The organism is Gorillibacterium massiliense (genome assembly GCF_000455485.1).
Taxonomy (GTDB): domain Bacteria; phylum Bacillota; class Bacilli; order Paenibacillales; family NBRC-103111; genus Gorillibacterium; species Gorillibacterium massiliense.
Map to the genome: position 1 here is coordinate 173,014 of NZ_CBQR020000102.1, position 57,671 is coordinate 230,684.

Below are 57,671 nucleotides of genomic sequence, written 5' to 3' on the forward strand. Positions count from 1 at the left end.
CCAAAGCGATAACGTATGTGCTAATATCGAAGACTACCCCAAGTATAGGGGGTTAGTGCCCGAATGAACTACCGCCGATCATGACGGGCAAGGTGGAATATATTGACCAAAACTTTTCAGTTGCCGCAGCAAAATGAATACGCTATCATTCGCTTATATTCGATTCCGAAGGAGAACGGCCATGTTCCATAGCATCCGAACGAAGCTCATTCTGCTCCTGCTCGTGGCGACTGTCGTCCCGATATCCACTTCCATGATCATCTCTTACTACTACACGACAAACTCAGTCACGAAGGATACGATCCGCAGTACGGAGTCGATGCTTTCTTTGGGAAAGCAAAACTTGCTGAACTACATGAACACCGTCAATCAGTCGAGCTTGACGATCTATTCCGGCATCAACCAGGCGGGCTCGCTTTATACGTATATCGAGGATTTGGAGCATACCTCCGGAGCGAGCGGCGTGCCGGAATCCATAATATCGCCGCCGGAAACCCTGCGCAGCCAGCTGTTGAATATGCTCCGTTCAGTCAAGGAATTTTACAAAATCCATCTTTACACGGCAAAAGACCACATGTCCACTCTGCAGGTAAACGACTTCAACCGGCATCTGTACAATCCAAAATTTGTCCTACCCAAATCTTCCGCCGCCTACGTCGAGCCTCCCCATGTCAGCCACAACTACGGAATGGGCGATATCATCCCGCTGCGCGAGCGCCAGACGGTACTGACGTTTCATCGGCCGATCATCAAGACTCCAGCCGATGAGATCCTTGGCATCGTCTCCATCGACATCAAGATGGACTTGATCCGCAGCATCGGCGAGCAGTCAGGGGCGGGTGATACGTTGTACATTTTCGATCAGAGCGGCCATATCATTTACGCACCGGACGAAGCCCTGTGGGGAACCGTGCTAAACGAAGGCTGGACTGGGCCGATCCGCGAATCGGAGTCTGCAAGCGGCCATTACGATTGGACAAAGAACGGCTTCTCCGGCCTTGTTTTCTATGAAAAGCTGTCCACTCGCTACATGAATTGGACGATTGTTAAGCTTACGCCTTACAGTGAGCTTAGCGCGAGTGCAAGAGGCGTGACGAAAATCAATAGTTACATCTTCGCCCTGTTCCTCAGCGTGGCGGTGGTTTTGATGATGTATATTACGATCCGCTTGACCCGATCCATCAAAAAGATGCTTGTTTACGTCCGAAAAGTCGAAAGCGGGAACCTGCTGCAGGAAATCGATATCGACTCCAACGACGAATTGGGCATTCTCGCCCGCCGCTTTCAATCGATGATGCATACGATCAACGATCTCATTTTGCGTGAATACAAGCTGGAAATTGCCAACAAAACCAATCAGCTCAAGGCTTTGCAGGCACAGACAAACCCGCACTTCCTGTACAATGCGCTGCAGTCCATCGCGACATCCTCACTGCAGAACCAGGACCAGAAGACGTACTCGCTCATCACTTCTCTCGGCCGGATGATGCGCTACAGCATGCGAACGGATGAGGCTTTCGTGGCATTGCAGCAGGAACTGGATTACGTGCTTGCTTACTTAAAGCTGCAGAAGCAGCGCTTTGACGATACCTTCGACTACACGATAAACGCCGACGAAAAAATCTTGCATATCCCGATTCCGAAAATGATCATTCAGCCGATCGTGGAAAATTACTTTAAGCATGGCTTTGTTCCGCGGGAAGAATTGGCCCGGATCGCCATAAGCATCGGGTGGGATGAGGAGATGGAACGAATCGAAATCACCGTGGAAGATAACGGAACCGGCATAGACGCAGATCAGCTTGAGACGATGCAAATGAGGCTATCTCGCGTGGCCAGGGGCGAAGATCCGAAAGACGCGACACAGGAGCATATCGGGCTGGAAAATGTGCTCTCCAGACTTGTCCTTTTGAACTACGACACACCGGAAATGCACTTGTCAGCAGTTGAACCCTACGGCTTGAAAGTCCTTTTACGGTTCCCACCGCAGCCCACAGAACCGAAAACCAGCGAATCGAAGGAGGAAAACGCATGAATGCCATCATCGTAGATGACGAAAAACACGTACGCGACGCCGTGCGCCTGCTCGTCGATTGGAACCGCCACGGTATCACCCAGGTGTTCGAAGCATCGGACGGCGAGCAAGCCATCGAGCTCATCTCTCAAGAGAAGCCTGATCTTATTTTCATCGACATGATGATGCCGGTGAAAACCGGATCCGAATTGCTGGAATGGATCGTCATCCATTCCCCCCTCAGCAAAACTATTGTCATCAGCGGCCACGACGATTACAAGCTCGTCCGCCATACGCTGAAGCACGGCTGCGTTGACTACCTGCTCAAGCCGATCGATGCTGACCAACTGGCCGAAACGGTGCAGAGAGCACTAGATAGCTGGTACGAGGAAGAGCAGAAACGGCACCGGACGGCACAGCAAAATATCGAGGTCAACCAACTGAAACCGGTCTATTGGGACAAGTTTTTCTCAAGTCTAGTCTCCGATCCGTCCTCCATCGGAACCGCGATGGAATCCCTTCGTGTGGAGTTTGGCCTATCGGCCAGCGGCCATCTGTGCCGTGCCGTCGTGATTGGACTGGACTGCATCGAACCCGCTCTTGCCGGCAAATTCGGTGCGAATCGCGAGCTGCTCGTCTTCTCGCTCACCAACATCTGCAATGAGTTCATTCGTCGAAATAATACGGGATACGCCTTTCGGTACTGGAACAGCGACAAGGAAATATTAATCTTGCTCTGGAACGGTACGGACGAGATCGATGCGCTTTTGAATGAGATGAACTCCGGTATGGCACGGACGCTAGGCACGCGCCTGCACTTCGGTATCGGCTCGGCGCAGCCGTTCCCGTACGGTTTATCCGAATCGTACAAGGAAGCCAAAAACGCCATCCGGCAGCGGAATTTGCTTGACGACTGGGCTTATAACCATTACATCAACCGACAGCAATCAGGCAGTCCGATTGTACGCTTTAACGAGCATGCGGAAGATTTGCGGATGGCCGTCCAAAGCGGAAACACCGATGCCATCGCTAAAGCCGTAGGTCAAGCCATCTCTCCCTTGCGCAAGCTCCAACCTCTGACCGTGGAACAGTTAGAGCTCTGGTGGAACGAATATACGGTGTATTGCTCCCACTTGCTGCAAGAGCTCGTAAGGGACACCGAGGTGGATATCGAGCTGCCAGACATGATCCGACCCTTCGGCATTCCGCTAGATGGGGCTGGTAAACCATCTTTGGAGATCTGGGAGGATGAACTGAACCGCGCCATGCGTCTCGTCTCCAAGCTGCTTGCGGAGAAACGGCGCAAAGAAAACAACCTCGTCCATGAGATTGCCAAGTTCATTCAAGCCAACTATCAGAACGAGTTAACTTTGCAGGATATCGCCAATCATCTCTATGTAGGACGGGAGTATATCTCCCGCCGGTTCAAGCAAGAAACCGGGGAAAACGTCTCCGACTACATCGGCCGGATCCGCAACGAGAAAGCGAAGCTTCTTCTCTTAAACCCCAACCTCAAAATCGCCCAAATCGCCGAAATGGTCGGCTACCAGGACGAAAAGTATTTCAGCAAGGTATTCAAGAAGCTAACCGGCATGACCCCGAACGAGTATCGAAAAGCAGGGGTTGTATGAGGATCAACGTGAAATCTAAAAGGCCCAACTCCCTCGGGAGTGGGCCTGATTTTTATATGAGCTGCTGCAAATTTTTACATAACGAGGTGCAATTCGCGTTCAGGGCTGTTGCTGTCGCTTTCGCCGCTAAGTCCAAGGATCTGCGCTGTCGAGCTTTGAATCTCAGCGATCAGCTCCGGGTTTTTCAATAAGGACACACCGTAAGAGGGAATCATTTCCTTCAGCTTCGGTTCCCAATCCTTGATTTGCTGCGGGAAGCATCTTTTCAGAACCTCCAGCATGACGGAAACAGCAGTGGAGGCACCTGGTGAAGCCCCAAGCAAGGCGGCGATGGAGCCGTCGGCGGCGCTGATCACTTCCGTGCCGAATTGAAGCGTCCCTTTTCCGGCGTCCGTGTCTTTGATGATTTGTACGCGCTGCCCGGCCACCAGCAGATCCCAATCCTCGCTTTTGGCACCCGGAATGAATTCCCGTAATGCGTCCATACGTTTTTCTTTGGATAACATCACTTCTTTGATCAGATAGGTAGTCAAAGAAGCATTTTTCACGCCTGCCGCCAGCATCGTAACGAGATTATGAGGCTTCACAGAAGCAACCAGATCAAGCATCGAACCGGATTTCAAAAACTTCGGTGAGAACCCGGCAAACGGTCCAAACAGCAACGTTTCCTGGTCGTCGATAAAACGCGTATCCAGATGGGGAACCGACATGGGAGGGGCGCCGACCGCCGCTTTTCCGTACACTTTTGCATGATGGTGTACTACGATATCGGGCTTCTTGCACACCATAAACAGGCCGCTGATCGGAAAGCCGCCAATCCCTTTTCCTTCCGGAATTCCGGACTTTTGCAGCAATGGCAGACTCCCGCCCCCACTGCCGATAAAGACAAATTTCGCTGTATGGCTTTCCACCGCGCCGCTATCGACGTTCCGCACCTTAACTTCCCACAATCCGTCGTCCGTGCGTTTGATATCTTCAACTTGATGCTTGAATTTAATCTCGACATTTTTACTTCTCAAATGATCGAACAAGATGCGTGTCAAGGCGCCAAAGTTGACGTCCGTCCCCGTTTCCATCCTCGTTGCCGCGATGGGTTTATCCAAGACACGGTCGTTCATCATAAGCGGAATCCATTCCTTCAGCTTTTCCGGGTTATCGGAATATTCCATCCCTTGAAACAGAGGATTGGCTGACAGCGCTTTAAATCGTTTTTGCAAAAAAGCTACGTCATCTTCTCCCTGCACAAAACTCATGTGGGGGACAGGCACGATAAAGTCGCGGGGATTGCGGATTAAATTGCGGCTTACCAGATAAGACCAAAACTGCCGGGAAACCTGATAGTCTTCATTCACCTTGATCGCTTTGCTGATATCGATGGATCCATCCGGTTGTTCGACGGTATAGTTAAGCTCGCATAAAGCAGAATGTCCCGTTCCCGCGTTATTCCACTCGTTGGAGCTTTCCTCACCCACGCTTTCAAGCTTCTCAAACACGGTCATTTTCCAGTCCGGCACGAACTCCTTCAATAACGACCCTATAGTCGCACTCATGATTCCGGCACCAATTAAGATAACGTCGGTTTTGGTTTGTCCGCTGTTCATTTTTACCGCCCTTATACGCTTTTATTTGGTGAAAAAGATAGGCGCTCCTGCCTAGACTCCACAGTAAGCCGGGCTGCATTCCGCTCGCAACCCAATCTGGACCACTGATCATCGCACATCGCAATCACAAATAGAATAAGATACTTATTATTATATGATATTTATTTGCTACATTAAAGCGAGATTACGATCAAATAGATAGAGAAAAAGACTATCCTGCTGGATAGCCTCTTTCTTTTTTTCTATTTCAATAAATACCAAAACGATCTACTGTCTTTTCACGACGGGTACCCATAGTTCATTTTTATTTTCCTCGATAGGCAAGTAACATTCGATTGCCGGTAAATAGGCAAGATCGTAGGCGGAAACGGGAACCCACTCGGTATAAAGACGCTTCCATAGGTCTTGGAGATGATCCGGTGATCCTGGCGCTTCGAAAACCGCCCACGTAGCCTCCGGGAAGTCCATTTTCACCATGCTTTCCGGTGGAGATTGGTCCGAAACGATCGCCAAAATGTAGTCAAATTCTTCATTCTTGCCGAATTCCCCGTTCGCGCAAACACCTAAAATTCCTCTAACCTTGTGACTGGCATCGCGAATGTCCCACAGTTGCTCAAAAATCCCCTTCTCCCTTGCTTCCCCCCATATGGCCGGCACAACTTCGAAGGCTTTTTCCGTATTCACGCGGTTCTTGACTCCTACAATCGTGAACGGACCGGCTTCCTCCATTCGGTAATTCATCTCCGCAACCCCTTTTATCGAGAGTTGAAAGGACATTCGTGGGAAGGCTTTAAGTTTGGTGCCTGGGTTTCGCGCGGCAGTGGGCGTTGTTCCATGCATATTTTGAAAAGCACGGGCAAATGCCTCAGGCGAATCGTAACCATACCGGAGCGCAAGATCAATGACTTTAACTTGGCTATTCTGGAGTTCAAAAGCCGCCAACGTGAGACGCCGCCGCCGAATATACTCCGACAACGAAACCTCCGTAATAAAAGAAAACATGCGTTGAAAATGATAGGCAGAGCAGCATGCGACTTTGGCTACTTCAGAGTAGGCGATTTCTTCGGTAATATGATCCTCGATATAGGTGATTGCCTCATTCATTCTTGAAACCCAATCCATCCCCACTACATCCTCTCGCCAATCAATATAAAGCATTGCAAAAAAGATAGCCGTGCAATCCGTGCACAAAATTGCTAGGGTACCTAGTCATCCATCCCATTTAGGAGCCGATTATACCTTTCTCTAACCATTCCAAAATGGCATCCACCGCTTCCCTGTACCTTTGCCCTACGAGCAAGCCGGTATGCGTGGTGCCCCAAAGCCCTTTATATTCGGCATGGAGGTGCGCCGCTGTCGCCCTGCCCCGTCGGTCGTCGTCATCGCTGTTAACCGCATTGATCACCAAACACGGGCAAGAAATCAGCCTGCCGTCAATGGATATCCCAGTTGCTCCAAAATGAGCCGAAAAAGCGTTAATGGCCAAGAATGACTCCGTTGCCAAATACTTTCGTTGAAAGGCAATGTCATCTGCCGATTCATCCTGACTGGATTGCTCTTCACGAGTTGGGGCAGGCACGATGAGCTCGGGTACTACTGGAGCTATATCTTTGTAGGGTACCTCTTCAAGGACCTCTTTACTGACGCTTGAATCGACCAGCACCAATCCGGCAAGCTCAAGAATCTCCGCTACCTTTTGGCTCAAAATCCCTCCCATGCTGAATCCGATAAGAATCGGAGGAACGCCACACTCTGCGATCACTTCTTTAATATCGTCCAAATAATCCTCGAACGTAATCCTCGTCATATCCATGACCCTGCTTCTGTAATGGCTTCTCATGTTCATGACATAGCATTTCCAACCATCCTGGATAAAGTGGGGAATGTATTTGCTCCACATCCAACTGCCAGTGTAGGCACCGTGTACAAAAAGCAAAGGAGGTCTATTGGAGTTATCTTTCTTGGGGTTCTCCCCCTCGAATATCTCCAGGAACAAATCGTTCTCCCCGATGTACTTAACCTCATGCTCAGGCAAATCTTTCGTGTAATCCTTCATGGTCATGTCCTCCTCATTTAGTTTTATATCAAACTATTTATCGAAAAAAAAATTAAAAATTGTTGTAAATTTTCTTTAAAATGCGAAGCAGCTCCTGTTTTTCTTGTTCCGAAACGTTTAAATAGAACACGTCCAGCATTTCTGCGGATACGGATTCAAAGATCGATTCCAGCTCGCTTCCCTTGTCCGTTAATGCGACATAAACGACTCGAGCATCCTCCTTGTCCCGTTCCTTGGTGACATATCCGAGCCGAACCAGCTTGTCGACGAGTGCCGTGACGGTGGACTTATCCTTATTAATTCTTTTGGAAATATCCGCCATCGTGAGTTTAGGCGTCTTCATAAGAGCATAGATGATATCGCCATGGGACGTGCCGATATCATCTATCCCGTTTTTGGTCAACTCCGAAAGGATAAACCGGTTCACTTTCTCTCTAATTTTGGAGATCAATGAAATGACATCTCTCGTTTCCATACCCGCATTATAGTTTGATATCAAACAAATGTCAATTTACTTTTCGCTTACCGCGAAGCCATACTTCACGAATCGATAACGTATCCGTGATATTCACTGTCGGGTCACCATCAACCAAAACCAAATCCGCTCTTGCCCCCTCCACGATGCGTCCCCGATCGTTCAGCCCAAAACGGCGTGCCGTTTTTGACGTTGCAGACTGCAGCGCTTCAATCGGCGTAAAACCCGCTTCTACCAATAGCTGCATCTCATGGTGAACACTGGCGCCATGGGCAAGCCCGCCAAGGGTTGGAACCGGCACGGAGACATCCGTTCCTACCAGGATATCAACACCTGCTCGATGAAGATCCATCACGTTCCGGTAATTATCTTCCATGCTGCCTTGAGGGTAAGTTGAGAAGCTGGAGTTCAAAGTTTCGATCCACTCTGGACTCAACTTGCTGCTCACGCGCGGATCATTGGCCACTATTGTCGCGGGGTTGCCAATAATAGAGGAGTTCAATACAAGACACGGGGTTACGAATGCACCGGCGTCTGCAATCATTTTCACCAAATGAGGCGTGGTATCCGGGCGATCGATGAATAAGTGCGCGAGTCCGTCGACTCCAATTTCGATCGCTTGACGAGAGGCTTCAGCCGTCAACACATGGGCAATCGCCAACTTACGATGCCGATGAGCTTCCTCCACGGCAGCACGAAGGATATCTTGGCTCAAGACAGGCAAGCCGGGCGCCGCCAACACCGAACCTTCCTCAATCATGATCTTAATGTAATCGGCTCCCTGTCTGACTTGCTCGTTAACGAATGCCAAGGCTTCCTCCCGGCTCGTCACCGCGGGCGCCTCTCCGTGATCATGCGCATGAGCGGCCAACATAGCGTTGCGGTCTTCCTCACTCATCTTCTCCAGTTCCTTCAATACGAAGTCCGGGATTTCACCATCGCCAGGCATGAGTTCATCGGGATGTCCGCCCGGGGGCGTGATTCCCATCCCGGCAGATCGCACGTCGGCAATATCCTCGATTCCTTTCAATTGTCCCTCGCGGCCCGTTTTTGTGAACCCACCCATCATCTCCAATTCAGTCGTTACACCGAAATTCAGAGCATCCCGAAGACCCTCCACGGAAGTGTGAACGTGAGCATCAATCAGACCGGGTAGCAAAGTCCCACCTTCCGCATCGATAATGACCGCATGTTCCGGTACTTCTCCACCAATCGAAACGATCGTTTCTCCTTCGATCAGAACCGTTTTTACTCCGATTTCGTTCTCTCCATCAAAAATACGCGCATTGATAATGGCCGTAATCATGGTTTCTCTCTCCCTTGTCTTTTGATTGTCGCCTTAATGATTGAAATATAACAGTTAGAATTCTAACTGTCAATAGTTAAACTGAATGAAGTCAAACAATAAATTGACAGTCAAGCCTCCGAAAATTAAACTTATCTTATTATTAGAAATCTAACTGTTAGCAAGGGAGTCGGCACTGGAATGTCAAAGGAAACATTGCATACCCCATATTCGGATCTGATTCGAGACATCGGAATGAACATAAAGAACATGGCAAATGACAGATTATCAGAGTTGGGGTTAAACGCTCAGCAGGGGCAAATGCTCGGTTTCATTTTTGAAAATCAAGAAAAGGGCGTCATTCAGAAGGATTTGGCGGATCGGTTTAACCGCAAAGGAGCCACCATCACCAGCATGCTCCAAGGGTTGGAGAAAAAGGGGTACATCAAACGCATCATACCAGAGGATAACGAGCGGCAGAAAAAGATCTATTTATTGAAAAAGGGAGCCGACCTCGTCGAAGAATTTAATAAAATTTTCACCGAAGTTGAAAAAAACATTACCCATGGCCTGTCCGAAGCAGAAAGCAAGATCTTCATGGAGCTATTAATCAAAGTGAAAGCGACCATGTAGGTCATGAGGGAACAGGTGATCATGTTGCCATTATGTAAAAATAAAAATAAATGAACACATCACAAACACAGGTATCCCTGTGTCACAAGTTGAGAACCCTTACTAAGTAAGGGTTTTAATTGTTCACCCTATCTGGGATAGTCCAACAAAGAAGGTATAATCTGTAAGCTTGCCGAAACAATTAAATAAAATGCTACCCAAAAATTAATGTTTAGTTTATCAATTTTTCATAAATGAACTCTATAATGGAAAAGTCGACCAAAGTTAGATAGGCAGGGTGATTATGCGCCAATTATCAACGAAACTATCCAAAGAGAGACTCGCTATTCTAGCCTCCCTTTTTATAATCCTGCTTTATGTCTCCCCACTTTTTCTATTGGGAGCAAACGCTCATATCCGGGTTCACGATAATTTGGACTCCAACATCGCCTGGTACAAGGTGCTAGTTCGAAGTCACGAGCTATTCGGACCGCTGAATGCGACAATTCCCCAGGTGATTAATGGATTGCCACGAGGTGCCATTGAATCAGAATATAGCGGGATTGTTTGGCTGCATGCGCTTTTCCCCACCATGATCGCTTATTCCTTCAGCCAAATCATCACGAGGGTCGTGGCTTTTCTCGGCATGTACCTCCTCCTGAAAAAACATTTCGTGAAAGAGCCGGATACCGGCCTTATTCGTGTCGGAGTTTCTCTCGCTTTCGCTTTGACGCCATTTTGGCCGTCAGGTATGTTAAGCACATTGGGGCAACCTTTGGCGCTATGGGCATTTTTGAATATCCGCAAAAGAGAATTCTCCTGGAAAAATTGGGCGGTTCTCATTCTCCTGCCCCTGTATTCCAGCTTTGTTCTCGGCTTCTTCTTTTTCTTGACGGCAATGGGGTTGCTTTGGCTGCGAGACCTGATCAAAAAGCGCGCTTGGAATCCCGCATTTATCGGGAGTATCGCGCTCATGACCGTGGTTTATTTGGCCATCGAATATCGGCTTGTGTTTGGGCTCGTTTTTTCGAATACTCCCTCCAGCCGATCGGAATTCGTCAATTCAACTCTCGATCTTTGGCATTCCATTTCTCTTACTTTTGTGAATTTTATTTTTGGTCATGGCCATGTTTTGACCATGCATACCTTGGTCATCCTGCCGATTCTTTTTATAGCGCTAGGTATTATAATCAAACAAAAAAGCCTGCGAGAGAATAAATGGTTCACTTATTTGCTTGGGCTGAATTTTGTCCTGTCCGTATGGTACGCCTTTTGGTATAGCAAAATGTGGCAGCCGCTGAAGGAACATTTTTCGATCCTGCAAACGTTCAATTTTGCGCGTTTTCATTTTCTGCATCCACTCGTGATCTATCTTGGCTTTGCCCTCGGACTCCTTATCCTTTGGAAAATGGGCAATAACTGGCAAAAGAAAGTGAAGCTTTGCCTTGTTCTACAGATTGTTTTCCTTTTCCTATGCAACGATGAAATCATTTATCGCGTACACGGCGACCCCAGTGTGAAACAGTTTTATGCGGTGGATCAATTTAAACAGATTAAGGATTATATCGGGCAACCCCAGGAATCCTATCGAGTAGCCAGCATTGGGCTTCACCCTGCTATCGCGCAGTACAATGGCTTCTATACACTGGACACCTACAACAATTACTATCCCCTTACGTACAAGCATGATTTTCGAAAAATCATCGCGAAAGAATTGGATAAAAATCAAGAACTGAAATCCTATTTCGATCAGTGGGGAGGCCGTTGCTACCTCTTTGTAAGTGAACTTGGAGAGAAGTATGATTTCAAAAAGGACTCCACGAAAGAGATCCACCATCTGGAACTGAATATGGATGTTTTCCGGGAAATGGGGGGCCGTTATATTTTTTCATCCGTGCCCATTATGAATGCCGATGAGGATGGACTCCGATTTTTGAAGTCCTTTGACAACCCCGCTTCCGCTTGGAAGATCTATCTGTATCAAGTGAAAATGACGAAATAGAGGGACTCAAAGCGCCCCCTACCTGTAGGCGTTTCGTGGCCAAGCCGGATGCTGTTCGGAATGCCGATATGCCTTCGGCGTCATACTTTGCCATTTCTTAAACACCTTGTTGAAATAGCTCTGGTCGTTAAAGTTCAACCATGCTGCGATATCGGTGATCGGATAGTCGGTCAACGTGAGCAGCTTTTTTGCTTCCTCGATCCGTTCCCGCTGGATGTACTCAGAAATCGTCAGGCCAATCTCCTTACTGAAAAGGCTCGACAAGTAATTCGGGCTGAGATTCGTGCGCTCGGCAAGCCGGTTGAGCGTAATGTCGCCGTACAAATGGCTCGCGATCTCGTTCAGACATTCCTGCACGGCTGGCGAGTAATGGCCCCGATGGAGCTCTGCTACCCGGTCGACGAAATCAAACAATGCCTCCATCATGACAGCGGTAACCGCCTGCAGCGTACCTTTCTCCTCTAACTGCTGAATATAGAAATCACTCAGCGTAAACGCATCCTCCTCGAGCATGCCCCCTTCAATCGCCGCTCGGCAGATCAGAGCGATACCCGTAATCATCAGGTTCTTCTCGCTCCGCAGCCGGCTTCGCATAGCCAGCACGCCGAACTCTTCCTCGCTGATGATGGATTCATTGACGAATGACCGAATACGTTCTTTCTCTCCCCTGCGTACATAGTGCAGTAAAACACGCTCATATGACAGATTAGCATGCAGAATGCCATTGCGACGGCTTCGGGACAGCGCGGCATCTCCCTCTTCCTTTTCCACAACCGGTTCCAACAGCGGCGCGCCGTTTGCCAGTAGGTTTGCTGAAGGATCGACAAGCTGCCGGCGAATCGCATAGTGAATCATGAGGCTCAGCGCGCGGGAACGCTCTTTGGATACCATAGGAACCTTCTCGTACAAATCGAAAAGCTGCCTCTGGTTATCCGCATGGAGTGTGCTCATCGTCTCATTCAACTGGCCATCCAGCGGCTTCTCATGCAAGTACGGGCCAACGACAAGCGTACCGGCAAGCCGGTCTTCATTTAGCGCGTTCACAAAGAAATACTGAAGCCGGGAACGTGTAAAATGAACCGGCTGCTCCGCGGTATGCAACGCATAAGCGTAACCGGCGAGTTGCTCGCGAATCGATGCGAAATACGGGCTCACTCGAAGTTGAGGATCGGCCCATCCCGATTCAATCCTCCGCCCCGGATGTATGATAAAAACAGGCAGTTGAAGGGCATCATAGAGAAGCTGGCCAAAAACAGCCAACTCCGGCAGCATATTCATGTGAACCTCCACAGAACGAAAAAGTGTAACAATATTTTAATATTATTATATTAAAAATGTACAATAAATCATTGACAAACACAATAAACCGCTTTCAAAGAGATCTACACTGAGGTTGCAGAGAACATCCATTACACTGCAGAAAGGGAAGAGCCAAATGTTGGACAATAAAATCGCTATCGTTACTGGAGCAGGAAGCGGCATCGGCCGAGCAAGCAGCTTAAAAATGGCGGGCTATGGCGCGAGTATCGTTGCCGTCGATTTCAACGAGGCATCCGGCCAGGAGACTGTTAAGCTTATTCAGGAACAAGGCGGGGAAGCGATCTTCGTGCAAGCTGACGTATCAAAAAGCGAGGATGTTCAGCGTTATGTAAAGGCAGCAAAGGATGCCTATGGCCGTATCGATATTTTCTTTAACAATGCCGGTATCGTACAGAAGTTCGCGAAGCTCGCGGACGTTGACGAGAACGAATTCGACAGGGTCATGAACGTAAATGTCCGGGGGGTCTTCCTCGGCATGAAATATGTTTTGAAGGTAATGGAGGAGCAAGGAAGCGGAACGATCATTAATACGGCTTCAACCGCGGGAGTAAAGAGCGAGCACAGCGCTTCCGCTTATTCAGCAAGCAAGCATGCGGTTGTCGGTCTGACGAAAGGCGCGGCGATCGAGTATGTGAAGAAAGGCATCCGCGTCAACGGCATTTGCCCGGGTGGAGTTGAAACAGCACTGACTAAGAGCGTAGGACAAGCTTTCACGTCGGGCGGATACGTGCCGGAGGAAGTCGGCAATATGCGTATGGGCCGCTTTGCGCAGCCAAACGAGCTGGCGGAAGTCGTCTCTTTCCTCGCTTCCGATCGCGCCAGCTACATGACAGGCTCCATCGTAGTGGTTGACGGTGGCCTGACGCTTTAAGTCTATCCGATACAGGGAGGTAACCAAATATGAAACTTCAGGACAGAGTAGCGATTATTACAGGTGGAGCCTCTGGCATCGGGCGCGGTATTGCCCACGCGATGGCCAAGGAAGGCGCGAAGGTTGTCATTGTAGACATCAACGAAGAACACGGAATGGCTACAGAGAAAGAACTGAATGAAATCAGTCAAGGTAAATTCATCAATGCAAATCTTAGAGACCGTTCTGACCTCAAGCGTATTGTAGACGAAACGGTAAACGCCTTTGGACAAATCAACATCCTCGTCAATAACGCACACGTCTCCAAACAGGTGATGTTTGCCGAAACAACTCCGGAGGATTTGGCGCTCTCGTTCGAAACCAGCTTCTACCCGACCTTTTTCTTGATGCAGCTATGTTACCCGCACCTAAAAGAAACGAAAGGCTCGGTCATCAACTTTGCCTCCGGCGCCGGCCTTTCCGGCATGCCCACTCAAGCGGCTTACGGCTCGGCTAAGGAAGCTATTCGCGGGCTGTCGCGCGTAGCGGCCAACGAATGGGGCATCGACGGCATCAACGTAAACTGCATCAGTCCGATCGCCAATTCGCCAGGCGTACAAAAGTGGAGCGAGCTTTTCCCTGCCGAATATCAAGCGATGATCGATGCCATCCCATTGAGACGAATTGGCGACACCGAACACGATATCGGGCGCGTTGCCGTATTTCTGGCCAGCGACGATTCCAGCTACATGACAGGACAGACGCTAATGGTCGACGGCGGTTCTATCATGCTGCGGTAAAAACAGTTGCCAAAAACAAAGTAGACCCTTCAAGTTAAATACGATTCAATACGTTAAAAAATCCCTCACCCCCGAATGGCGGTTGAGGGATTTTCGCTATTTTGGCGACTTCCCGCCATCTATGAACCTTTACAATTTCTCTACAAAAAATATACCTTCTTTTTACAATTCAGCGAAACTCCGTTAACAAACGGAAGGGAAAATGTACCTAGTTATATTTTACCAGACTCAGAGAATCAGGGTGGCAGTAGAATTCGTTGCAAGTAACCAAATCCATTCAAGCAGGTGAAAAGATGAAAAGCAAAGTCAGCCGTTTTGTTCTCGCAAGCGCCCTCCTCGCAGCCGCCGTCGTGCCCGCAACCGCCGGTGCCGCACCCGTTCCCGCCGCAGTAAAGACATCCATCAGTTCCGTCTCCATCTCTTTCAATGGAGAAGCCCGTAACATTCGGGTTATCCAATCAGGGGACACCACGCTCTACAGCATCAAAGATCTTGCGGAAGGTTACGGATTAAAAGCGGAATACTCCAACAACACCGTTCTCGTTAAAGGAAATAATACGGTACGGGTAAATGTAGGGAAAGCCGACTATACGGTCAATGGCCAAACCGCCCAATTCTCGACGAATACCCAGCTTGTGCAAGACTCGCTTTTCATCGAACTCACTCCTTTCGTTAAAGCTCTTGGCGGAACGGTTCTGGAACTAAACGGCGCCACGAGCATTTACACATTCCCGCTTCTGAGCGGATCCTTCAGCCACCCTCAATGGATTAACAACGATGAACTGATCGCTGCTGCTGAAGGAGACGATTCCTCCGCTCTCTACCAGATCAATCCGGTCACTTTAGCGAGCGAGAAACTCTCGAGAAATGAAAATAGCCTGCAGCCGGTCATTTCCCCGGATGGAATGTACGGCGCGTTCGTGGACAGCAGAGCCCAATTGCAGCTGCTCCAACTGAACAATGGCGTCAACACTCCGCTCGGCATCGACACCACGACCAAAACCGATCTGGTATGGTCCTCAGACAGCAAAAAGATTTTCTTTATCCAAGGCGACAACCAGGAGAAAATCTCCAGCATTGACCTGGTTACGCGTTCGATCACCACAATCCTTGACGACAAGGTTAATTTCAAGTCGGATCTGCGAGTAACGCCGGACAACAAAACGTTCCTGTACACCGTCAATGTGACGGGCACCGCCGTGAACGATGCTAACTCCACCTTAGAATCGCTGACCATCGATTTCTCCAAAGCCGGCCAGCAGCTTTATCTTCTGGATTCCGCTACCAAAGACGCCAAGCCGGTTCAGCTGACCACCGCAAACGACAATAAACTCTCGCCCCTGCTGCTTCCTGACGGTCATGCCGTGTACGTAAGCTTTAATCCAGATGGCGATTCGGTAACCGGCAGCCTGAAATTGTCCGCAGAAGCGGGCAAATTCACGGATCTCCTCTCCGGACTGGACGTAGAATCCACCCTGTTGACCGCTTCTGGGCAACTGATCGCCATCGTCTCCGAAGGGGACCTCACCACCGTTTATGCGGTGAAAGAAAACGGCGTGAAAACGAAGCTCTTTTCCACAAGCTTGGATATAACTGAACTTGCCCCGTCCCCAGATGGAAGCCGCTTTGCCGCTATCGTTGACGGAAAAGTCATCGTATTTAAAAACAACACAGTAACGCAAGTTACGGAATAATTCGCATCCTAACCTAACTCTTTCCCGAAAGGTGATATCCTCCATGAAAAAGATGAGTAAAGTATTTCTGACCGCCGTTGCCGCCATTATGGTTATGACCACTGGCCTAACAGCAGAAGCTAAATCGACCCTGAAAGGCAAAATCACCATCAACGGATCCACAGCGCTGCTGCCCCTTACCCAGCAAGCCGCCAAGGAATTCCGCACCAAGAACCCCGGCGTTACCATCGCCGCTTCCGGCAAAGGCTCCGTAACCGGTCCCCAATCCGTTGAGAAAGGCATCGCCGACATCGGCGCTTGCGACTGGGATGCCAGCACAGACGTACCGGGCTTCAAAAAGTTTACGGGCCAAGTAGCCAACAAAGTCGCGGCGATCCCCTTCGCTGCCGTCGTGAACAATAACGTGAGCGTCAGCAACTTGACCACCCAGCAATTGAAAGATATTTTCTCCGGTAAAATCAAAAACTGGAAGGAAGTCGGCGGCCAAGACGGGGAAATCGTCATCATCAACCGGGCGTTCGGTTCCGGCACCCGCGTCAACTTTCAAATGAAGGCGCTGGAGAACGGCGATATCAACAAACGCGATAAGAACTACAAGGAAGTCGGTTCCAGCGGCGAGATGAAGACCAACGTCGCCAACACGAAGAACGCCATCGGTTTTCTCGACCTTGTCTATGTGAACAGCGATCTTAAGGCGCTGAAAATCAACGATGTCGAGGCTTCCCCGGCAAACGTCATCAACGGCACCTACAAAGTGTGGAGCTACGGCTACTACATGACCAAGGGCCAACCTACCGGCGTCACGAAGGCTTTCATCGACTATGTGCAAAGCAGTGACTTCCAACAAGGCTCCGTGAAAAAAATGAAATTCATCCCGCTCAACTCCATCAAGAAATAATTGGGCGGCCTACTGTTTGCCCGTTGAATCGTTCTTCAGATCAGTCGGCCCTCACACCGTAATCGGGGCCGGCTGATTATTGATTTAGGGAGGCACCTGGAAACCTATGAATAAACCCTCAGTCGAACTCTACCCGGAAATCGTGAAGCAGCCAAGGGCACGGCTATCACTCTTCGGAAACCGACATTCCCGGACGTTGGCGGCGAACCGCCTCGCGGGCTTCTTTTACCTGCTGTGCATCCTGGCGCTCTGCTTCGTACTGGGTATGATCCTCATAATGATTGGAAGAACCGGCCTGCTCACCTTCGGGGACATTTCTCTCCGTGCCTTCCTGTCCCTGAATTGGACTCCCGAGGATGACCAATTCGGCGCAGGCTCCCTCATCCTCGGCACGCTCATGCTGACCGGCCTGACGATGCTCTTCGCCGTTCCCCTATCCATCGGGATCGCGATCTTTCTCTCAGTCATCGCACCACCCTGGGTTAAACGCCTGCTTCGCCCCCTCATGGATATGCTCGTCGGGATTCCTTCCGTCGTTTACGGCTATATCGGTTTAACGGTGATCGTTCCTATCATCCAGCGGGCGTCCGGGGAAAATCTAGGTGATGGCCTATTAGCCGCCGCTCTCGTTCTGACCCTTATGATCCTCCCCACGGTGAGCCGCATCAGTGATGATGCCATCACGGCTGTTCCCGAACGGTATCGGGAAGCCTCTTACGCTCTAGGATCCACTCGGCTGCAGCTTATCACCCGCATCCTGCTGCCCTCCGCCAGCCGCGGGATCATTACCGCCGTCATCCTCGGCATGGCCCGGGCGATCGGCGAAACGATGGCCGTCGTCATGGTCATCGGCAATACCGCCCAACTAGCGAAGTCTCTGGTAATGCCAACCGCCGTCTTAACCAGCAACATTGTCATGCAGATTTCCAATGTCGAGTTTAACTCCACTTGGAACCACGCCCTTTATTTGATGGCCTTCCTGCTGCTGCTCATTTCCCTGCTGCTCATCATCATCATCCGGTTTATCCGGCCCAAAAAGGAGGAGAGCGCATGATCCATCCAGCCCCTGTGAAAAAAAGGGTCCCCCTCTCCCGCTATTTGGATAAGCTCTCTACCGGACTATTCTGGCTGTTGGGCCTCATTGTCACCGCCCTGATCCTCTGGCTTCTGTTTACCATCGTCCGAAAAGGCCTACCGATGCTCTCCCTCGACTTTCTCCGCAAGCCGCCGGAAGAATTGGACTTAGGAGGCGGAATCGGGCCGGAGCTGTTCAACTCCTTTTATGTCCTGTTCATCTCTCTGCTGATCTCACTGCCCATCGGCATCGGAGCGGGCATTTACATGGCCGAATATGCGCCTAACAACAAGTTCACGGAGTTTCTGCGTATCTGCGTAGAAGGGCTGGCTTCCGTTCCGTCCATCGTATTCGGACTCCTTGGAATCGCAATATTCGTCCAATATTTCCACCTTGGGCTGACTATTCTCGGCGCAGGGGTCAGCTTGGCATTCCTGAATCTGCCGGTCCTCACCAGCGTCACTGAAGAGGCTGTGCGAGCCGTTCCCCGAGAGCTTCGGGAAGCCGCATACGCCCTTGGCTCCACAAAATCCCAGGTCATCCGCACCGTCGTCCTCCCCGCTGCCCTCGCGGGTATCGTTACCGGCGCCTGCCTTGTGGCAGGTCGGGCGTTCGGCGAATCCGCTGTCATTATTTTGACGGCCGGTCTTAGCACCTCAGGAAAAATGTGGGATTTCAGCCTGTTCTCTCCCGGAGAAACACTGGCTGTCCATCTCTGGTACGTCCAGTCGGAAGCCATCGTCGAGGATGCGCGGCAGATTGCCGACAAATCCGCGGCGGTGCTCGTGATCGTCGTCCTGCTGATCAATCTGGTATTCCGAGTCCCCTTGTGGCTGAGAGACCGGAGAATGAAGTGAACCCTTCTATCACGTATCCGCTATATAGCTAAAAAGCACAAAGCCTCTTCCATCTTCGGAAAAGGTTTTGTGCCTTTTTTGCGTTGCGTTGCCAACCAAAGGATGGATTAAAAGGGGTTTGTTGCAATGAAGCTCGCCGCTTTCACATACATCCGCGGATTGATTTTCAATTGGTCGACAATGAACTCCGCAATATCTTCAGGCTGAACGAATTTGGAGTCATTGTTTTCCTTAATCAGACTCAGGTCAAGGGCCAGGTCGGTGGCAACCGTGCTTGGGGTCAAGGTGGATACCCGAATATTGTTGCGGCGCACTTCTTGGGCAAGGGACTCGGAAAAACCGATCACCGCGAATTTCGATGCGCTGTATGCGCTTGAGGTAGCGGCTCCGTTTAATCCGTTCGTGGAGGAGATATTGATGATATCTCCGCGGTTTTTTTCGATCAATTGCGGCAGTACGGCACGCGTTACATAGTAAGTGCCCAATACATTGGTATCGATCATCCGTTTCCACTCTTCCGGATCCATCTCCAGAACCGTGCCGAAGGTGGCAATGCCCGCGTTATTGATCAGAATATCCGCAGGTCCCAGTTCAGCTTTTAACGCTTCAACCGCGGCATCGACTTGCTCCTTCGAGGAAATATCAACTGCCGCATATGCTGCTTTCACGCCTAAACCTTCCAGATCGGCGGCTACTTCCTTTAAGAGTGTTTCCGTTCTTGCCAGCAAGCCAACGTTTACGCCTTCTTTCGCCAGTGCGATAGCCGCCGCTTTTCCGATCCCTCTTGCTCCGCCGGTTACAATTGCAACTTTTCCTTTTAGTGATTGTGCCATTACAGTATGCTCCTCTCGATTTTCTGTCTACCCGTATTACCCGTCATTATATAGGGAAGGAACGAAAGAATACAAGGATTCCGTCCCTGCAAAACCTGATTATTCTTCCAATCGCTGTTGCGCTCAGATTCCATGATTAGACAACTTCATAAAGGTAGGAATCTGATCGCAAAGGCGACCGCTAACGCTTTTCCAGAACAATCGGTTTCTCCGCTCCTTCATCCCGTTCTTTCGTTTCTTCCCTATAGTATACATCGGAATGATTTTCTATTTTCACCCTGCATCCTTTTGAGCAAACTGGTTGTGATACAAGGTGTAGTAAAATCCTTTCTTCTGCAAAAGCTCCTCGTGAGACCCCATCTCCATAATCTCGCCGTCATTGATGACCACAATGCGGTCCGCCTCCCGGATGGTGCTGAGCCGGTGGGCGATGACGAAGCTGGTTCTTCCCTTCATCAGCGTCTTCATCGCTTCCTGGATATGCAGCTCCGTTCGGGTATCCACGCTGCTCGTCGCCTCATCCAGAATCAAGATGGAGGGGTTGGCCAGTACCGCCCGGGCAATGGTAAGCAGCTGCCGCTGACCCTGGCTCAAATTGCCGCCTTCAGCGCTCAGATCAGTGTCATAACCGCCCGGCAGCTTGCGGATGAACGTGTCCGCATTCGCCAGCTTGGCCGCCGCCTCCACTTCCGGATCGGTGGCTTCCAGCCGGCCGTAGCGGATATTTTCCCGGATCGTCCCGGAAAAGACGTGGGCATCCTGCAGCACGAGACCGATCTGCCTTCTCAGTGCACGCATTTCCATCTCCCCGATGTCTTCACCATCTATAAGGATCCGACCGGATTGGATGTCATAGAAACGCGTCAGCAGGTTGATGATCGTCGTTTTCCCCGCACCCGTTGGGCCGACTAACGCAATCATTTCACCTGGGGAGACGTGGAGAGAGAGGTTTTTCAGGATCGGCACCTCCGGCCTATAGCCGAAATGGACCCGGTCCAGGGTGACTTCACCTTTAATCGGGCGATCGGGCTGGGCAGTGTTTTCTCCCCCATCCTCCGGCTGCAAATCCATTACCTCAAACACCCGTTCCGCCCCGGCAACCGCCGATTGAAACAGATTGTACTGGTTGGCCAGTTGGTTGATCGGCTGGCTGAACTGGTTGGAATAATTCAGGAAGCTGACGATAATGCCCACGGTAATGAGATCATGATAGGCAAAAATCCCGCCGAACACGGCGATGACGACAAAGCTTAAGTTGCGCATCATGTTCATCATCGGGCCCATGGAGCCGGAGAGGCTTTGAGCTTTCACGCCGACGGACCGAAGCCGCTCGTTGATTTCACGAAACTGCTCGGCGGTTTTCGCTTCCCGTCCGAATACCTTGATCACCTTCAGACCGGAGATGCTCTCCTGCACGAACCCGTTCACTTCGCCCAGCTGCTTTTGCTGCTCGGAAAAATACTGGCGGGTATATTTAGTGATTCGTTTCGTGAACACGGCAATGAGCGGAACGGTCAAAATCGTGATGAGTGTCATCCACAGGCTCAAGCTTAACATCATGACGACGCTGCCCACCAGAATCAGGACGCTGGAAATGAGCTGCACCACCGTCTGGTTCAGCGTATTGGAGACGTTGGCGATATCGTTGGTCGTGCGGCTCATCAGCTCACCATGGGTTTTTTGATCGAAAAAAGAAATCGGCAGCCGCTGGTACTGCTCGAACAAATCCTGGCGCATGTCGCGAACGGTATTTTGCGATAAACTGGAGGCCATGATCTGCTGAATCCACGTGAAAATCGCCCCGCAAACATAGGCCGCCAGCAGCACCAAGCCCATGCGCACAAATCCGGCGGACCGATGGGGATCGATGTAGTCGTCGATGATTTTGCCGATCAGATAAGGCCCAGCTAGCGTAAATACGGTCGTCAGTACCGTGCAAATGACTACCACCCACAAAGCCCAGCGCTGGAGTTTCAAGTAACCCCAAATGCGCAGTAGCGTGCTTTTGGCATTCTTGGACCGGACCTTGGGAACGTCTCCGGGGCGTGGTCCGTGGCCTTGGCGAAAGCCCATTTGAGCGAGGTTATCCGCTGCTCTCGTTCCGCTAGCGGGAGGGGAGGGTTGATTCTTGGCCATAGGGCACCTCCTCGTTGCCAAATTGGGACCGGTAAATGTCCTGATAAACCTCGCATGTTCTCATTAGCTCGCCGTGGGTGCCGCTGCCCACTATGGCTCCTTCGTCAATGACTACGATTTTCTCAGCTGCGATGACGGAGGAGATCCGCTGGGCGATGAGGAACGTGATGCTATCCTTCGCCAACGCCTGCAAGGCCATGCGGAGCCGCCGTTCGGTTCCCAAGTCCAAAGCGCTGGTACTGTCGTCCATAATCAAAATAGGCGGTTTGATGAGCAGCGCCCGGGCGATGGAAAGCCGCTGTTTTTGCCCGCCGGACAGGTTGACGCCTTTTTGCCCCAGTTCAGTGTCATACCCATCAGGGAACTTAGCGATAAAGTCATGAGCCTGAGCGACTTTTGCCACCGCCTCGATCTCCTCTTGGGTTGCATCGGATTTGCCGAAGGCGATATTGTCGCGGATCGATCCCGTGAATAAAAAGGATTCCTGGAGGATCATCCCGATGCTCTGCCGAAGATCGGACAGCGGCAGGCCGCGGACATCTTTGCCGTCGATCCGGACCGAACCGGAGGTAACATCGTAGAGTCGGGGAATCAATTGCACGAGAGTGGACTTGCCGCTGCCCGTAGCCCCGATGATCGCAACGGTTTCGCCACGGGAAGCTTCCAGAAGGATATCCCGCAGAATCAATTCTTTAGGATCGGTCGATCCGGAATAAGAAAAAGAGACATCCTCGAACGCCACATGTTCCGCCTTCAAGGACGATGCCGTCCGGTTCTCCGCGTTTTCAATAGTCGGGCGGGTAGTCAACACCTCTTGAATGCGCTTTGCGGAAACGTTGGCTTGCGAGAGGTTCATCATGAGACCGCTCACCATTAAAAGAGAGGAAAGCACTTGCGCCACGTAATTGACGAACGCCACCAAATCTCCTACGCGAACCGATCCCGCCCATACCTGATGGCCTCCGTAGAGCAGAATGATCACCATGCACGCATTCATGATGATTGTCATGATCGGGGAGTTGAGCGCGATGAAACGCGCCGCTTTTATAGAAATTTGGGTATAGTCCCGGTTGACCTCGCGAAACCGCTTCGTTTCGTAATCGGAGCGAACGAATGCCTTCACCACCCGAATGCCCGCTAAATTTTCCTGAATCCGAATATTCACCGCATCCAGCTTCGCCTGAACGCTTGCGAATAAAGTCGTGGAAAACTGGATAAGTACGACGAGGACGGCGACGAGAACAATCAAGGTAGCCAGCAAAATCAAACCCAGCCGCACGTTCATCAACAGCGCCATCACCACGCTGCCGATGAGCAGGCTCGGCGCCCGGACAAAACCCTGCAAGGCCATTTGCAGCATATTCTGCACTTGCACCACATCGTTGGTCATCCGCGTGATGAGCGAACCAGTTTTGAACGTATCCAGATTTTCAGCGGAAAAGGTTTGCACCTTGTTGAACAAGCCTTCCCGGACGTCTGCCCCAAAATTTTGGGAGGCGCGGCTGGCGAACAAATTACACCCTACGCCGGCGATAAGCCCAAGCACCGCCACCAGCGCCATCGTCCATCCGGTGCGCTCAATCACGCTGAAGTCCCGTTCCACCACCCCAAAATTGACGATATGGGCGGCCAACCGAGGCTGAAGCAAATCAAAAAAGACTTCAAACATCATAAACAGCGGCCCGAGAATAAAAAACTTCCGGTACGGCTTGATATACTTTTTCAATCCCCACATATCTAGTTGGACCCTTCTTCTTTCCCGTCTTGGTTATTTGTCTGGCTGTCTTCCCGCTCGCGGATCTCAAAATGCCGGGTATATTCGTCGATAATCGACTCCACCGCCTTCAGCTCGCCCAACAGAACCGGTTTGATATCCGTAAACTCCGGCGCTTCCAGCTGCTGCTTCAAAGTGGCGCGCTTTCCGTTCAGCCGCTCCAAAAACTCCAGCGCACGCCCCCGGCGAAACGTTTGGGCTCCTTGATGATGTCTGCCTCGATGCCCTTCTCCCTTGCACTTTTCTTCATTCCTCCAGCCGTCATGATCCCTCATGATTATGCTCACCTCTTTTCGTATACGTTTGTATACGTTAATTGTATACATTTGTATGCGTCATCGTCAACTGAATGTCTGCTGAAAATGCAAATCAACCTCCCACGCTAAAAGAAAAAAGGCACCCTCGAATCAGTGGGTGCCCAAATAAAATGCCCGCGCCTAATGCAGAGAGAATGCGTTGTACGCTCAAGATTTCGTCCTTTTTTCAATCCGTTAGCTTTTCCTTATTATTCAACATGTTATCCTCAAGCACAGCGAATTTATCATCATACTCTTTAAGAATATGCATTTCTCCCCACGCGCATAATGAATCCAAAATCGATTTCAAGCTCCATCCATACTCGCTAAGCTCATACTCCACTTTAGGAGGCACTTGATTATAAACGATCCGATTGACAATGCCGTCCTCCTCCAACTCTCTCAGCTGTTGGGTTAACATTTTTTGCGTAATCCCCGTCATTAGCCGCCTTAAATCACTCGTCCGTTTCTTCCCGTGAGTTAGATAGCACAAAATGACGCACTTCCACTTTCCCCCGATTACCTCCAGCGTCGCCTCGACGGAGATATTATATTTCTTCTTCCCTGTGACCTTCATAACAACCTCCTGTTATCTCACGATAGGCACTTTTAAGTGCCTATCGTACAAAAAAGTGCGTACTGTTCAGTTCCGATGTTACCGCTCATAATAGCACTTACCGGCCGGGCATTACAAAAGGATTGGAGTGGAAACATATGCCTCGCAAGAATAATAGAAACCTTTTGGCGTTGCTTGCATTAGCCATCAGTGCGTTTGCAATTGGGACAACCGAGTTTATCAGCGTAGGCCTGCTTCCGCTTATCGCTGCGGACTTTCATATATCGGTCACGACTACGGGATTAACCGTTACGTTGTATGCGCTAGGCGTAACCTTCGGGGCTCCCGTCCTAACCTCATTGACTTCCCGCATTTCGCGGAAAACGCTACTGCTGTGGATCATGGTCGTATTTATCGCAGGTAATGCACTAGCCGCAGCAGCCAGCGGAATAACCGTTTTGCTGATGGCCCGAATTATTTCCGCGTTGGCTCATGGGGTATTCATGTCCATTGGCTCTACGATTGCAGCCGACCTCGTACCCGAACATCGACGAGCCAGCGCCATTGCCATCATGTTTTCCGGTCTTACGATCGCTACCGTAACCGGAGTCCCATTAGGCACTTTCATCGGTCAGCAAATGGGTTGGCGTGTCGCTTTCATTGCCATTACCGGTGTCGGTATTTTAGCTTTCCTGGCAAACATGACACTAGTCAACTCCAATTTGCGAAAAGGGGGCAAAATACTCCTGAGCGATCAGTTCAAGCTCGTGACAAACCCTCGTTTGATGCTAGCCTTTATCATTACGGCGTTAGGATATGGAGGCACTTTTGTCGTCTTCACTTATCTATCCCCGTTGCTTCATGATTTGTCCGGATTCGCAGACGGAACGATTGCGGTCATCCTTCTTCTGTATGGACTCGCCATTGCCATCGGCAATGCAATTGGAGGCAAAGCGGCTAACCGCAATCCTGTGAGGGCTCTATTCTACATGTTTTCCATTCAAGCCGTTGTACTCTTGGTACTGGCTTTTACAGCGCCTTATAAAGCCGCGGTACTAATAACCCTCTTTTTCATGGGCTTGTTCGCCTTTATGAATGTCCCCGGCCTGCAAGTTTACGTCGTGATGCTGGCTGAACGCGTGGCTCCGCAAGCAAAAGACGTGGCTTCCGCAGTTAACATTGCCGCATTTAACGCAGGCATTGCGATTGGCGCCTATTTGGGCGGTGTTGTTACCGACTCTATCGGACTAATCCATACGACCTGGATCGGAGCCTTAATGGTATTGGGGGCCGTCGTGCTGACTGCACGGGCCGGAATCTTGGAACGTAAAGATCAAGCAAGATTCGAAACAACTGATGGTAAGCCGGAACAAGCAGCGGTTTAATCTATTTTTTAGGAGGAATCTATAATGATGAAGCATCTCCAAGATACAGTAACTTTACACAACGGAGTAAAAATGCCCGGGCTTGGACTTGGCGTATTTAAAGTGGAAGAAGGCGACGCGTTGGTTCAAGCGGTCAAAACGGCTATTGCACACGGTTACCGCAGCATCGATACCGCCGCGATTTATGGCAATGAACGAGGTGTCGGCCAAGGGATTCGGGAAGCTTTGCAAGAGAACGCGATTCCGCGGGAAAGTCTCTTCGTAACGTCCAAGGTATGGAACGCCGACTTGGGCTATGAATCCACACTGGCTGCCTATGAAACGAGTTTGAAGAAACTGGGTCTGGACTACCTTGATCTGTACCTCATTCACTGGCCGGTAGAAGGTAAGTACAAAGAGGCTTGGAGAGCTATGGAAACCTTGTATCAAGAAGGGCGAGTAAAGGCCATTGGGGTAAGCAACTTCCATATTCACCACCTGGAAGATCTGATGGAGAGCGCCCGCATCAAGCCGATGGTCGACCAGGTCGAATTCCACCCTCGCTTAAGCCAAAGGGATTTGCTTCGTTTCACGCAGGAGCACGGCATCCAAATGGAGGCTTGGTCGCCATTGATGCAAGGCGAACTCCTGAGCAACCCGACGCTACTTGAACTAGCGGCCAAATACGGCAAATCCGTCGCACAAATCATTTTGCGCTGGGATTTGCAGCACGGGGTGATCACCATACCCAAATCAACCAAGAAGCAGCGCATCCTGGAAAATGCAACGCTGTTCGACTTTGCATTGAGTCAAGAGGACATGGAGAGAATCGATGGGCTGAATCAAAATAAACGCATTGGGCCTGATCCGGATCACTTTGATTTTTAAGCCAAAGATAAACAAAGGCACCCTCGAATTAGAGGGGGCCTTTACCTGTTTACGAAGCTTGCTGCTCCGAACTTATCGTTGCCGGGGTCACCAGGGCTTTCTTTTCCCAGGCTCGGCTTCTCCAGCGAAGCAGCATGATCACTCCGCGCGTCCATTCGTCCACAGCGAAGGCAATCCATATGCCCAGCAGTCCGAGGCTCGTGTGAACGCCCAGGATATACGCAAGGGGTACGGAGATTCCCCACATCGAGCATACGCCCATCATGACGGGAAACCGTGCGTCACCTGCCGCCCGTAAGGAATTGATAATGACAATATTGAAGGTCCGGCCAGGCTCAAGCAAGACAGATAGCAAAAGGATACCTGCACCGACGGCGATAATGTCCGCATCATGCGTGAACATCCCGATAATATCACGCCGGAATAGCGATGCCGTGCCCACCACGATAAAGGTGACGAAGAAACTGATTTTCACGCTTTTCATCAGCCTTTGGTAAGCTGCCTTCATATCCCCTGCACCGACCATCTGCCCGACCATAATCTCCGTACCCGCGCCGATAGCCATAGCAAGGGCCATAAAATAGTTCGATACGTTCATCACGTACACATGGGTATTTAGAGCGGTGACGCCAATGATATTGACGAAGCCCACGACCATGAGGTACTGCGACTGCCAGGACAGGTGCTCCCCGGCGGCAGGCAAACCGACGCTCAAAATCTTTTTCACGTAAGAGCCGTTCCAAGTAATGTAGTCCTTACGCCGAATCGGCGCCGGAGAGCGGCGGTACAGAATGAAAAAGAGCACGACGATACCGATTAAGCGGCTGACCACCGTGGAAATGGCCGCGCCTGTAACGCCCCATTCCGGAAAACCGAACTTGCCAAAGATCAATAAATAATTGCCGGTCATATGGATCAAATTGACCCCTAAGGTTACATACATGACGCTTTTCGTGTGTCCGCCCGCCCGGACAATGGATGAAATGGCATAAGAAAGAGCTTCAATCCAGATGAAGCCGCCGATGATTTTCAAATAGCGGCTGGCGATCCCAATCTGCTCCGGGTTCAAATTCAACAACCGCATGAGCGATTCTCCGAAATTGACGAGCAGAACGCTGACGATGATCCCAAAAATCAGGTTAATCGTAATGGCGAGGGCCGAGATGCGGCTCGCTTCCTGCTCCCTGCGGGCGCCGATATATTGGGAAACGACGACGCTGGTGCCAATCCCGACAAAGCCGAACATCATGATGCAAAAAAAGATGATTTCGTTGGCTAATCCCACCGCCCCCGTGGCTGTATCCGAAATGCGGCTTAACATAAATACATCCACAGTTCCGAGCATCATCCGAAGGACAGAGTCGACGAAAATCGGCCAAGTCACGGCAAAGAGACTGAGTTTCTTCCAAGATGGTGTTTGATCTGATAATGTCACGTTTTGCTTACTCCTATTCGTTCTTTTCCATGCGTTTTTCCTAGTGTAGTGCGTGCTTGCCAAAATGTCTATGGCGAAAAGAGGCATGAATATATGGAAAATAGGCGAATAAGCCATCGCTTATTCGCCTATTTGATGTTTGTAGGACTCTCTTGAATCCTTATTTAATCACGACGTATTCCAACCCTACCAGCTTGGCGTACGTTACGACTTGATCCGTTGTCAGGTTCAAGGAAACAACGGTATGGTGGCCGCCGCCGTTCTCGATCCAGGCTTTCACGCCATCTTGGAAGTTCGGCTTCACGGTCCACAAGACGCGAGCTACCGGAAGCTTGGGAGCCGGAACCGTCGGTTCGAATGCCGAAACCTCGTTGATCAGCAGCTTGTAATGGGTACCGAAGTCAGCCATCGATACGACCACGCCTTCGCCGGCTTTGCCATCAAATACGAGACGAGCAGGATCTTCGCGGTCGCCAATACCCAGGGGAGACACGAGAACCTTCGGTTTGTTGCTGGCCAAGCAGGGATCTACCTCAAGCATGTGGGATTGCAGGATCGATTCTTGACCTTGAGCCAGTTCATAGGTGTAATCTTCCATGAAGCCGGTGTTTTGGTTGTGGCTCATAACTTTCAACAAACGATCGAGAGCGGCCGTTTTCCAGTCGCCTTCGCCGGCGAAGCCGTAGCCTTGCGCCATCAAACGTTGAACGGCAAGACCCGGAAGCTGCTTCATCCCGTGCAAATCTTCGAAGTTCGTCGTGAAGGCATTGTAGCCGCCATTGTCCAGGAAGCGCTTGATGGCGATTTCGTAGCTGGCTTGCACTTTCACGCTGGCTTCCCAAGCTTCCTTGCTGTACGTGCCGTAGTCAAAATCATAAAGCTCTGCGTATTCCGCGAACAGAGCATCAATTTCATCAGCCGTAACGGCATTCACGTATTGAACAAGATCGCCAATGCCATAGTAGTCGACAGTCCAGCCAAATTGAATTTGGGCTTCGACTTTATCGCCTTCCGTAACGCCAACCTTGCGCATGTTGTCACCGAAACGGGCTACCTTGATGTTGAAGCTTTCGTTATAAGCAACGGCTACGTCCATCCACTCGGCAATTTGCTTTTGAACTTCAGGACGCTCCCAGTAGCCGACGACCACTTTGTTTTGCTTTTTCAAACGGGCATTGATAAAGCCATATTCACGGTCGCCGTGTGCAGCTTGGTTCAGGTTCATGAAGTCCATGTCGATCGTAGCCCACGGAATGCTCTCGTTATATTGCGTGGCCAAGTGCAGCAAAGGCTTTTGCAGCAGTTTGGTGCCGCGAATCCACATTTTTGCTGGGGAGAAAGTGTGCATCCAGGTGATGACGCCGGCTACCTCGTCGCGGTAGTTGACTTCCTTCATGATGGAGGTGATTTTGTCCGCGGTGACCGCCAAATCTTGCAAAACAAGAGGGTATGGCAGAACGCCGCTCTGATTCAAGGCATCGGTCATAGCTTGAGCGTGGGCTTTTACTTCCGCCAACGCTTCTTCCCCATAGAGATGCTGCGATCCTACGACAAACCAGAATTCTTTAGCGCTTACTGTTGTCATGATAGTCAACCTCTTCCCGTTAGTTTTTAAATAGATGGAACGAAAGATCGTAAGGAATCCATCCCTTTCTTTCGTTCCATTCACTTGGTGGATTACTTTTGCCCGTAGTAGGCGTCTTTCCCGTGCTTCCGCAAATAGTGTTTATCCAAAATACGCTGCGGCAATTCCTCGGCAAAATGGTTCAAGGACCGGGCGAACAAGTTCGTCTTGCACACTTCCTCCAGCACGACGCTGTTCATGACGGCATACTTCGCATCCTTGCCCCAAGTGAACGGAGCATGGCCTTTCAGCAGAACGCCGGGAACTGCCATCACATCCAGACCTCGCTGTTCAAAGGTTTCGATGATGACACGGCCAGTCTCCGCTTCATAGCCCCGGTCGATTTCTTCCTGCGTCAAAAATCTGGCACAAGGAACGGAACCATAGAAGGTGTCAGCATGGGTCGTTCCCATAACCGGAACATCAAGGCCGGCTTGTGCCCAAGTCGTTGCCCAAGTCGAGTGCGTATGCACGATGCCGCCGATTTCCTTGTAATGCTTGTAAAGCACGGCGTGGGTCGGCGTATCGGAGGAAGGCCGAAGCTCTCCTTCCACGACATTGCCGTCGAAGTCGACGACTACCATGTCGCTTGGCTTCATTTTGTCATAGCTGACGCCACTCGGTTTAATAACGAACAAGCCGCTTTCCCGGTCAACTGCACTTACATTGCCCCAGGTGTATTTCACGAGCCCGTGTTTCGGCAGGTCCAGATTAGCCTCGTATACCTCTTCCTTCAATTTCTCCAGCATGTTATTCCCTCCCGTTCTCCACTAGATGATCGACAGCTGCCTGCTCAATCGCCAGACCCTTGGTGTACCTCTCCATAAAGAGTTCAAAGCCTTTTACGTCCGTGCCGTCCGGATAAATTTCTTGCCCTTCCGTATCCTTAAAGACTTTGCCCGCGAGGAAATCGTCCAACTTTTCTCCTTGATCCTTGTTAACCATATAGGAAGCCAAGATGGCCATCCCCCATGCCCCGCCCTCTCCGGCTGTTGCCATAACGGATACCGGAACATCCAGGGCAGCCGCCAACATTTTTTGCCCGACAAGAGGGGTTTTGAATAACCCGCCGTGAGCCAAAATGCTGTCGATTGCGACGTTTTCTTTTTTGGTCAAAATGTCCATGCCAATCTTCAAAGCGCCGAAGGCGGTAAAAAGATGCACTCGCATGAAGTTGGCCAGGTTGAACCGGCTCTCGGGCGAGCGGACGAAAAGCGGCCGGCCTTTTTCCATACCGGTAATATTTTCACCCGAAAAGTACCCGTAGCTCAGCAAACCGCCGCCATCGGGGTCCGCCTCCAACGCTTTTTTGAACATCACGCTGAACAATTGGCCGGAATCCACTTTTTGCCCCATGGCCTCATAAAATTCACGGAATAATCCCATCCAGGCATTGATGTCGCTGGAGCAGTTATTGGCATGAACCATGCCCACCGGGCTCCCGTCCGGGGTAGTGACCATATCGATTTCCGGATACAAGGCCGAAAGCTCTTTTTCCAGGACGATCATGGCAAAAACCGAAGTTCCTACGGAGATGTTGCCGGTCCGTTTTCTCACACTATTGGTCGCGACCATGCCGGTTCCGGCATCGCCCTCGGGAGGACAAAGCGGAATACCAGGCTGCAGGTTTCCGGATGGATCTAAAATTTTGGCTCCGGCTTCAGTTAATACCCCTGCCTGTTCGCCTGCGGTATAGACCTTCGGAAGAATAGCTTTCAACTTCCAAGGGTAGCCTTTGGTTGCATTGTGTTCATCAAATTGCTTGACCATTGCTTCATTGTAATCTTGTGCCGCTTCATCGATCGGAAACATACCCGAAGCATCGCCGATGCCAATGGCCTTATTGCCGGTGAGTAGCCAGTGAATATACCCAGCCAAAGTGGTAATGAATTCAATGTGCGGCACATGCTTTTCTTCATTCAAAATCGCTTGATACAGATGGGCAATGCTCCACCGTTCCGGGATGTTGAACTGAAATTTATCCGTTAATTCTTTCGCTGCCGCGCCGGTCGTTGCATTTCGCCAAGTCCGGAACGGAACCAGCAGTTCGCCCGTTTTGTCAAATGCCATGTATCCGTGCATCATCGCCGAAAATCCAATCGAACCGACTGTTCGAATGGTGACTCCGTATTTTTGCTCAACCTCTTGCTTCATTTCGCTATAAGCTTCTTGAAGCCCCTTGAGGATATCCGCCAGGTTGTACGTCCAATACCCGTCGACCAAGAGGTTCTCCCACTCATAGCTTCCGGATGCGATGGTCTCAAAACGACGATCAATCAGCACCGCTTTGATACGTGTGGATCCAAATTCGATTCCGAGCGTTGTTTCCCCCCCGGTAATCGCTTGTTTCAAGCTCTGATCCATGATCACGTTACTCCCCTCTGTGACAACTGTGTTAACGTTTATGCCAAGAATAAACGGCTGACGCCGTCCATAGGGGACGTGCGACGTTTACCGAAGCGGCATAAGGCTAAGTATAGTGAAGGCGCTTTCCCATATTGACAGCCTTAGTATATTTTTTGTTCGTACATTTGTCAACTCGCACTACGAGATATACCTACAAATAATGCGTCGACAAATTCGCTTTTTTTCTTACAAACCTTACTATATGCAAGTTGGTCGCTTGTCATAAGATCATGGTCACGCTAAAATATGTACATACAACTATTAAGTATTTGTAAAGTAGTACTCGAACAGCCGCGAAAGAAGTGAGTATAGATGAAGCCAAAGTATCAGATCATTCTTGAGGATATCAAAAGCGACATCCTGTCGGGAGCCTACGGCGTAGGCGAACAAATCCCAACGGAGTTGGCCTTGCAGATCAAATACAGCGTGAGCCGGCAGACGGTTCGAAAAGCCATTTTGGATCTGTCCAAGGAGGGCTTCTTAAGAAGCGAAAAAGGCTCCGGCATCTATGTCAGCAATCAATACCGGGCCAAAGCCGGCGGAAATGCCAACAAACGAACCATCGGCGTCATCACGACCTACATCTCGGATTACATCTTCCCGTCCATTATCCGTGGAATCGAAAGCAGGTTAAACGAAGATAATTATTCGCTGCTCTTGGCCAGCACCAATAATGATGTCGCCCAGGAAAAAAAGGCACTGGAAATGATGCTCTCTTTCGGTGTGGACGGCTTGATCATTGAACCAACGAAAAGCAACCTCTATAACCCCAACATCGCGTATTATCTGTCGTTCAAGGAACAGGATGTCCCGCTCATCATGATCAATGCGTATTATGAAGAATTGGAGGTCCCTTATCTTTGTCTCGATGACGTAAAGTCCAGCTATCTGGCGACCAAAGAACTGATCTCGAAAGGACATACCCAAATCGGGATCATTGCCAAAATGGACGATTTACAAGGAAAATACCGCATGAAAGGTTTTATCAAAGCCCTTGGAGAAGCCAAATTGCGGTTTCAGCCGGAGCACGTGCTTTCCTTCGACACCGAATCGAAAATGAACCTATCCGCCAACATCAAGCAGTTCCTAAGTGAAAACAAAGACCAGTTGACGGCCATTGTCTGCTACAACGATGAGGTAGGGCTGGAAGTGGTAAATGTATGCAGACAACTTGAGCTGTCCGTTCCGGAAGACTTATCGATCATCGGACAGGACAATTCGTATATTGCCAAAAACGCCAACATCAAATTAACGACATTGACTCATCCCCAAGAACAAATGGGACGCGATGCAGCCGAATGGGTTATTAAGAAGCTGCAAGGGAAAAAGGACTTGCCCAATAGCACCTATTATCAGCCAGTGTTGATTGAAGGGGAAACGGTGAAGGCAATAATAGGCTAATCGCTCTAAGTAGAAACTATGGCAAATGCATCGCGTGAAAAAGCCCTCCACTCCATGATCCGCTTGGATCAGAAGTGAAGGGCTTGCTTACGTTGCATCAGCTTGCTTTTACCGTGCCTTCGCGTACCAATCCTTCAGCACAACTTCCGCCTGTTTGCCATAGATGTCGAAGCCCGTATTGATCTTGGCTTCCTCAAGAGGGTACAGCTTAACGCTCCAATCCCACCAGAAGAATCCCGCAAACCAGGGCTCTTCCCAAAATGCCTTGATGACTGAGCTGTAAAAATTGGCCTGCTCCTGCTCGCTAACCGGCAATTCCGTATGCGTGAAATCATAGGGCATCATCGCGCAGCCCAATGCGCTTCGGCAGCCAATCTCCATGAATACAATCGGCTTGCCGAATCGGGCGTGCAGCCGCGCTAGCTTTTCCCTGACAGGCAGCCAATTATGGATCATCACTTCCTCACTGTCGCCGGGCTGATTGGCTACCTGATAATAGGCGCTGATACCGATGACGTCCACTTGATCGAACCAGGCTATGTTCTCTTCCGAACCGTGATTCGCGTTATACGTAAGCGGACCGCTATATAACTTCCGGACTCGCTCGATCAGTTCGAGCCAGTGCTCGGTCTTCTTTTCCGTGGAGATCATCTCGCAGCCGATGCAAAACATTTCGCAGCCCAGTTCCTCTGCCAATTCGGCATAGTGGCACAAGAAGTTCTCGTATGAGTGGAACCAAGCGGACCAATACGGCTCGGCCATTGCATCCTTCGGGAACCCGATATGCGCCCGCCAGATACCGTCAGCCGAATTGACCACAGGCTTCAAACACACCTTCAGTCCCAGCTCATGAGCTTGTCTCACCGCATGTTCGATATCGCGGTCGGTCATCGTAACGCCGTAATCAAATGAAATCACAGTGGAATTAACATTTGGTTGAAGCGTATAAAAGGCCAGGGCGATCCACTCGCTGCCCGTATCCTTCAACTTTTGCAGCGAATCCAGCGCGTAAGGCTGGCGGTACGTGCCGCGAGTGGTGTTCCAGCCGTAAGTCATCCCTTTAATGAACAAATCCCCACCCTCTCTCCGTGCCGTTTAGCCTTGCTACTTAACCAAATGGCAAGCCGCAAAATGGCTTTCCGATACTTCCTTCCGTCCCGGTTTCACCGATTTGCATTCATCCGTTGCATAAGCGCAGCGCGGATGGAAAGTGCACCCGTTTGGAGGATTAAGCGGCGATGGCACCTCGCCTTGAATGAATAATAACTCCTGCTTATTCTCCATACGATCCGGAACCTTTAAAATCGATTGGAGCAATACCTGCGTGTACGGATGCATCGGTTTATGGAACAATTCATCCGCCGGAGCTTGTTCCACCACTTCGCCCAAATAAAGAACGGCGATTTCATCGCTCAAATATTCGACCACCGCTAAGTTGTGCGAAATAAAAATATACGTCAGGTTAAACTCCTTCTGCAGATCGAGCAGCAGTTGAATAATTTGCACCTGAATCGATACGTCCAAAGCAGAAACCGGTTCATCGCAAATAATCAGCTTCGGGTTTAGCGATAAAGCTCTGGCGATTCCTACCCGCTGCAATTGCCCGCCGGACAATTCATGGGGATAGGCATATTTGACTTCATCCGGCAGTCCTACGCGTTTCAGCAATTCGCTTACCCGTTCTTGCCGGCTTGCTTTTGTGCCGATCTTGTGGATCGCCATGGCATCCTCAATGGCATCCCCCACTGTCATTCTGGGGTTCAAACTCGCGCTGGGGTCCTGGAAAATGATTTGCATATCTCTGCGCAGAGGACGCAGAGCTTTTTTCCTAACCTTGGAGATATTCGTCCCGTCAAACGTAATCTTGCCCTTATCTGAATCCAGCAAACGCAAAACCAAGCGTCCTAACGTCGACTTTCCCGAACCGCTTTCACCCACAAGACCCAGCGTTTTTCCCGCCTCCAAGGTAAAGGAAACGTTCTCGATGGCATGCAGCTTTTTACCTTGAACGCGAAAAATCTTCGATATATTTTCAACTTCCAGCAATACGTTATTTGGCAAGGGAAACGACCTCCTCGGCATGATGGCAGGCGATTTGATGATCTCCGCCAAATGCGCGAAGCTTGGGCAATTCACGGAGACAACGCTCGGTCGCGAATGAACAACGGGGCGCAAAGGAACAGCTTGTTGGTATCTCCGTGAGCGATTTGGAGACCCCTGGAATCGGCATGATCTCTTTGCCGCGCTGACCGACTTCGATGATCGAGCGTTTTAACCCGATGGAATAGGGGTGAGCCGTCTCCCGGATGAATTGCTCGGTTTTGGCCACCTCCATGATTTGGCCCCCGTACATGACGATGATTTTATCGCAAAAATTCGTCGCAACCCCAAAGTCGTGGGTTACCATGACCACGCTCATCCCGCGTTTGCTGCGCAACTCTTGAAGAAGCGCTAAAATTTGCATTTGCACCGTGACGTCGAGAGCGGTTGTCGGCTCATCGGCAATCAAAAGCTGCGGCTCGCAAGCCAGGGCGATAGCAATCATAATGCGCTGGCGCATTCCCCCGGAAAATTCGTGGGGGTAGTTCTTAAACCGCGCCTTCGGATCCGGAATGCCCATTTCATGCAGCAAATGCAGCGTCCGTTCGAAAGCCTCCTTGCGGCTGACATAATGATGCGTCAGCATCGCCTCCATGATCTGATCGCCGATGCGCATCACCGGATTCAAGCTCGTCATCGGATCCTGAAAAACAACGCCGATATCGCGGCCGCGGATGTCTTCCAACTGTTTGGGCTTCAGCTTCAACAGATCTCTTCCCTGGAACATGGCGGTCCCCGCCGTGATTTTGCCATTCTCGCGAAGCAGCCCGATCGAAGACATCAAAGTAACGGACTTGCCAGAGCCGCTTTCGCCTACGATGCCTAGCGTTTCATTTTCATTTATCGAAAAGCTGACGCCATTGACGGCACAAACTTCATCTTCGTTTCTGGAGAATTTCACTTGCAGATTATCGATCGCAAGCAACGGTCCGCTCATGTCAATTGCCTCCCTTCGGACTAAACGCTTCCTGGAGACCGTCCGCTACGAAAAGAAAAGAAAGCAAGGTCATCGCAAAGATACCCGCCGGAAAATAGAGCAACCACGGGAAGCCGAGAATACTATCACTGGCTTGGGCAATCATGTTGCCGAAAGAAGGAATCGGCGGTTGAAGACCCATACCAAAAATACTCAAGCCCGCGATCTGCGCCAGATCGCCGGGAATCCCGAAAGCAAGGGCAACCCCCATGCTGCCGATGACGTTCGGCAACATGTACTTTCTCGCAATGTGCATCTGAGAAGCGCCTAAAGCTGTCGCTGCTTCCACCATCTCGCCATTGCGCATGCCAAGGACCAAACTTCGGATGAGTCTCGCATAACCTGCCCAACCGGGGATTCCGATGGCCAAGATCAGCGACCAATAACCACGGCCTAACATAACAACCAAGATCAAGGCAAATAAAAAACCCGGCAGCGTCATCATGAAATCGACGCCGCGCATAATCACCACGTCCGCGATGCCGCCGCGCAAGCCTGCCCACAGGCCTAAAATAACGCCGATTACAAAGCTGACCAACGTCGCTCCCAGGGCAATGATCAGCGCACTGCGGACACTGAACAAGATTTGGCTGAACATATCGTGGCCCACATTGTCCGTGCCGAAGATATAATGCCAGGACGGCGCTTGGTTGATCGCCAAGAAATCGCCCATGTGATAGTCATGTGGGGCAACCCACGGCCCAATGATACCGATAATGAAAAAGAGGACAACCCAGACCAGACCGATAACGGCAAGACGGTGGTTTTTAAAACGTCTCCAGCCTTGACGAAACGGAGATCGATTTTTATTTTTCTTATCGCTGACGTTTGCACGAATTGCAGTTGTTGTTGCAGGACTAGCCAATGGCTCCCCCTCCTATGCTCTTTGGAACGCAAGGTTGTTTATAATTTGACGCGCGGATCAATGATGGCATATATGATGTCAACCATTAAATTCATGACCATAATCATGGAGCCCAGCAGGAAAACAGAGGTGATGGCCAGCGGGTAGTCAAAGCTGGTGAACGCCGTCTGCATTACTTTTCCAAGTCCGGGTATCCCGAATATTTGTTCCACCCAGATCGTTCCCATGACGGTAAACGCAAATTGTGGTCCAATAACGGTAATCATCGCTGTCAGGGAGTTTTTGACTCCGTGCTTCAAAACCATCGGCCAATATTTGACTCCCTTGGCTTTAGCCGTGCGGATATAATCCTGCCTCATCGTTTCAATCAAGCTTCCGCGCATATAGCGGGCCACTACCCCGACGTTCGCGGCGGACAAACAAATGACCGGCAGCACGGCATCCTTCCAGGAGCCCCATCCGGAAATGGGCAGAATGTCTGGGAAAACGACGCCGAACAGCAGAACCATAATAACAGCAAGAACGAAAGATGGAATCGCCTGACCGGCCAAAGAGACAGAGCTCAGAGCATAATCGATCCAAGTGTTTCGTTTCAACGCCGCGATCACGCCAAAAGGAACCCCAATGACAACCGAAAGAAAAATGGATCCGAAAGCCAGCTTCAAGCTGACCGGCAAGGTGTCCTTAAGCTGCGACATAATGGACAGGGATGGGTTCTGCATCGAGTTTCCGAAATTGAAGGTTAATTCATGCCCAACATAATTAAAAATCTGATGCCAAAGCGGCTGATTCAGTCCGTACCGGCTTTGGAATTGGTCCATGACTTGTTGATAAAGGATCGGATTTTGGCTTTGCAGCGGAGCCAGTACCGTAGCCATGACCGTCGTGTGCATGAAGCCGCCCGGCGAATAATACATCAAAATATAGCTGACAGCCATAACCAGGATTAAGGTTATGATGATTTGAATAATGCGCTTGATAATAAACTTGGTGACAGCCATATCCCAGTCTCCTTTACCAATCATAGGGGGGCACCCAAATCGGTGCCCCTGAATGATCGTTATTCGATTGCGCTTACTCTACGTTCAAATATTGGAATCCGTAGAAGTTGCCCCATGCCCACGGGTTCGATTGGACACCGGTAACGCCCTTCTTCACCAAGAAGAATTGCTTTTGATAAAACAGTGGGATGTTGTAGGCATCATCCAGCATGCTGTTGACAACCTTGGCGGCGAACGGTGCGGCATCCTCAACCGTCAAGGCGTTCACGAATTCGTCCTTCCACATTCTCAGATCCCGCAGGGTATCGGTTGTCGTCTTATCGTAATACACGAGAACGTCCAGGGCGTTTTGATTCAGTTTAGCGCCCGGCGCATTCGGCGCAACGAAGGTCCACGCGGTTACGAAGGCTGCGTGTTTATCAGCGTCGGTCTTGGCATTCTTCCAACTGTCGACGATTTGCTGCCATTGCACCTCACGCGTCGTGCCTCCCGGAGGATTCAAATAGACTTGCCATTCTTGAGGCTGCTTGGCATTCCATTCGTTTATATAGGCGATATCATCTTTGGCCGCTTTTTCAAGGGCAGCCCAATCGTTCCAATTCACGCCTACTTTCGCATCGTTCGGATCCCCGTACTGGGCAATAGCCGGTTTATAGTAGACATCCTTACTCCAATCCACAAAGTTCTTCGTGGCTTCCAGCGGCGCATCCAGCGTTCCGATAGCATACATCTGTTGGGTTGCGCCCATATCCAGGCTTCCGGGTTCACTCCAGTTCGTGGCGCCCGAGGCCAGGATAAAGCCAGGTTGTGCGTCGGCTTGCGGACCGCTGTACTGGTAAGCGTTCCATTCCGTTTCGCTCAACTGTTTGATTTCCGATTGAATCCCCAGATTTTGTTGCAGCTCCTGTCCAAGGGCCAATGCGATTTTTTCACCTTGGGGATCTTTATCCTTAATGCCAATATAGAGTGTTAATTTCGGCAGGCCTTTACCACCCTCGTATCCGGCGTCTTTCAACATCTTTTTAGCATCGCTCAGATTCTCTTCAATTCCCTTTTCCAGCTTATCCGTCGCCCAACCCGGGGAAGAGAAGGTATTGGTGGATCCGCCCATGCCGTTCAGAACCGAATCGACGATAGGAGAGCGCTGAATCGCCTTCGCTATAGCCTGACGTACTTCTTTCTTGTCATACGGAGATTCTGTCGTCGGATTGCTCCATTCCAAGTAGCGGATCGAATAGTTCGGGGCCATGTAAAGCTGATCTTTCAAATCATGCGTCTTCACATATTGCAAGTCAGACGTGGACTGCACGAGAGAAACATCCGTTTTGCCGGCCATGTAAACTTCTACAGGTACCGTCGACTCCGGAAGAATATGGATGGTCTCGACATTGCCATGATTGAGCTGATCTTTGGTGCCTACATAGTTGGTGTTAGCCACCATGACGAGTTCGCCGTTAGGCGTGAACGATTTCACAGTGTACGGACCGTTGCTTACGAAATTAGCCGGCTCGAACCAATTGGTTGGATGCGCTTCCAAACTTTTGGTATTAATGGGCATCGAACCGGAAAGAACCATATCGCCCAAAATAGCGTGAGGCAACGAGGTCGTAATGGCCAATGTATAGTCATCGACGACTTTCAAACCAACTTCGTCTTTGCCGACGGAGCCTGCGTGATAAGCGTAGCTGTTTTTAACAAAGTTAAGAACGCTGAGCCAAAGCTGTGCGGTCGCATTTTTCGGATCCAATTGATACATATAGGAGTTATAGAAGTCATTCGCCGTTACTGGGTCGCCGTTCGACCATTTGGCATCTTTTCTAAGCGAAAAGGTCCAAGTCAGTTTGTCATCGGAGACTTTGTATCCCGTGGCGATCTTCGGAACGATCTCATTCTTTTGATTGTAACCATAGAGTCCTTCCAGCAGCGTCCCTTGCTGAACCAGAATTTGTCCTTGCCATTGCGTTGGATCGAGCGTCGGGATCTTGGGATTAATGACCGTTACCGAGCTCCCCGCCTTAATTTGCGGATCGGAAGTGTTTTTATTTGGGATTGCACTTTGAGCGATACTGCTGTCTTTGCTGGAGGTATTACTTTTATTTTTTGAACATGCTGTCGCCGATCCTAGAACTAATGCCAGGGCGGTAACCAGAATCAAACCCTTTTTCATATCCATTTCAGGCAGTCCTCCTTATTTGACCCTCTTTTTGTAAAAATCAAGAAACCCCACTTTTCTCTATTCACTCCCTGCATCGCCCACCCCCTAACAACAAACATAACAAAATGGCTAAAAAATCACCATTCAACAAAACAAAACCTACCATTTGTAATAACTTGTTATCGCTTTCATTCTAGGATTTGGAGTATACATTGTCAAGAAGTAAATAATAAAGATCCATTTTCAAAACAAAATGACCGACCGTTTTTGTTCACTTTTTCAAGAAAGACCGCCTTTTGACGGATGGAAAACAGGCGGTTCCCCATGCCGGCATGCGAAAAATCAGATTATGATACAATTTGGTTAATAGGTATGTGGAACCAAAACAAGAAATAACCATGGTCTTTCAAAACGAAATATGCGTTAGGTAGTTTTCTTATCATTTTCAGAGAAATTCAAAAAGGACTGTAGCCGGTTGCTAAGCGGCAACCTACCGCAGTCCATCCAATGAACGTATATATGAAATCTTCCTATTGTACCAGAAATCGACTGCATTTTGCTTTGAAAAGCACGGGGAGATGTTCATGGGGAAGATGCTTAAACTTTCGTTTCAGTTGGAGATGACTACCATTGTTATATTTTCTGTAAAAAATCCAGCATATTGCTGCGTACCACACGATAGTGCGGGCTGAACCACATAAGATGGCTTTCTGCTTCCGTTAGACACAACTCAGCATGAGGGATTCGACTCATCGCGTATTCAACATGATGGTATGGGATAGTACCGTCATACTTGCTGAAAACAATCAGTGTCCGCGCCTGAATACTTGAAAGATCCCCACTTTTGTGATGGATATCGTTCATGAATCCTGAACCGGAACGTTGTGTTTCAACAAACTGCTTCATGCTAAGAAGTTGCTCATCATCCAAATCTTTTATGATTGCTTTGGCATCCAAGGTAGTCAAGCTCTCCATTAACTTCGAGAGTGTAAACCGGGGGGCTGCATTCAGCACCCCTCGGAAAAACGCCCAAAATAGCCGCTCTATACCGGGTCTAAATAACAGCGAAGCTATACGTTTCTGCTTGGCGTCCGGCCATTCGCATGTTACAGCGCACTGTAGAACAAGGCTCCGAACAAGCTGGGGGTATCTACTTGCAAGCTGAAGTCCCGTAGGCCCGCCAGCAGATAATGCTATGACATCAATCTGATGGATCTGAAGCTTGTCCATTAATGCGGCGAGTGCATCAGCTGCCCCTTCAGCCGTTCTACCAGTTGTGGATGGGGTTCCTTGATAACCGGGACGTGAAGGGACAATCAGCCGAAAACCCGCATCCAGCAGATAGGGCTCATCGGGAAGTGGAGAGTTACAATGCGTATGCCCTCCATTGATAATCAACAAGGTCCGTTCTGCCGGGCTATTTTCAGGCTCGGCAATTCGATATTCCATTAAGCCATAACGAGTTTGGGTGAAGGTTTCCATTGGATTTCTCCTTTTTTATAAAAATAAACAGCCGTTCATTTTTGATCTAAAAAAAATGTTTACTAAACCAACTTTCCGAACCCCTGAAACAGCATGTCAACGTACTGCATCGTACATGTGTTAATAAGCTGTTCGTCCTCATAAAGACGCATAATCTCAAACAATCCTTCCAAAAAGCTGACAGCCAGCGGTCTCGCAGCCAACTTAGTCACGTGCCCGATTGACTGCGATTGATATTCCGTAACGTGCCCCATCGCCTCAAGATGTTCCTGTACATGCCCGGCAAAAACGGTGACAATCTGATTTTTTGCATCTGCATACTTTGTTCCTGCACTTCCATCGAGCAGAATCAACAGATCCTTCCGATTTTCACGAAGCAATCTACTCATTACGTGGCCAATTTGTATGATCATTTGCTCCAATGTCAGTTGAGTACCCCCATGAAGCTTACCTGATTGATGCTCGCTCAAAGCAAGCAAACGATTATAAACGGGTGTTGTAATAGCATAGAACAACTCTTCTTTATTGGAATAATAGCGGTACAGATTACCCGTTGATACACTCGCATGCCTGGCAATGTCACGCATGGATGCGTTGTTGTAGCCCTTCTCCAAAAACTCATTGCACGCGGCAGCTAAGATAGCTGCTTTTACTTCATCTTTTAGCACTTGCATAAATGAACCTCCGTTCACTATTATGATAGCAAATTGTCGGCACGATGCCAACTTGTAACGATAGAACGGTCTTTCGTTCCCTTTTTGTACCGCAAAGCGCACTGTCATATTCTCATAAAAGCTCCTCATACCTTTTACTATATCCCAGCAATTCGCAGATCAGCATGGAGGTAGAAAGATGAGCGAGAACAATGGAAATCGCCCTGACAAATGGTCAGGAGATACTTCGGCTGCTCTTCATTCGCAGACGGTGGGCGAACGTGGCCCCGTTTTGGAACAGGATAACATTCTGCACGAAACGCTAGAGACTTTCATCCATACGAAATTGTTGGAAAGGCCCGTGCACGTCAAGGGCAATGGCGCCTTTGGCTACTTTCAAACCACGCATGCCATGTCAGCTTATACGCAGCTTTGTTTCTTGCAAAATCCCGGTCAGCAGGTTCCCGTCGCAGTAAGATTCTCCTTGGCTGCCGGCAACAAAGGCACGCCGGACACTTCCCGAAACGTACGCGGATTCGCCACCAAGTTCTACACCGATCATGGCGTATTCGATCTGCTGTGTAACCATATCCCCGTGTTTTCCGTACGGGATCCCATCCGTTTCCCAGAATCCATAAAAGCTTTCTTGCCTTCTCCCGTCAACAACCTCGTCGATCCAGAACGATTTTGGAGCTTCGTCGCCCGAGCACCGGAATCCACAAGCTTTTTCGTCTGGCTCTACTCCGATGCGGGCACGGTCAAGAGTCTTCGCCATATCCCGGGCCACAGCGTCAATACGTACGTCTGGAAAAATGCCCAAAGCGTTCGTACTTACGTAAAATATCATTGGCTGCCTCTTGCGGGAGTTCAGTATATTGACCGTAACGAATCGGCCCGACTCGCTTGCGAGAATCCGGATTATGCCGGCAAGGACTTATTCGATACCCTGAATGCAGGCAAAACGGTTGAATACGGGCTTTACGTGCAACTGATGAACCCCAAAGACGAGTCCTCTCTCCCTTATGATCCGTTAGACGACACAAAGATTTGGGATGAACGGCAATATCCCTTTCTCCCAGTGGGGAAATTAGTCTTAAACCGTAATCCGGAAAATTATATGGAGCAAGTAGAGAAGTTGGCTTTTTCCCCTTCCAACTTACTGGAAGGCGCAGAGTTGTCGGACGATAAGATGCTGCAGGGGCGCGCTAATATTTACTGGGATTCGGAGCGGCGGCGGCTTGGTCCGGATTTTCGCAAAATTCCGATCAATCATCAGATGAACTGGACGCCTCATTCTCTTGTGACCAGCGGCAACGGGAGATTCGTGGAAGGACGCCTCACGCGGTCCGACTTGCCTAAGCAAGACGACTTCACGCAAGCCGGTCAGTATTATCGTGCTCTTGCACCACTTCAGCAAGAACACTTGGTAGATAACCTGGCCGTCGATCTTGCTGGCATATCCCCCAATACGCAAAGCATCGTACTTAGCTACCTGTACCAGGCATCTGCCGAACTGGGGGAACGGGTCGCCAGAAGGATCGAAACGCACGCCAAAAAATAAGCAACCTCTTTATTGAAGCTACCCCCATTCGCTGCAATAGCGGATGGGGGTATTGTTTAAATGAGCATTATTTTACGCTAGTCTTACACCTACAGCACTTTCCTGAGAAAATCTTGGACTCTCACGTTACGCGGATTTGAAAATAACTCTTCAGGGGTATTCTCCTCCACAACGGTTCCTTCATCCATAAAAATAACGCGATCCCCAACTTCCCGGGCGAAACCCATTTCATGAGTAACGATGACCATCGTCATCCCTTCATGCGCAAGCTCCTTCATTACCTGCAATACCTCGCCTACCATTTCGGGATCGAGTGCAGATGTCGGCTCATCGAAGAGCAGGATATCCGGATTCATCGCTAACGCCCGGGCTATAGCCACCCGCTGCTTTTGACCTCCGGACAGACGGTCTGGGTATTCGTCCGCCTTTTCTTTCAGCCCGACCTTCTTGAGCAGACGAAGCGCATTCTCCCTGGCTTGGGACTTTATCGCCTTCTTCAATTGGACGGGGACAAGCATGACATTTTCCAGCGCCGTCATATGCGGGAAAAGATGAAAGGATTGGAACACCATTCCAATGTTCTCCCGCAGCTTATTAATATCGATTTTTCGATCCATTAAGCTATGACCATTCACAATGACGTCGCCGCCTGACGGGTTCTCCAGCCTGTTCATACAACGCAGCAGCGTGCTCTTGCCGGAACCCGAAGGCCCGATGATGCACACGACCTCGCTCTTGTGTATGTTTAGTGTGATCTCCTTCAGCACTTTCGTTTTACCAAAGCTTTTCGATAGATTTGTCACTTGTATCATAGGCGGTAATACCTCTCGATTCTACGGGATAGGTACGACAACAACGTAATAATGACAAGATACATCAGCCCGACCATACCCCATATTTCAAATGACTTGTAATTGCTTGCGATGATGATTTCGCCGCTTTGCGTCAGTTCATGTATGCCTATAGCGGACAGTATCGATGTGTCTTTAAGGGAAATGACAAATTGATTCAAAATAGCGGGAATCATCCGTTGAACCGCTTGCGGCAAAATAACTTTAAGCATCGCCTTTTGATAGGGCAGCCCTAAACTGCGTGCGGCTTCCATTTGTCCATTATCTACCGATTGGATGCCCGCCCTGAAAATCTCAGCCATATATGCTCCTGCATTTAGACTGAGCGCAATTGTACCCGCGGTAAGTGCAGAAATACGGAAATCCAAGACGCTCGGCAAACCGAAATAAATAAAAAAAGCTTGTACGATCAACGGTGTGCCCCGAATGAGGTCGATGTATGCAATCGCCACCGCTTTCAGAACTTTGAAATGACTAATATTCATCAAACCGATGATAAGGCCAATCACGGAAGCAGCCAAAAGGGCCACTACCGTGATTCTCAGGGTCATGAGCATGCCGTCCATCAAGCTTGGAAAACTACTGACGAATAAATCCCACATGCTTCAACCCTCCTTGCCAAAAGTTGCTCGTTCTTTATTTGGTCTCGCCCAAGTATTTCGCGGTGATCTTCTCGTATTCTCCGCTTTGTTGCAGCTTCTTCAAGCCATCGTTAAAGGCAGCGAGCAACTCCTGGTTTTTGCCTTTGTTAACGGCGAAGCCGTAATACTCAACAGCCAGCTTCGGAACCGCAATTCTCAGCTTAGCATCCTTGTTAACCGACAGCATGTATGCAATAACCGGATAATCCTCGAATGAAATATCCGCATTTTTGTTCTCTACTTCCTGAAAAGAGGTTGGCGTATCGTCGAAATATTCGATCTTTGCACCGAACTCCTCTTTGTGCTCTTCCGCATACTTCGCCCCTACCGTACCTTTCTTGACGGCGAACGTCTTCCCCTTAAAATCGTCTGTAGACTGGATACTCGTATTATCCTTGTGAACGATAGCCGAAGTTCCCGACTCAAAATATCCTTCGGAGAAGTCAAGGGTCTTCTTCCGTTCTTCCGTAATGGTCATGCCCGCAATCGAGGCATCGATCTGATTCGACGTAAGCGCAGGAATGATGCCCTTGAAATCCATAGGCTTCAGATCATAAGTAAAGCCCTCAAGCTTGGCGATTGCCGCTAGCAAGTCGATGTCAATGCCCACGTACTCATTGCCCTGCTTGAATTCGAAAGGTGCGTAGGTCGCGTCCGTCGCAATGATGTATTTCTTCCCAGAGACAGGCGATGAAGCTACAGATGTTGGACTAGCCTCGGAAGCAGCGACGGTGCTTTTGCTATTGCTGTCACTATTACTGGAACAAGCGGTCAATGAGAATGCTGTGACAATAGATAAAGCGATGGTAGCAATGGACAAGGATTTCTTTTTCATACGAATCGACTCTCCTTATGAATGAGGTTGGGTTTTATGAAGACTATGCATATAGGAACCAGGAATGGCGGCATACATGGCGGCACAACGAATCAAGTCACTCTTCCATGTTTTCTCATTTGGAGCATGGGCTTCACTTTCTTTACCCGGTCCGAAGCCGATACAAGGAATGCCGTGAAGTCCCATAATCGCTACTCCGTTGGTCGAGAAGGTCCACTTGTCAACAATGGGGGATTCCTTGAACAATGAGACATACGTTTGTTCCAACGTGCGACAAACCTCATGGTCCTCCTCCAGCAGCCAAGCCGGGAAATAGCAATATTTCGGATACAGCAATCCGGTATAGGAAGGCTTGATGTAGTCATACATTTCCACGGTTGCTCCAGCAGCGGCGACAGAAGGCAGCTGTCTAATTTCCTCCAGTGCCCCTTCCCACGACTCGCCGATCGTCAGCCGTCGGTCGATTGATATTGTGCTGCCATCTGCAACGGCACATCTCGAGGGGGAGGTCGATGCGATCTCGGAGACCGTTAATGTTCCTTTGCCAAGGAAAGGATGATCGGCCAGTCGCTCGTTCAATTGCTGCAGCTCGGCAACAATCGGTGCCATTTTATAGATCGCGTTAGTCCCCCGCTCAGGAGCCGAGCCATGACTACTAATACCGGCCGTGCTTACTTTGATCTCCATCCGGCCGCGATGGCCACGGTAGATTCGGCATGATGTCGGCTCCGTGGAAACGACAAACGCCGGCTTAATCTTTTCTTCCTGGATGATATATTCCCAGCACAAACCGTCACAATCTTCTTCCTGCACGGTACCGGTAACAAGTAATGTATAATCGCCTTCCAGACCAAGCTCTTTAATGATTTTCCCAGCGTAGACCATGGAGGCCATGCCGCCTTTCTGGTCGCTAGTCCCCCTTCCTCCAATAATCTCATCATCCTCACAGCCCTCGTATGGGTCAAAATCCCAATTATTGAGATCGCCGACCCCAACGGTATCAATGTGAGCATCCATTGCAATTAACGTCGAGCCATGCCCTATATAACCTAGCAAGTTACCCAGTGGGTCGATTTCAACACGATCGAATCCGACCCTCTCCATCTCTTCTTTGATCCGTTGAATGACTTGTCTTTCACGGCCGCTTTCACTCGGAATTGCGACGATGTCCCTCAGAAATTGGAACATGTCTTCGCGATACCGTTCCGCTGCCTGCAGAATTAGCTCTGTGCTCATCATGGTTGCTCCTCCCTTTAATCGAACTCCGGCACTTTGCAATTCCCGTTCCAGACAACCTTGCGGTACATATCGGGATCGGTATCTCCTTCCGTATTAAAAAGAAGGACGACTGAATCCGCATCAAGCCCGATCTCTTCTCGAATCTGGGCGTAGTTTTCGTCTTCCATAACCATGCTCAGCAGTCCCGCCGTCACCGCACCTGATTCACCGGAGATGACTCTTTGATCACCTTGGAGCGGATTGCCAAGCACCCTCATTCCCAATGCGGCCACACTGTCCGGCACGGATGCGAAAACATCCGCATATTCACGGAGCACCTCCCACCCGAGGGGGTTCGGCTCTCCGCAGGCCAGTCCGGCCATGATGGTATCCATGTCCCCTTCCACTCGATGAAGCTGCCCATCATCCGCTTTACAAGTACGGTACAAACAATCCGCCTTGTTCGGCTCGACAACAATGACTTTCGGGGACTTCTCCATCTTCGCGTTCAGATAACCCACTACAGCTCCTGCAAACGCACCGACTCCCGCTTGCACGAACACATGAGTCGGACCGGCAGCTTCGTTTTCCTTCAATTGGCTTAACGCTTCTTGTGCCATCGTCGCGTAACCTTGCATAATATGGAGCGGCACTTCCACGTAACCCTTCCACGACGTATCTTGGATCACTTCCCAACCGTGCTTCTCTGCCTCCGAAGCCGCTATTCTCACGCTATCGTCGTAATTCCAATCCGTAATGGATGCTTCCGCTCCAGCATCCCGAATATGCTGTAATCTTATTGGCGAAGAGCCCTTCGGCATATAGACGACCGACCGATGGCCAAGCTGTGATGCGGTCCAAGCTACGCCTCTTCCGTGGTTACCATCAGTCGCTGTCACGAAGACCATATCTCCTGACTTCTCCCGGATCGCATCCGACTTCAACCCTTCGAACGTCATGCTGCCCGGATCAACCGCCGCCTTCTCTGCGATAAGGCGACCGATCGCGTAAGACCCTCCAAGCACTTTGAAAGATCCTAATCCGAACCGGAAGGACTCATCCTTCACATAGATGCCCTTTATTTGTAAGCGCTCCGCCAGATGATTCAAAGAGACCAAGGGAGTCGGCTTGTACTGCGGGAAACTCCGATGGAAACGAACAGCCTTCCCGATCTCCTCGTCGCCGAAAAGCTCAGTAATTCGCGTTTTCGAGTCTTTTTTAACCCTGGGGTTAACAACCGTTTTTAGAGAATGGCTCATATGCGGTACTCCTTGTCCCATGTTGTAAATGATCCATTTTTGATGTCTGCCGTTTTGTTTACGTCAAATAATATGACATTTAATATACGCCTCGAATTTCATCGAGACAAGTATTAATATGATATCCGCCCCATCCAATATATGCTGTTATCCCTTGATACTAAAGGATTCTAAAAAGGTATCCTTATGATATCCGGTATCTATTTGAGACTTCGGCGATACTCCGAACCCTTCACTTCCCTTGTGTCGAATCATTCAACATGTTATATTCTATTACACGAAAAGAGTAAGAGAGGACGATCGCATGCAACTAAAATTCATTCAAAACTCCATTCAGCAGGTAGTGGTTGCAATCGCCTCCGCTCTAAAGATTGAAGTTGAAGTAGCTGACCGGCAATTGTTTAGAGTGGCGGGTACGGGGGCCATTAAATCAAACGTTTGGCAGGAAATGCGAGACGAGGATTATGTCTATCGACGCTGTATGGATACGGGGGAACCTGTCATCATAGAAAATCCAGGGCAAAATGAGCTGTGCCGGCCTTGCCTGCATTTCGGTAAATGTCCGGAGCTAGGGGAAGTGTGTTGTCCAATTAAAGTTGAAGATACTGCCATCGGCGTGATCGGGTTAATCGCCCTACAATCAGAACAGAAAGAGCGGTTGTTTGGGGATTTGCAGGCAAATTTGTCTTTCCTTCAAAAAATGGCCGAGCTCATCGCATCTAAGATGATTGAGTACCAATACTACCAAGAACAACTCCTGATTAAGCAGAAAATATCGACGCTTGTCCATTACCTCGACCACGGAATCGTGATGATCGACCGCGAAGGCCGCTGTGACTTTATAAATCCTGCCGCGAGAAAGCTGCTCTATCTCGGTGAGGAAGCTTACCCTGACCCCGATCTGATCGCGCAGTTCCTCAAGAGCTTCGGAACGAAAAATCCAGATCCAGGGGAATCGGTGGGGCAAACTATGTTTTTCCTGACGAAGAACGGATACCGCCAGCTATACGTCAACTTTCATCATCTGGACGCCGGGAAGCAAGAATGGAATACGGTTATCGTCCTTCAGGACCCCGAGCAAATTGCCACTGCCGCATTGCAAATCACCGAGGGTCCCTCCCATGGATTTGAAGAAATTATCGGAAAAAATGAGGCGATTGTCAGTCTAAAGGAATTGATGCGTAAGACGGCCAATAGCCGCTCCCCGATATTAATCCATGGAGAAAGCGGCACGGGTAAACAATTTTTTGCACAAAGCATCCATCATTTCAGCGAGAGGCGGGACAAGCCGTTTATTACCCTAAACTGTGCCGTTCTGTCAGAAGATATGCTTCAACGCCAGCTATTTGGAGAGCCTGCAAAAGGAACCAACCGCGCTACTCACGGTGCACTGGAGCGAGCCGGTGGGGGAACGTTGTTTCTCGATGATATTGCCGAGATGCCCTTATCTGTGCAGTTAACGCTGTTGAAGGTATTGGAAGAACGAGCCATACGGCGAGAGGATTCCGCAAAGCCAATTCCGCTGGAATTGCGCCTCATTGCCGCTACGGACAAGAACCTCGAGGATCTCGTAGCCAAAGGCTCTTTCCGGCAGGATCTCTACTATAAACTCAACGTTATCCCCTTATTTGTGCCCTCCCTTAAAGACAGGCGGGAAGACATCTTGCCCTTGGCTAGGTACTTTTTGGACAAACACGCCCGCTCCAACCGCAAATCTTTCCGCTCCATGGACGACGGTTTTCAAAAAACGCTGGTCTCGTACCATTGGCCAGGCAACATTCGGGAATTATCCAACGTGATCGAATATGCAGTGAACATTGAAACCAATCAAGAACTAACGAAAGCAAGCATGCCTGCTTATTTGAGGGACATCGACTATCATTCTTTGGATCATCTCTCGGGTGGGGATCTAAACTTGCGGTCATTGGAGAAGGAGGCGATTCGAAGAGCCGTTATCGTTGTAAAAGAACGGGGTGAAGCGAAGGATAAAGCTTCCGAGCTCTTGGGGATCGGGCGAGCCACCTTGTTCCGGAAGCTGCAGGAATACGGGTTATGAGTTGAGGCATAATCAGGCCAAACTCATTGCAAAACCTGATTATTCTTCCGATTGCAAAGTTGACCGTTGATGCTTTTCCAGAACAATCGGTTTCTCCGCTCCTTCCGAGTTTGTGAACTTAATCCACTCCTTTGCCGCGTAGGAGAGGTACCCGCCCTTTAACCAGCATAAGGCGAATTTCCATTCGAAGGCCGGCTCGAGAGAGACGACTTTCAGACCCATATGGGAAGCATCCTCTGCCAATTCGTTTAATTCACTCTGAGGCAGGATGGTGATGCCGAAGTTGTTCGCGACCAGTTCCAGCATGAAGCTCCACTGCGTGGCCTCGCCAATAATATTGGGTGCGAAGCCGCACTTTTTGCACTGCTCCATAATGATGTCATGTAGGGCAAAGCCTTGATGGGCGACAATAAAGGACTCGTTCTCCAGATCGCTCCATAAAACTTGATCTTTCTTTGCAAATTCATGGCTCGGATGAACCACGAGTAATAAATTTGCACTGAAGAAGGGAAAGTAATCAAACAGGTCTTTTTCAAGCGGAAAGGGTAAAAGCGCCATATCAATTTGACCTTCGATCAGCGCCTTTTTCAAATTGGGTGCGCCATCCTCTTTGAAACGAACAGTAATTCCCGGATATTCCACCTGAAATGCAGAATTGATCCGAGTAAAAAACTGTTTGCTGATCATCGGATAAATTCCGATTTGAAGATCCCCCTGATGAGCCTTCTTCAAATCCTCAAGCTCGCTGAACATATTTTGAAAGGATTGAATGAGAACTTGCCCTTGCTGATAAACCACTTTACCGGCATCGGTTAATTCAAACTTTCTCGTTGTGCGTTTGAGCAAGGTTATACCAAGTTCCGTCTCGAAATCTTTAATCAATTTGCTTATTGTCGGTTGAGAAATATGGAGATCTTCGGCGGCTTTAGAGAAACTCCCCTTTTTGATAACCTCTAAAAAGTATTGGATATGGCGAATGTCCATTCAAGTTCTCCTTCGATTATATATAGATGGCCGTAATATATGGTATCACAAATCCGTATTTATCATATATAAATCCTTCGAGTACACTTAATGTATCCTTACCAAAAAAAATACTCTCGTGGTCAAGAAGGTCAATCAAGTGATCGAAGATACGTGCTATCGAGGAGAAGAAAAGAGGAAAGTAACATACATGAATAAAGAGCAACTATGGACGAAGGACTTTATAGGCGTTACAGCTACTAATTTTTTTCAGATGTTAACCTTTTATTTGTTAATGGTCACGATCTCTGAATTTGCCGTTAATGAGTTCCAATCGTCCGAAAGTCATGCAGGGTTAGCTTCAAGTATCTTTGTCATTGGCGCATTAGTGGGTCGTTTATTCGGCGGAAAATTCATGGAGCGCATTGGACGCAAAAAGCTGCTGATTGCGGGTCTCGTATTGGTCGTGATTTCATCGGCGCTCTATTTTGAAGTAAACAGTTACATGATGCTCATTGCTAACCGTCTGCTCCATGGCTTTGCATTTGGTGTGGCGGGAACGGCAACGGGGACCATTATCGCTCACGTTATCCCTCACTCCAGAAAGGGAGAAGGAATCGGTTATTTTGCCTTGAGCATGACATTAGCAACCGCCATTGGTCCCTTTATCGGCTTATTCATCCTTGAGCATTTTAGTTTTAAACTCATTTATGTTTTTTGTTTAGGATGTGCAGCCATCAGTTTGGTTATAGCCCTTTTGTTAAGAATTCAAGAAATTACGCTAACGCAAGAACAAACAGCAGAAATGAAGGGCTTTAAGTTGTCCAATTTTATTGAATCCAAATCCGTGCCCATTACACTTGTAGCAGCAGTAACGGCCTTTTGTTACTCGGGTATTATCTCCTTTTTGACGTTTTATGCTAAGGAAAACCATGTTACTGAAGCAGCAAGCTTCTTTTTTGTCGTCTATGCCGTAGCTATTGTAGTAACAAGACCCTTCACAGGTCGCTGGTTCGACTCAAAAGGATCGAACTTTGTCATGTACCCCGCCATCGTTTCCTTTGTTTTGGGAATGATCGTTCTCAGCCAATCCCACGTCAGTGGCATTCTGTTACTTGCCGGGGCGCTTATCGGGTTCGGTTATGGAACCTATATGTCCAGTTCTCAAGCAGTTGCGATCAAAGTCGCACCCGCTCATCGTATTGGACTGGCTACCTCCACCTTCTTCATTCTTACCGATATCGGTTTAGGGATCGGGCCGTTCCTGCAAGGTCTATTTGTTCCTTCCCTAGGGTACAGCGGGCTGTATATCATTCTATCTATTCTATTAGTGATCTGTTTGCCTTTACATCATCTCTTATATGGAAGAAACCAACGTACAACGTAAAAAATCAAAGGCACCCTTTCGGGTGCCTTTTCCAAATCTCATGTATTGCTCATACTCATATCATGGCTGCTTCTTTCCTTTTTGCTCCCTCTCGAATACAGTACGAATAATAGAACAAACCATAGAGGGGTAAACAATAAAGCCGGACGAGTTTCTTTAGCGAACAGCATGATGATGAGAATCCCGATAAACAACGTCAAGACTGCATAATTTATCGCTGGCGTGAAGGGAGCTTTGAATTTCGATTTTGCCTGTAATTCTGGCTGGGTTTTCTTATATTTTATATGGCATACGAGGACGACGCCCCAAACCCAAATAAAACAAATGGCACTTATGGTTGTCACGATTCCAAAAGCCTGCCCCGGAATGAGTTTACTCAAAAGGGCCCCAACGGATATGACCAGCGTAGAAATGAAAAGCGAGTTTCCGGGCACATGGTTTTTATTCAATTTTCCAAAATAAGCGGTCGCCTGTCGGTTCTTACTTAAATTATAAAGAATCCGGCTTGTTGAAAACATCCCGCTGTTGCAAGCGGAAGCGGCTGAAGTCAAGACGACGAAATTAATAATCCCTGCGGCAATCGGAATCCCTACTAAGGTAAAGGTTTTGACAAAGGGACTTTCCGACGGATTGAGCTGAGTCCATGGATTAATGCACAGCAAGACAAAAAGCGCGCCAACATAGAAAAATAGAATGCGTAGAGGAATTTTGTTGATAGCCGATGGAATATTTTTTTCCGGATTGGATGTTTCTGCTGCCGATACACCCACCAATTCCACACCGACATAAGCGAATACAACCATTTGAAAAGAAAATAAAAACCCCGAAATGCCGTTTGGAAATACTCCCCCATGCTCCCAAAGGTTTCGTATTGTCACCGATCCTGCATCCGTCTTAAATCCTATGATCAGCAAAATGATCCCAATGCCGATTAAGGCGAGAATCGTGACGACTTTGATTAAAGCGAACCAAAATTCCAGTTCTCCGAAATTCTTTACCGTTAATAGATTGAGCCCTAATAAAATAATTAGGCAGATGATGGATGGTACCCATTGTGGGATATCGAACCAATAGTTTACATATACGCCAACAGCAATAACATCAGCCATAGCCGTCATGACCCAACAAAACCAATAGGTCCAACCGGTTACGAATGCAGCCCGAGGTCCAAGATAATCTTCTGCAATATCCGTAAACGATTGATAACCTGCCTTCGACAACAGGAGTTCGCCCAACGCTCTCATCACGAAAAATACGGCGATACCCACGATTAAATACGTAATCATGATGGATGGACCTGCCTGTTGGATCGCTTTGCCTGAACCTAAAAATAATCCGGTACCAATGGTGCCACCGATGGCGATGAGTTGAACATGCCGATTCGCCAGCTCCCTTTTTAATTCTGGTTGTGCCATAGTAATTTCCCCCTTATGAATGCCATGCATTAAAACCAAATAAAAAAAGAGATTGGAGGACATCCAATCTCACAGTTCAAAAGAATATTGAATAATACTTGCAGCGCTGATCACTCAATCAGCGTTACAAATCATTATTAAGTACTCTTCTGTCCTTTTGCCTGAGATTATGAACCCTTCGGCGCCGTGGATTCCCACGGTCTCTCCAGAAGCTGCTCCTGCTATAGTGTGATCCATAGCAATCATAGCATGCTAATTATGAAGTTAATGAAGCGGCGTTGCTGGTTTGATTTTTTACATAATACTCGCGATGTGATTATTTAATCAGTGATAAAAGTCTCATAATTAAAAAGCGAAGGGCCGCCAGGCGACGAAGAAAACGAGGACATCGAAACGAGATCAATCACAACTATTTATCTCGACAAACAAAATGGCAAATGGGTTTTGGAAAAATGACCATCTCCAACACAAAAGAGACTGTCCCAAAAGTAAACGTTGGTTACGGTTCAGCTTAACGGGGCTATCGGCGAAAAATGCCATCCGCGCTGTCTGTAACGGCAAGTTAAAAGGCCATCCTTTATTGGATGGCCGCATGCATTGCTTCCGTGATAGTCAGGAAATCTTCACGGTTTATCTCGAAATGGCCGGTACGGAACGGGTAGCCCCAATTCCGTTTGCCGCGGGTGAAGGACAGCCGGTCAAGCAAGCCTTCGATTCTCGCCTCCCGGCAGGGAAAATATTCGATGTTCCGGCGGTAAGGTACAAACGTCGCGGACATCGCATATTCGTACACACGGTCGTCCATAACCCGGCCAATGGCGGTGAAAGCCTGCAATGGCTCACCGTCTCCCATCTCCATTCGAGGAGAATAGTACACAAGCCAATCCCCCGGTTGCATCCTGCGTAACGGCGCAGATTTACCGTGACACATCTGGGCGAAGCCGCCGCTAACCCCCCGCTGCACATGCGATGCCGAGACAACGCCTATCCAGTAGGACGGCTTTCCAGGCTCACTCATGCGCTTCCCTCCAAGCGTCGTGCAGACGCATCTTCTGGAGCAAATGATGGCGATAATGCATCTCGATCAATTGGAACCATTCCAACGCGTTCAATCCGCCGAGCCGCGGATGGAGGACCGTATTTTTTACGATCTCCTTACCCGGTTCTAATTGAGCTTGGGTATCCGGATCAAACTCGGATGCAATCGCCGGTTCGATCTCGACCATCCGGCGTAACGTATCCCGCAGCCCTCCGACAAGTTGTTCCTTGCTTTCCGGTTGCGGCGGTGTGTATTGCGGGGACGGGGCAACTCGGATTCGATCCGGCGGGAAGCTCCCGGTCTTGAACAAATCCTCCCCCGGCTTCGTCTTTCCCGCCTGTGAGACTTCCGTGCTGCCGCCCGGTTCCAGGCACAATGCGGCGTTCCTCAACTGCATAAACTGCGCAGAACGGATCAAATGCATGTACATCTGACCAAGCGACCATTCATCCTCCGCCGGCTTCCAAAGCAGCTGCTCAAGACTTGAGCCATCCAATTCTCGAATATAACCACTGACCGTCTCCTCGAATTTACGCAACGTTTCTTTCGTATCCATTGCTGAACCCATCTCCTTTTTGCTTAAGCTGAACCCATCATACAAAAACGCTACTGACAACGGTTTGTCAGTAGCGTTCAAGCATTTTTTTGATTTCCTCGCGCGCCCGTTCGCACAGCGATTCCGGTTCCAGCACACGCACCGCTGCACCCCATCCGAGTGTCCACTGAAGGAGGTCTTCCACCCGCCGGACGCGGAACGTCGCCAGCCAGCCTTCCTCCCCCGGCTCGAATGACTCCATATAGTAATTGTCCGATTCCTGAACCCGGTCCGCAATGGCTTGGTCGACCAGCATGCGAACGGTGACATTCCGGTTGTCTATATGCCGGTGATCCTGAAAGCGAAAACCCGGAACGATCCTGAACGAATCTTTCAGTACGGCAAGCCCGTTCATGCGAGACAGCCGAAAGTGCCGGATGTCGTGCCTCAGCCCGCAGAACGCAACAAGCATCCACACCCCTTGGGAAAAAACGAGCCCGTAAGGATCAACGGTCCGCTCGCTATGACGGTATCCGTCCGGATCAGGCAAGTTTTTGGAGTAGCGGAAACGAACTCTGCGCTTCTGAAGAATCGCTTGGCGCAATTGTTCGAATATCTCTTTTTCCTGTCCGCGCGTTTTCGCCCCTCTTTCATTCAGCAGCCGGATCGCCGACCGGATATGTTCGGTCTCCTCGCGGACGTTCTCCGGTAATATCGCCTCGATCTTCTCCTGCGAACTGCGGGCCTTCGCGCCGTACTCAGCATCTAGCCTCATATCGACGAAGTCCGCCCCGAT

49 protein-coding genes and 1 riboswitch (1 of these 50 running past the window's edge) are annotated in these 57,671 nt (G+C 49.5%); of the genes, 16 read left to right on the forward strand and 33 right to left on the reverse strand.

Features of this window, described 5'->3' with window-relative positions:
- Window positions 1–181: 181 nt before the first annotated feature.
- Together TJ79_RS13890 and TJ79_RS13895 are read left to right on the forward strand one after the other, a co-directional pair.
- Window positions 182–2,035, forward strand: coding sequence for a sensor histidine kinase (locus TJ79_RS13890; protein ID WP_052339587.1), 1,854 nt, complete (start codon window positions 182–184; stop codon window positions 2,033–2,035).
- Window positions 2,032–3,645 carry a response regulator gene (locus tag TJ79_RS13895; RefSeq protein WP_040950905.1) on the forward strand — a complete coding sequence of 538 codons (1,614 nt, stop codon included), beginning with the start codon at window positions 2,032–2,034 and terminating at the stop codon, window positions 3,643–3,645. Before TJ79_RS13890 ends, TJ79_RS13895 begins: the two co-directional genes overlap by 4 nt.
- A 74-nt stretch (window positions 3,646–3,719) precedes the next feature.
- Here the strand turns inward: TJ79_RS13895 and TJ79_RS13900 are convergent, their stop codons facing one another.
- From TJ79_RS13900 to TJ79_RS13920, 5 genes are all read right to left on the reverse strand, one after another.
- Window positions 3,720–5,246 (reverse strand): malate:quinone oxidoreductase, encoded by a 1,527-nt coding sequence (locus tag TJ79_RS13900; RefSeq protein ID WP_040950906.1) that lies wholly within the window; start codon window positions 5,244–5,246, stop codon window positions 3,720–3,722.
- A 267-nt stretch (window positions 5,247–5,513) separates the two neighbouring features.
- Window positions 5,514–6,368 carry an AraC family transcriptional regulator gene (locus TJ79_RS13905; protein ID WP_040950907.1) on the reverse strand — a complete coding sequence of 285 codons (855 nt, stop codon included), beginning with the start codon at window positions 6,366–6,368 and terminating at the stop codon, window positions 5,514–5,516.
- A gap of 100 nt (window positions 6,369–6,468) precedes the next feature.
- Window positions 6,469–7,302: an alpha/beta fold hydrolase gene (locus TJ79_RS13910; RefSeq protein WP_040950908.1), complete on the reverse strand. Its 834-nt coding sequence runs from the start codon at window positions 7,300–7,302 to the stop codon at window positions 6,469–6,471.
- 52 nt (window positions 7,303–7,354) lie between these two features.
- On the reverse strand, window positions 7,355–7,777 hold the full coding sequence (locus TJ79_RS13915) for a MarR family winged helix-turn-helix transcriptional regulator (protein WP_040950909.1): 423 nt from the start codon (window positions 7,775–7,777) through the stop codon (window positions 7,355–7,357).
- A gap of 31 nt (window positions 7,778–7,808) precedes the next feature.
- Entirely contained in the window at window positions 7,809–9,083 is a 1,275-nt protein-coding gene (locus tag TJ79_RS13920) for an amidohydrolase family protein (protein ID WP_040950910.1), read from the reverse strand.
- A 234-nt stretch (window positions 9,084–9,317) separates the two neighbouring features.
- On the opposite strand from TJ79_RS13920, the gene TJ79_RS13925 reads away from it, so the two are divergent.
- A complete protein-coding gene (locus TJ79_RS13925; RefSeq protein WP_238323012.1) occupies window positions 9,318–9,695 on the forward strand; it encodes a MarR family winged helix-turn-helix transcriptional regulator in 378 nt (125 codons plus the stop codon).
- 283 nt (window positions 9,696–9,978) lie between these two features.
- Entirely contained in the window at window positions 9,979–11,676 is a 1,698-nt protein-coding gene (locus tag TJ79_RS13930; protein WP_040950912.1) for a DUF6044 family protein, read from the forward strand.
- A gap of 18 nt (window positions 11,677–11,694) precedes the next feature.
- On the opposite strand, the gene TJ79_RS13935 is transcribed toward TJ79_RS13930, so the two are convergent.
- A complete protein-coding gene (locus TJ79_RS13935; RefSeq protein ID WP_052339588.1) occupies window positions 11,695–12,954 on the reverse strand; it encodes a helix-turn-helix domain-containing protein in 1,260 nt (419 codons plus the stop codon).
- Window positions 12,955–13,111: 157 nt separating this feature from the next.
- Here TJ79_RS13935 and TJ79_RS13940 point away from each other — a divergent pair, with 157 nt between their 5' ends.
- From TJ79_RS13940 to pstA, 6 genes are all read left to right on the forward strand, one after another.
- Window positions 13,112–13,867, forward strand: coding sequence for an SDR family NAD(P)-dependent oxidoreductase (locus TJ79_RS13940; RefSeq protein ID WP_040950913.1), 756 nt, complete (start codon window positions 13,112–13,114; stop codon window positions 13,865–13,867).
- A gap of 29 nt (window positions 13,868–13,896) precedes the next feature.
- Window positions 13,897–14,646, forward strand: a complete 750-nt coding sequence (locus tag TJ79_RS13945; RefSeq protein ID WP_040950914.1) for an SDR family NAD(P)-dependent oxidoreductase — start codon at window positions 13,897–13,899, stop codon at window positions 14,644–14,646.
- Between the two features lie 293 nt (window positions 14,647–14,939).
- Complete coding sequence (locus TJ79_RS13950; protein ID WP_155987882.1) at window positions 14,940–16,340, forward strand: stalk domain-containing protein; 1,401 nt, start codon at window positions 14,940–14,942, stop codon at window positions 16,338–16,340.
- A gap of 43 nt (window positions 16,341–16,383) precedes the next feature.
- On the forward strand, window positions 16,384–17,238 hold the full coding sequence (locus tag TJ79_RS13955) for a phosphate ABC transporter substrate-binding protein (protein ID WP_040950916.1): 855 nt from the start codon (window positions 16,384–16,386) through the stop codon (window positions 17,236–17,238).
- Between the two features lie 106 nt (window positions 17,239–17,344).
- Window positions 17,345–18,292 carry a phosphate ABC transporter permease subunit PstC gene (gene pstC, locus TJ79_RS13960; protein ID WP_040950917.1) on the forward strand — a complete coding sequence of 316 codons (948 nt, stop codon included), beginning with the start codon at window positions 17,345–17,347 and terminating at the stop codon, window positions 18,290–18,292.
- Window positions 18,289–19,170 (forward strand): phosphate ABC transporter permease PstA, encoded by an 882-nt coding sequence (pstA, locus tag TJ79_RS13965; protein ID WP_052339589.1) that lies wholly within the window; start codon window positions 18,289–18,291, stop codon window positions 19,168–19,170. The genes pstC and pstA overlap by 4 nt, the downstream gene beginning before the upstream one ends.
- Window positions 19,171–19,277: 107 nt before the next feature.
- Here pstA and TJ79_RS13970 read toward each other — a convergent pair whose 3' ends face one another.
- From TJ79_RS13970 to TJ79_RS13990, 5 genes are all read right to left on the reverse strand, one after another.
- Window positions 19,278–20,003, reverse strand: a complete 726-nt coding sequence (locus tag TJ79_RS13970) for a 3-ketoacyl-ACP reductase (RefSeq protein WP_040950918.1) — start codon at window positions 20,001–20,003, stop codon at window positions 19,278–19,280.
- 273 nt (window positions 20,004–20,276) lie between these two features.
- The gene (locus tag TJ79_RS13975; protein WP_040950919.1) at window positions 20,277–22,139 is read right to left on the reverse strand and encodes an ABC transporter ATP-binding protein; all 1,863 of its coding nucleotides are present in this window, start codon (window positions 22,137–22,139) and stop codon (window positions 20,277–20,279) included.
- Window positions 22,108–23,874: an ABC transporter ATP-binding protein gene (locus tag TJ79_RS13980; RefSeq protein WP_040950920.1), complete on the reverse strand. Its 1,767-nt coding sequence runs from the start codon at window positions 23,872–23,874 to the stop codon at window positions 22,108–22,110. The genes TJ79_RS13975 and TJ79_RS13980 overlap by 32 nt, the downstream gene beginning before the upstream one ends.
- A 2-nt stretch (window positions 23,875–23,876) precedes the next feature.
- Complete coding sequence (locus TJ79_RS13985; RefSeq protein ID WP_040950921.1) at window positions 23,877–24,188, reverse strand: hypothetical protein; 312 nt, start codon at window positions 24,186–24,188, stop codon at window positions 23,877–23,879.
- A 208-nt stretch (window positions 24,189–24,396) separates the two neighbouring features.
- Window positions 24,397–24,786, reverse strand: coding sequence for a winged helix-turn-helix transcriptional regulator (locus TJ79_RS13990; protein ID WP_040950922.1), 390 nt, complete (start codon window positions 24,784–24,786; stop codon window positions 24,397–24,399).
- A 137-nt stretch (window positions 24,787–24,923) separates the two neighbouring features.
- On the opposite strand from TJ79_RS13990, the gene TJ79_RS13995 reads away from it, so the two are divergent.
- Window positions 24,924–26,150, forward strand: a complete 1,227-nt coding sequence (locus tag TJ79_RS13995) for an MFS transporter (RefSeq protein WP_040950923.1) — start codon at window positions 24,924–24,926, stop codon at window positions 26,148–26,150.
- A gap of 24 nt (window positions 26,151–26,174) precedes the next feature.
- Window positions 26,175–27,017, forward strand: coding sequence for an aldo/keto reductase (locus tag TJ79_RS14000; RefSeq protein ID WP_040950924.1), 843 nt, complete (start codon window positions 26,175–26,177; stop codon window positions 27,015–27,017).
- Between the two features lie 49 nt (window positions 27,018–27,066).
- Here TJ79_RS14000 and TJ79_RS14005 read toward each other — a convergent pair whose 3' ends face one another.
- From TJ79_RS14005 to TJ79_RS14020, 4 genes are all read right to left on the reverse strand, one after another.
- Entirely contained in the window at window positions 27,067–28,452 is a 1,386-nt protein-coding gene (locus TJ79_RS14005) for an MATE family efflux transporter (protein ID WP_040950925.1), read from the reverse strand.
- Window positions 28,453–28,612: 160 nt separating this feature from the next.
- Complete coding sequence (gene araA / locus TJ79_RS14010; protein ID WP_040950926.1) at window positions 28,613–30,037, reverse strand: L-arabinose isomerase; 1,425 nt, start codon at window positions 30,035–30,037, stop codon at window positions 28,613–28,615.
- A gap of 92 nt (window positions 30,038–30,129) precedes the next feature.
- Window positions 30,130–30,825 carry an L-ribulose-5-phosphate 4-epimerase gene (locus TJ79_RS14015; RefSeq protein WP_040950927.1) on the reverse strand — a complete coding sequence of 232 codons (696 nt, stop codon included), beginning with the start codon at window positions 30,823–30,825 and terminating at the stop codon, window positions 30,130–30,132.
- Window position 30,826: 1 nt separating this feature from the next.
- Entirely contained in the window at window positions 30,827–32,440 is a 1,614-nt protein-coding gene (locus tag TJ79_RS14020; protein WP_040950928.1) for a xylulokinase, read from the reverse strand.
- Between the two features lie 354 nt (window positions 32,441–32,794).
- On the opposite strand from TJ79_RS14020, the gene TJ79_RS14025 reads away from it, so the two are divergent.
- Window positions 32,795–33,883: a GntR family transcriptional regulator gene (locus tag TJ79_RS14025; protein WP_040950929.1), complete on the forward strand. Its 1,089-nt coding sequence runs from the start codon at window positions 32,795–32,797 to the stop codon at window positions 33,881–33,883.
- 108 nt (window positions 33,884–33,991) lie between these two features.
- On the opposite strand, the gene TJ79_RS14030 is transcribed toward TJ79_RS14025, so the two are convergent.
- The 8 genes from TJ79_RS14030 to TJ79_RS26010 form a co-directional block, all read right to left on the reverse strand.
- Window positions 33,992–34,954, reverse strand: a complete 963-nt coding sequence (locus tag TJ79_RS14030) for a glycoside hydrolase family 113 (RefSeq protein WP_420319391.1) — start codon at window positions 34,952–34,954, stop codon at window positions 33,992–33,994.
- A gap of 33 nt (window positions 34,955–34,987) precedes the next feature.
- Complete coding sequence (locus tag TJ79_RS14035) at window positions 34,988–35,944, reverse strand: ABC transporter ATP-binding protein (protein WP_040950930.1); 957 nt, start codon at window positions 35,942–35,944, stop codon at window positions 34,988–34,990.
- Window positions 35,934–36,920, reverse strand: a complete 987-nt coding sequence (locus tag TJ79_RS14040; protein ID WP_040950931.1) for an ABC transporter ATP-binding protein — start codon at window positions 36,918–36,920, stop codon at window positions 35,934–35,936. The genes TJ79_RS14035 and TJ79_RS14040 overlap by 11 nt, the downstream gene beginning before the upstream one ends.
- A gap of 1 nt (window position 36,921) precedes the next feature.
- Window positions 36,922–37,824: an ABC transporter permease gene (locus tag TJ79_RS14045; protein ID WP_238323013.1), complete on the reverse strand. Its 903-nt coding sequence runs from the start codon at window positions 37,822–37,824 to the stop codon at window positions 36,922–36,924.
- Window positions 37,825–37,862: 38 nt separating this feature from the next.
- A complete protein-coding gene (locus tag TJ79_RS14050) occupies window positions 37,863–38,849 on the reverse strand; it encodes an ABC transporter permease (protein WP_238323014.1) in 987 nt (328 codons plus the stop codon).
- Between the two features lie 49 nt (window positions 38,850–38,898).
- Window positions 38,899–40,998 carry a peptide ABC transporter substrate-binding protein gene (locus TJ79_RS14055; RefSeq protein WP_155987884.1) on the reverse strand — a complete coding sequence of 700 codons (2,100 nt, stop codon included), beginning with the start codon at window positions 40,996–40,998 and terminating at the stop codon, window positions 38,899–38,901.
- Between the two features lie 615 nt (window positions 40,999–41,613).
- Entirely contained in the window at window positions 41,614–42,462 is an 849-nt protein-coding gene (locus TJ79_RS14060; protein WP_040950934.1) for an alpha/beta fold hydrolase, read from the reverse strand.
- A 62-nt stretch (window positions 42,463–42,524) separates the two neighbouring features.
- Complete coding sequence (locus tag TJ79_RS26010; protein WP_052339590.1) at window positions 42,525–43,136, reverse strand: TetR/AcrR family transcriptional regulator; 612 nt, start codon at window positions 43,134–43,136, stop codon at window positions 42,525–42,527.
- A gap of 178 nt (window positions 43,137–43,314) precedes the next feature.
- Between TJ79_RS26010 and TJ79_RS14070 the strand changes: the two genes are divergently transcribed.
- Window positions 43,315–44,676, forward strand: a complete 1,362-nt coding sequence (locus TJ79_RS14070) for a catalase (protein ID WP_040950935.1) — start codon at window positions 43,315–43,317, stop codon at window positions 44,674–44,676.
- 89 nt (window positions 44,677–44,765) lie between these two features.
- On the opposite strand, the gene TJ79_RS14075 is transcribed toward TJ79_RS14070, so the two are convergent.
- From TJ79_RS14075 to dpaL, 5 genes are read right to left on the reverse strand one after another with little or no spacing between them, the layout of a single operon-like run.
- Window positions 44,766–45,488, reverse strand: coding sequence for an amino acid ABC transporter ATP-binding protein (locus TJ79_RS14075; RefSeq protein WP_040950936.1), 723 nt, complete (start codon window positions 45,486–45,488; stop codon window positions 44,766–44,768).
- Window positions 45,485–46,129: an amino acid ABC transporter permease gene (locus TJ79_RS14080; RefSeq protein ID WP_040950937.1), complete on the reverse strand. Its 645-nt coding sequence runs from the start codon at window positions 46,127–46,129 to the stop codon at window positions 45,485–45,487. The genes TJ79_RS14075 and TJ79_RS14080 overlap by 4 nt, the downstream gene beginning before the upstream one ends.
- 34 nt (window positions 46,130–46,163) lie before the next feature.
- Window positions 46,164–47,003: a transporter substrate-binding domain-containing protein gene (locus tag TJ79_RS14085; protein WP_040950938.1), complete on the reverse strand. Its 840-nt coding sequence runs from the start codon at window positions 47,001–47,003 to the stop codon at window positions 46,164–46,166.
- Between the two features lie 15 nt (window positions 47,004–47,018).
- A complete protein-coding gene (locus tag TJ79_RS14090) occupies window positions 47,019–48,239 on the reverse strand; it encodes a YgeY family selenium metabolism-linked hydrolase (RefSeq protein WP_081756923.1) in 1,221 nt (406 codons plus the stop codon).
- 17 nt (window positions 48,240–48,256) lie between these two features.
- Complete coding sequence (gene dpaL, locus TJ79_RS14095; protein WP_202903327.1) at window positions 48,257–49,501, reverse strand: diaminopropionate ammonia-lyase; 1,245 nt, start codon at window positions 49,499–49,501, stop codon at window positions 48,257–48,259.
- A 283-nt stretch (window positions 49,502–49,784) separates the two neighbouring features.
- Here dpaL and TJ79_RS14100 point away from each other — a divergent pair, with 283 nt between their 5' ends.
- Window positions 49,785–51,536, forward strand: coding sequence for a sigma-54-dependent Fis family transcriptional regulator (locus tag TJ79_RS14100; RefSeq protein ID WP_040950941.1), 1,752 nt, complete (start codon window positions 49,785–49,787; stop codon window positions 51,534–51,536).
- 39 nt (window positions 51,537–51,575) lie between these two features.
- Here TJ79_RS14100 and TJ79_RS14105 read toward each other — a convergent pair whose 3' ends face one another.
- A complete protein-coding gene (locus TJ79_RS14105) occupies window positions 51,576–52,520 on the reverse strand; it encodes a LysR family transcriptional regulator (protein WP_052339591.1) in 945 nt (314 codons plus the stop codon).
- A gap of 190 nt (window positions 52,521–52,710) precedes the next feature.
- On the opposite strand from TJ79_RS14105, the gene TJ79_RS14110 reads away from it, so the two are divergent.
- Window positions 52,711–53,886, forward strand: a complete 1,176-nt coding sequence (locus TJ79_RS14110) for an MFS transporter (protein ID WP_040950942.1) — start codon at window positions 52,711–52,713, stop codon at window positions 53,884–53,886.
- Between the two features lie 38 nt (window positions 53,887–53,924).
- On the opposite strand, the gene TJ79_RS14115 is transcribed toward TJ79_RS14110, so the two are convergent.
- The 4 genes from TJ79_RS14115 to TJ79_RS14130 all read right to left on the reverse strand — a co-directional run.
- On the reverse strand, window positions 53,925–55,301 hold the full coding sequence (locus TJ79_RS14115) for an amino acid permease (RefSeq protein WP_040950943.1): 1,377 nt from the start codon (window positions 55,299–55,301) through the stop codon (window positions 53,925–53,927).
- Window positions 55,302–55,440: 139 nt separating this feature from the next.
- A riboswitch (glycine riboswitch) is annotated at window positions 55,441–55,520 on the reverse strand.
- A 358-nt stretch (window positions 55,521–55,878) separates the two neighbouring features.
- Entirely contained in the window at window positions 55,879–56,319 is a 441-nt protein-coding gene (locus tag TJ79_RS14120; RefSeq protein WP_040950944.1) for an EVE domain-containing protein, read from the reverse strand.
- Window positions 56,312–56,896, reverse strand: a complete 585-nt coding sequence (locus TJ79_RS14125; RefSeq protein ID WP_040950945.1) for a DinB family protein — start codon at window positions 56,894–56,896, stop codon at window positions 56,312–56,314. The genes TJ79_RS14120 and TJ79_RS14125 overlap by 8 nt, the downstream gene beginning before the upstream one ends.
- 67 nt (window positions 56,897–56,963) lie before the next feature.
- Window positions 56,964–57,671: the 3' portion of a helix-turn-helix transcriptional regulator gene (locus TJ79_RS14130; RefSeq protein ID WP_040950946.1), read on the reverse strand. 240 nt of this gene lie beyond the right edge of the window; the window shows 708 of its 948 coding nt (coding positions 241–948); the start codon falls outside the window, past its right edge — the gene reads right to left on this strand; its stop codon occupies window positions 56,964–56,966.

Bases quoted from the DNA above. Each gene is read 5' to 3' on its own strand.
- TJ79_RS14115 (WP_040950943.1), bottom strand. From the start codon at position 55,301: ATGGCACAACCAGAATTAAAAAGGGAGCTGGCGAATCGGCATGTTCAA.
- TJ79_RS13940 (WP_040950913.1), top strand. From the start codon at position 13,112: ATGTTGGACAATAAAATCGCTATCGTTACTGGAGCAGGAAGCGGCATC.
- TJ79_RS13905 (WP_040950907.1), bottom strand. From the start codon at position 6,368: ATGGATTGGGTTTCAAGAATGAATGAGGCAATCACCTATATCGAGGAT.
- TJ79_RS13955 (WP_040950916.1), top strand. From the start codon at position 16,384: ATGAAAAAGATGAGTAAAGTATTTCTGACCGCCGTTGCCGCCATTATG.
- TJ79_RS13910 (WP_040950908.1), bottom strand. From the start codon at position 7,302: ATGAAGGATTACACGAAAGATTTGCCTGAGCATGAGGTTAAGTACATC.
- TJ79_RS13980 (WP_040950920.1), bottom strand. From the start codon at position 23,874: ATGTGGGGATTGAAAAAGTATATCAAGCCGTACCGGAAGTTTTTTATT.
- TJ79_RS13925 (WP_238323012.1), top strand. From the start codon at position 9,318: ATGAACATAAAGAACATGGCAAATGACAGATTATCAGAGTTGGGGTTA.
- TJ79_RS26010 (WP_052339590.1), bottom strand. From the start codon at position 43,136: ATGCAAGTGCTAAAAGATGAAGTAAAAGCAGCTATCTTAGCTGCCGCG.
- TJ79_RS13935 (WP_052339588.1), bottom strand. From the start codon at position 12,954: ATGAATATGCTGCCGGAGTTGGCTGTTTTTGGCCAGCTTCTCTATGAT.
- TJ79_RS14060 (WP_040950934.1), bottom strand. From the start codon at position 42,462: ATGGAAACCTTCACCCAAACTCGTTATGGCTTAATGGAATATCGAATT.
- TJ79_RS13900 (WP_040950906.1), bottom strand. From the start codon at position 5,246: ATGAACAGCGGACAAACCAAAACCGACGTTATCTTAATTGGTGCCGGA.
- TJ79_RS14025 (WP_040950929.1), top strand. From the start codon at position 32,795: ATGAAGCCAAAGTATCAGATCATTCTTGAGGATATCAAAAGCGACATC.
- TJ79_RS14040 (WP_040950931.1), bottom strand. From the start codon at position 36,920: ATGAGCGGACCGTTGCTTGCGATCGATAATCTGCAAGTGAAATTCTCC.
- TJ79_RS13970 (WP_040950918.1), bottom strand. From the start codon at position 20,003: ATGGCACAATCACTAAAAGGAAAAGTTGCAATTGTAACCGGCGGAGCA.
- TJ79_RS13995 (WP_040950923.1), top strand. From the start codon at position 24,924: ATGCCTCGCAAGAATAATAGAAACCTTTTGGCGTTGCTTGCATTAGCC.
- TJ79_RS14080 (WP_040950937.1), bottom strand. From the start codon at position 46,129: ATGTGGGATTTATTCGTCAGTAGTTTTCCAAGCTTGATGGACGGCATG.
- TJ79_RS14070 (WP_040950935.1), top strand. From the start codon at position 43,315: ATGAGCGAGAACAATGGAAATCGCCCTGACAAATGGTCAGGAGATACT.
- TJ79_RS14105 (WP_052339591.1), bottom strand. From the start codon at position 52,520: ATGGACATTCGCCATATCCAATACTTTTTAGAGGTTATCAAAAAGGGG.
- TJ79_RS14015 (WP_040950927.1), bottom strand. From the start codon at position 30,825: ATGCTGGAGAAATTGAAGGAAGAGGTATACGAGGCTAATCTGGACCTG.
- TJ79_RS13985 (WP_040950921.1), bottom strand. From the start codon at position 24,188: ATGAGGGATCATGACGGCTGGAGGAATGAAGAAAAGTGCAAGGGAGAA.
- TJ79_RS13915 (WP_040950909.1), bottom strand. From the start codon at position 7,777: ATGGAAACGAGAGATGTCATTTCATTGATCTCCAAAATTAGAGAGAAA.
- TJ79_RS14100 (WP_040950941.1), top strand. From the start codon at position 49,785: ATGCAACTAAAATTCATTCAAAACTCCATTCAGCAGGTAGTGGTTGCA.
- TJ79_RS14120 (WP_040950944.1), bottom strand. From the start codon at position 56,319: ATGAGTGAGCCTGGAAAGCCGTCCTACTGGATAGGCGTTGTCTCGGCA.
- dpaL (WP_202903327.1), bottom strand. From the start codon at position 49,501: ATGGGACAAGGAGTACCGCATATGAGCCATTCTCTAAAAACGGTTGTT.
- TJ79_RS14090 (WP_081756923.1), bottom strand. From the start codon at position 48,239: ATGAGCACAGAGCTAATTCTGCAGGCAGCGGAACGGTATCGCGAAGAC.
- TJ79_RS13895 (WP_040950905.1), top strand. From the start codon at position 2,032: ATGAATGCCATCATCGTAGATGACGAAAAACACGTACGCGACGCCGTG.
- TJ79_RS14020 (WP_040950928.1), bottom strand. From the start codon at position 32,440: ATGGATCAGAGCTTGAAACAAGCGATTACCGGGGGGGAAACAACGCTC.
- TJ79_RS14055 (WP_155987884.1), bottom strand. From the start codon at position 40,998: ATGGATATGAAAAAGGGTTTGATTCTGGTTACCGCCCTGGCATTAGTT.
- TJ79_RS13890 (WP_052339587.1), top strand. From the start codon at position 182: ATGTTCCATAGCATCCGAACGAAGCTCATTCTGCTCCTGCTCGTGGCG.
- TJ79_RS14085 (WP_040950938.1), bottom strand. From the start codon at position 47,003: ATGAAAAAGAAATCCTTGTCCATTGCTACCATCGCTTTATCTATTGTC.
- TJ79_RS13990 (WP_040950922.1), bottom strand. From the start codon at position 24,786: ATGAAGGTCACAGGGAAGAAGAAATATAATATCTCCGTCGAGGCGACG.
- TJ79_RS13950 (WP_155987882.1), top strand. From the start codon at position 14,940: ATGAAAAGCAAAGTCAGCCGTTTTGTTCTCGCAAGCGCCCTCCTCGCA.
- TJ79_RS13945 (WP_040950914.1), top strand. From the start codon at position 13,897: ATGAAACTTCAGGACAGAGTAGCGATTATTACAGGTGGAGCCTCTGGC.
- TJ79_RS14050 (WP_238323014.1), bottom strand. From the start codon at position 38,849: ATGATTGGTAAAGGAGACTGGGATATGGCTGTCACCAAGTTTATTATC.
- pstC (WP_040950917.1), top strand. From the start codon at position 17,345: ATGAATAAACCCTCAGTCGAACTCTACCCGGAAATCGTGAAGCAGCCA.
- TJ79_RS14000 (WP_040950924.1), top strand. From the start codon at position 26,175: ATGATGAAGCATCTCCAAGATACAGTAACTTTACACAACGGAGTAAAA.
- TJ79_RS13920 (WP_040950910.1), bottom strand. From the start codon at position 9,083: ATGATTACGGCCATTATCAATGCGCGTATTTTTGATGGAGAGAACGAA.
- pstA (WP_052339589.1), top strand. From the start codon at position 18,289: ATGATCCATCCAGCCCCTGTGAAAAAAAGGGTCCCCCTCTCCCGCTAT.
- TJ79_RS13930 (WP_040950912.1), top strand. From the start codon at position 9,979: ATGCGCCAATTATCAACGAAACTATCCAAAGAGAGACTCGCTATTCTA.
- TJ79_RS13975 (WP_040950919.1), bottom strand. From the start codon at position 22,139: ATGGCCAAGAATCAACCCTCCCCTCCCGCTAGCGGAACGAGAGCAGCG.
- araA (WP_040950926.1), bottom strand. From the start codon at position 30,037: ATGACAACAGTAAGCGCTAAAGAATTCTGGTTTGTCGTAGGATCGCAG.
- TJ79_RS14075 (WP_040950936.1), bottom strand. From the start codon at position 45,488: ATGATACAAGTGACAAATCTATCGAAAAGCTTTGGTAAAACGAAAGTG.
- TJ79_RS14125 (WP_040950945.1), bottom strand. From the start codon at position 56,896: ATGGATACGAAAGAAACGTTGCGTAAATTCGAGGAGACGGTCAGTGGT.
- TJ79_RS14110 (WP_040950942.1), top strand. From the start codon at position 52,711: ATGAATAAAGAGCAACTATGGACGAAGGACTTTATAGGCGTTACAGCT.